The following is a 57,671-nucleotide window of genomic DNA, read 5'->3' on the forward strand; positions in this document are numbered from 1 at the left end:
ATCAGTAGTAAACATGAGCCTATGCATGTTATTGTGCCTGGTTACATTGACCGCACAATCACAGCGCAGAAAGACAACAAGAAGTAAATCCAAAGCAAGAACAACAAAGACGGCTAAGAGCACAAAGACCGTTGCACCCTCTTACACCACTGCACAGCAGGTACAGATGAGGAAATCATTCTACCTGTTATACCTGCTGGAAAGGAAGGGAGATGCACACGATGCGATTGTAAAAGACGCTGTATTTAACCAGATAGCAAAAGATAGACAGGCTCGTTTAACAGCTGCCTATAGCCAGTGTGGAGATGCCGCCTGTATTGGTAAAGCGCTTGAATGGACAGCAGACGAGATCCAGGAGGTAGGTGAGGAATTCAAAAGACTGGCAGTCAGTAATGCTGATGTAGCAGAAACAGTGCAGCGCCTCAAAGTCGTTGATCGCTATCCGTTATATACAGAGAGTTCTGATACCGCCTTTATCCGAAAGGCATGGCAGGATGTAGCCGCTGGCATTAATCATATCTGCAAAGTATATCTCGAGGGTGTTCCTCCCCGTTATCCGAGGATCGATTCCATCTCTTTCAGGCCTTCTGATCCTGCATTCGTAAAACAGGTGAAAACAGCCGTGCAGCAGATTATGGCAGTGGGAACAGGTAATGCCTTCTACAGACAGCCCTTACTGGGATCATTGAAAGCACTGGAAATCAATGGCAGGGACGAGGCTACCCGTTATGAGCCTTTATACAAAGGTGAGAATGCTGCCGCCTTCGCCAAGTCCAGAAGGATGAACTGGAATGCCTATCGCTTCAGCTCTATTATGGTGCCTGGAAGCGGTCCCGGAAAGGCAGGACAATCTATGGACAGCATGGGGATGTTCCGTTGCAAGCTGGCGGCAGAACAGTATCGCGATAATGTGGCTCCTTTTATCATCGTATCAGGAGGCCATGTGCATCCTTACAAGACGCCTTTCTGCGAAGCAATTGAGATGAAGAAATATATGGTGAGCAAGTTAGGCATCCCGGACAGCGCGGTGATCATTGAGCCACATGCAAGGCATACCACGACGAACATCCGTAATGCCGTGAGACTGGTATACCTGTTCAATATGCCAGCCTCCAAACCAATGCTGATCGTATCAGATTCATTCCAGTCGCTCGCTATTGAAAAGATGGCAGCCCGCTTCATCAATGAAATAGGCTATCTGCCTTACACAGGACTGGAAAGAAAGGCGACCACAGAAAATATTATACTACCGGATCTGAAAGCCTGGCAACAGGATCCTGAAGATCCTCTCGATCCTTAAGCCAACGGCGTCCTTTCATGACCCTGGTCACCATCATGGCCGCTACTGTATCGCCGGTAGCATTCAGGATGGTGGCCAGCGGATCTACCAGGGTACCGATCACCATCACTGCAGGAAGCGCTTCTATTGGGAAGCCGTATACGGACATCACCAACAATTCCCCGATATACCCACCGTTAGGAATTCCTCCCTCCACAATACTAACGATCACTGTTACTCCTAACGCAAGTAATACTGTGTCCACGCCTGTCAGCGGACGATGGAACATGGCAAAAACAACACCTATTTTTACTATCGAAGAGATGCTGGAACCGTCTTTATGGAGGGTACCCCCCAATGGCACGACCACATTCCCGATATGTTCCGGAATACCCATACGCTGTGCAGCTACCAGGTTGGCAGGTATAGTAGCGATACTGCTACAGGACCCCAGTGCCGTAAAAGTAGGCACAAGGTTATTCTTCCAGTAGATCTTCACCCCGGCCATTCCTCCGGCAAGGAAAGCATATACGCTGAATATTACGATGAAATAGAATAATCCGAAGCCATAATACAGTGCCATTGAACTGGCATAGGTACCAAAGAGCTCAGGGCCTAGCGTACCTACCTGGTATGCGAAATAAGCGCCCAGACCTATGGGTCCCAGCAGCATGATAATGTTCAGCAATTGTTTCATGACTTCGTTGCCCGAGTTGAGGAAATTACGGAAGGCTTTACCGTATTCTCCCGCCTTCAATGCAGCAAATCCCACCAGGGCGGAGAAGATGAGGAAGGGTAACATATTCTTCCGCGACAGCAGCTCATAAAATTCTCCTACAGTCAGCAAGCGGGTGATTTGCTCTCCCGGTCCTGCGGTCTTTACTTCCTCCAGAACAGTAGAACCAGTGGTCACTGCCTGTAAAGGAAAGAACCAGATAGCGACGATCGTAAGGAAGGCCGATATGAGAACGGTGCCGACGAATACCAGTCCCATAACAGACATCACCCTACCCAGTTTCTGACTGGGATCAACATTGGCAATAGCTGAAGCAATGGCAAAGAATACCAGCGGTATAACAGCCGTAAAAAGAAGGTTCAGAAATATATCGCCTATCGGTTTGATCACTTCTACCTGTTTTCCGAAGATCAGTCCCAGGATGCTGCCGGCGATAATTCCACCTAACAGCAGTAGCAGGCTGCTATAATTTTTAAGTATGGTCCGCATGGCTCAAATATATTGAAAAGTCCACTTTATAAGATGTTTTGTCCATTTGTTGCGGGTAGGTGCATAAATATCTTTGCGTTAGTATGAACAGGAAGGATTTTCTGGCTGCAATGGCCGTTTTGCCTGTAGGAGGATTATATATGCAATTACAAGAACTGGGGAAGATCACCCGTGATTATCAGCGTACTACGTTGATGCCGGCAATGTTTATCGGACATGGTAACCCGATGAATGCCCTTTACGACAATGCTTTCACCCGCCGGCTGAAAGAGATGGGGGAATCAGTAAAACAATTACCTAACGCTATATTGGTAGTATCTGCACATTGGTTGACGAGGGGCACACATGTGCTGACCGCCAGCAGGCCCGCTACAATACATGACTTCGGAGGCTTTCCGCAGGCTTTGCATGATGTGCAGTATCCCGCTCCGGGAGCACCGGAATTAGCCCGTGAAACGGCTAAGCTGATCACAAGCACCCAGGTGGTGGAGGATGATCAATGGGGATTGGACCATGGCACATGGACGGTACTGAAACACATGTACCCTGAAGCCAATATTCCCGTGTTTCAGCTTAGCATTGACTATTACAAGCCGCCGGCCTATCATTTTCAGCTGGCGCAGGAGCTGAGAGAACTCCGTAAGAGGGGAGTGCTTATTGTAGGTAGTGGCAATCTTGTCCATAACCTGAGAAGGATCAGCTTCGACGATAAGGCGGTTCCTTTTGACTGGGCACTGGAATTTGATGCCACCGTAAAAAGTAAGGTAGAGCAGCGTGCATTTGACGATCTGCTGCACTATGAAAGGCTGGGAGAGGCGGCAAAGCTATCCGTTCCTACGCCTGATCACTATTTCCCTTTCATTTACGGGCTCGGCCTGGCTGAGCAGGACGAGGAGATCAGGTTCACCTATGAGGAGATCCAGAATGGTAGCATCAGTATGCGCTGTTTCCAGGTAGGAGAGTAGATACAAAACATCAGCATATAAAGGTCCATAGGCAACAGCCATAAAACGGGTTGTTGTCTATGGGCTTTTTTTATGTTCCAAAGAAGTGAAAAATATAATTGTAAATTTGACATTTATCATTAAATTGCATGAGATAGCAATTACGTTTACCAAGAATTGCTCATCTGGATGTTCCACTGTTATGCTATTTATCCGGCAGGTGATGTGTCGTCTGACAGATCGCTTACAGCGCTGCTTTCGTAAAGCCGGATCTGTTTTCCTGTCTGCGTGGTGTTGATTGTGCGGGGTACACGGGTTTACCATAGAAAATGTTTCTGCGAACTGCATGCAAAATCCAGTAATTTTTGCCGCATGCGGTCGATTCAATAACGTGAACTAGATCGCGAGGGTCGAACTCATTCGACCTTCTTTTTTTTCCGGTTTCCGGAAAAAAAAGCCCGGGGTTTCACCCCGCGCTACAAACACTGTGGCTCCTGACGGAGCCAATTGTTGCGAATGATTGCATAGGATGGATTCCCGAGCTAATTGTAGCGAATAATCCAATAGAAGGGATTTCTCCGGACGCTATTGTTGCGAATAATCCAATAGAATGCATTTTCCCGAAATCTATTACCATGGGCGATCCCATTTGGGGATAAATCAGCATATCCGACAAACTAAACAAATAAGCATAAAATAGGGACTACTCCACAGCTATTTAATTTATTAGCTTTGAGCCGCTAAAATTGTAAAACAGGCATATGAAAAAGGCATTTATATTTGACATGAACGGCACTATGATCGACGATATGGCGTATCATCTGGAAGGCTGGTATAATACACTGACTGAGCTGGGCGCGGGTTTGAGCCGGGAGGCGGTAAAGAAGGAGATGTATGGTAAAAACCAGGAATTGCTGGTCCGTGTGTTTGGAAAGGACCGTTTTACAGCAGCAGAGATGGATACATTATCCCTCGAGAAGGAGAAACGCTACCAGGCGGCTTACCTTCCCCATCTGCAGCTGATACCGGGCCTGCAGGCATTCCTGGAGGCTGCTGAGAAGGAGGGGATCCCCATGGGGATAGGCACTGCGGCCATTCCTTTTAACGTTGACTTCGCGTTGGATAATCTGCATATACGCCACTTTTTCAAGAGTATTATTACCGCTAATGATGTAACCACCAGCAAACCACATCCCGAAGTATTTCTGAAGGCAGCAGAAGAACTGGGTGTAAATCCTGCTTCATGTATTGTGTTTGAAGATGCGCCTAAAGGTGTAGAAGCGGCTGCCAATGCAGGTATGAAGGCGGTAGTACTTACCACTATGCACACCCGTGAGGAGTTCAGCGACTACGATAATATCATCACTTTTATACCCGATTATAGTACCTTAACTCCCGCTCAATTATTCTGAGAAAAAAATAATTGTAAAGTTGACATTTAAAGTTCTATCTTGTGTAGAAATAAACAGTCTGTGAGTCAAAAAGCTGGCAATGTCAACAGGGAGTTTTATATTAGCGGAATTAAACTCCTGGATAGTATGACACGTTATTCCCGGCAAACCCGGATGCTTGTAGCAGTAGACTGTATTATTTTCGGTTTTGACGGACAGGATCTAAAGCTCTTGCTGATCAAGCGCGGTTTTGAGCCGGAAAAGGGAAAATGGAGCCTCATGGGGGGCTTCGTACAGGCAGATGAAGATCTGGAGCAGGCAGCGGCCCGCACCTTAACCAAGCTCACGGGGCTGGAAGGGGTCTATATGGAGCAGCTGGCGGCTTTCGGCAGCCCGGACAGGGATCCGATGGAACGTACGCTCTCTGTATCCTACTTTGCATTGATCGACATCAACCAGTACAAGCAACAGATCACGGATGAGTACAAAGCTGAGTGGTTCCCACTCAAAGATGCACCCAAACTGATCTTTGACCACGCCAAAATGGTAGAAGAGGCCCAGGCACGGTTACGTTACAAAGCAGCTATCCACCCGCTGCTGTTTGAACTGCTGCCGACCAGGTTCACCATCCCCCAATTGCAGATACTGTTTGAAGCAGTATATGACGCCGGCTTTGACAAGCGCAATTTCAGCAGGAAAGTATTATCTACCGGCTTACTTGTCAAACAGAAAGAAAAAGAGAGGGCTACTTCCAAAAGGGGAGCATTCTATTATAAGCTGGATAAAAGAAAATACAGCGCCAAATTCCACGCCTTCCTCAATTTTGTTTCCGATCCCGGAAATCTGAAATAAGGCAACACTGATATGGTAATCACTGTCATGGTGATAGTCATATCAGCATTTTTTTGCCTTATTTAATAATTGTCGGTTTGACAATAAAGTAGACTGGAACATTTACTCATTTTAAAATTAGCTGCTGTCTTCCGCTGCCGACAGGCCAGGAAGACCGTTCAAGTACGTACGTTATGGAAAATTCATTTGTAATAGGTGTCGACTTTGGCACCGATTCAGTACGGTCTCTCGTAGTGAATACCCGGACAGGAGAGGAAGTAGGTAGTGCCGTGCACTATTATCCCCGCTGGCAGAAAGGATTATACTGTGATCCTGCTGTGCAGCAATACCGTCAGCATCCCCTGGATTATCTGGAAGGACTGGAGCAAAGCATTCTAGGAGCATTGAAACAATGTCCGGCAGGCACCGCCGCGCTGGTGAAAGGTATCGCGGTTGATACAACGGGCTCTACTCCCGGTCCCGTAGACGAAACGGGCACGCCACTGGCCCTGTTACCTGGCTTTGAAAACAATCCCAACGCTATGTTCGTGCTCTGGAAAGATCACACAGCCAATAAGGAGGCTGCGTTGATCAACGACACCGCACATAGCAATGGCACCGATTATACGAAATACTGTGGCGGCATTTACAGCAGTGAATGGTATTGGGCCAAGATCCTGCACGTGATCACAGAAGACGCTGCCGTAAGGGAAAAAGCGGCTTCCTGGGTAGAGCATTGCGACTGGATTCCAGCCCTGCTGACAGGCAACCGTAGCCTCAGCACCTTACTCCGCAGTCGTTGTGCGGCAGGCCATAAAGCGATGTGGCACGCTTCATGGGGCGGTTTACCTCCGAAAGATTTCCTGGAGAAATTGAACCCATTACTGGGCAAATACGATCAGACATACACCGACACTGTAGAAGCGACCGTTCCGGCTGGCACTATCAGCGAAGAATGGGCTACCCGCCTGGGGCTTTCAAAAGATGTGGTAATAGGTACAGGCGCTTTCGATGCCCATATGGGCGCTGTAGGCGGTGGTATCCAGTCCTACTCCCTCTGTAAGGTGATCGGCACCAGCACCTGCGATATCCTCGTGGCGCCTATGGAAGAAGCCGGGCATCTGTTTGTAAAGGGTATCTGCGGACAAGTAGATGGTTCTGTAATACCTGGCATGCTTGGACTGGAAGCCGGACAATCCGCTTATGGTGATGTATTCGCCTGGTTGCGTCGTCTGATCATGGGGCCATTATATACCCTGTTACCGGAAGACAAGGAGAAACTCGCCGCTGTAGAAGATAAACTACTGGGCCACCTGGCGCAACAGGCGCAGCAGCTACCTTTAAGAGATAATGATCCACTGGCTTTAGACTGGTTCAACGGTCGCCGTACACCTGATGCGAATCACACTGTCAAGAGCACTATTACCGGCTTACACCTGGGCATAGATGCGGTACAAATGTTCAAAGCACTGGTGGAAGCTACTGCTTTCGGTGCACAGAGCATTGCGGAACGTTTTGCGAAAGAGGGCGTGCCGATTAAAGAAGTAATCGCATTGGGTGGTGTAGCCAAAAAATCATCTTACGCTATGCAGGTACTGGCAGACGTGATGAACAGACCTATCAGGATTGTGAATAGTGAGAATGCATGTGCACTGGGTGCTGCTATGTTTGCAGCCGTAGCTGCAGGTGTTTATACTGATATTGAGAGTGCACAGAAAGCGATGACCTCAGGATTTGAAACTGTCTGGCAGCCGCGCCAGGAGAATGTTCCATACTACGCGGCCCGTTACCGTCAATTCCAGGAACTGGGCGCATTCACCGAAAAATTGTACGTATGAGCAACCGTTATCAAAGCATAAAAGAACAGGCCTACGAAGCCAATATGCAATTGCCTGCATTAGGACTTGTATTGTTCACTTTTGGCAATGTGAGCGTGGTAGACCGCAGCGCCGGCGTGTTTGCCATCAAACCGAGCGGCGTGCCTTATAAGCTGCTGACGCCAGACAGTATGGTAATCGTGGATTTCGACGCAAAGACAGTGGAAGGAACAGGACGTCCGTCCTCAGATACCAAGACCCACGCCGTCTTGTATAAACACTGGGAAGAGATCGGAGGCATCGTACATACACACTCTACGTATGCTACTGCCTGGGCTCAGGCACAGCGGGACATCCCCATCTATGGTACTACACATGCCGATCACCTGACAACAGATGTTCCCTGCGCGGCACCGATGAGTGATGAGATGATCAAGGGTAACTATGAGCATGAAACGGGCTTCCAGATCATGCAGTGCCTGCAGGAAAGACAAATATCCTATAAGGATGTGGAGATGATACTCGTGGGTAATCACGCGCCTTTCACCTGGGGAAAGACGGCCGATAAAGCAGTGTACAATGCGGCGGTGCTGGAAGAGGTAGCGAGAATGGCTTACCTGACAGAAAGCATCCGTCCGGAGTGCCCTAAACTAAAAGAATCCCTGATCAAAAAACATTTTGAACGCAAACACGGGCCCGATTCCTATTATGGTCAAGAGTAATAGTGCAGGTCACATCTAAAATTCCAACAGCATGATACAGTTGAAGCAATTTGAAGCCTGGTTCATCACCGGCAGCCAACATCTTTACGGAGAAGAAACTTTAAAGCAGGTAGCGACACACGCAGAAAAGATTGCACAGTCGCTCAGTGCAGACGCCAACATACCGGTACGCATTGTATTTAAACCGGTGGTAAAAACGCCGGATGAAATATACCGCATTTGCCAGGAAGCCAATACAGCGCCTGATTGTATCGGGGTGATCGCCTGGATGCATACTTTCTCTCCGGCCAAAATGTGGATCGGGGGACTGAAGATCCTGCAACGCCCACTATTACACCTGCATACTCAGTTTAACAGAGACATCCCCTGGGGTGATATAGATATGGACTTTATGAACCTGAACCAGTCTGCCCACGGCGACCGTGAGTTTGGTTTCATGATGTCGAGAATGAGAATGGACCGCAAAGTAGTAGCTGGTCACTGGCAGGACCCGGAAGTAACCGCGGAAATAGGTACCTGGCTGCGGGCAGCTGCGGGCTGGTTTGACTGGCAGGGCGCCCGTTTTGCCCGTATCGGCGACAATATGCGCCAGGTAGCTGTAACTGAAGGTGATAAGGTGGAAGCAGAACTGCAGTTTGGCTATTCTGTGAATGGTTATGGTGTAGGTGACCTGGTTAAATATATCAAAGGCATCAGCGATGCAGCTATCAGCACGCTGGTACAGGAATATGAGCAGAGTTATGTGCTTGCAGCGTCCTTGCAGAAAGGTGGTGCACAACACGCTTCTTTGAAGGAAGCTGCACGTATCGAGTTAGGTCTGCGCGCATTCCTGGAAGAAGGTAAATTCAAAGGTTTCACGGATACATTCGAAGATCTGCATGGCATGGAGCAGTTGCCCGGTATTGCGGTGCAACGTCTGATGGCTGACGGATATGGTTTTGGTGGTGAGGGCGACTGGAAAACAGCGGCCCTGGTAAGAGCCATGAAAGTAATGGGTAGCGGACTGCCAGGTGGTAACTCCTTCATGGAAGATTATACCTATCATTTTGATCCGGCTAATCGCCTGGTGCTGGGTGCACACATGCTGGAGATCTGTTCGTCAATCGCGAGCGGCAAACCATCCTGTGAGATCCATCCATTGGGTATCGGCGGTAAGGCTGATCCGGTGAGACTGGTGTTCAATGTAGGTGGAGGCCCGGCTATCAATGCCTCTGTGATCGATATGGGCAACCGTTTCAGATTGCTGGTGAATGAAGTAGATGCGGTAGAACCTTTACATGACCTGCCTAAACTGCCGGTAGCGAGAGTATTATGGAAACCACTGCCCGACATGCGTACTGGTTGCGCTGCCTGGATCCAGGCGGGAGGTGCTCACCATACCTGCTATAGCCAGAACCTGAGTGCTGCGCACATGCAGGACTTTGCAGACATGGCGGGTATTGAATATGTGAAGATTGGCAAGAACACAGACCTGTATCAGTTCCGGAATGAATTACGCTGGAACGATGCTTTCTACCTGATGAAAGGATTCAAATAACTAGATCAATACGGCTGAATAAGCCATGACGTGGAATATCAAATCGCCGTCCGCCTTCTGGTGGATGGCCTTTTTTTTATTACAACGTCTCCCAGTTCCTCACCAGTTCACCCAACAGTACCTGTCCCGTAGGCCAGTCGCCCAGGTTCGAATCCGCATTGATATGTCCTTTAGGCCCGGCGTTCACAAAACGGCTTCCCCAGGCATCAGCAAAAGATCTCGCCCTTTCCAGGCTGGCATATTCGTCGTTTGTACTGGATACCACAATACTTTTAAAAGGTAGTGGCGCCAGTGGAATAGGCGCAAATCCCCGGGCGTCCGAAGGAAAGCCGGGACGCTCCGTATCGGCAGGCGCTACCAGCAGGGCGGCCTTAATAGTGAGCTTCGTTTGCTGCGCCCAGTAGGCCAGCGCGATACAGCCCAGACTGTGTGCGGCGATCACGACGTCGGGACCAGCTTCCGCCACAGCGTCTTCGATTGTTTTTACCCATTCGGTCATGACCGGGGTGTCCCAGTTCTGCTGATCGATACGTTTATATCCGGATGTTTTTTCCCAGATGCTTTGCCAGTGTAATGGACCTGATCCATGTAAACCTGGTGCGGTTAATACCTTAACTTCCATAAAACAGAAACTTTATAGCACTCCCTTTTGCAGATAGGTGATGGAATAGTAGTTGGCAATACGAGTCTAACAATGTACGTAAAAAGAATAAAAAGCCAATAACCTCATCCGTTAATAAAACGCAAATTTCTACGGATACCAGCATATTTTGACCGTTTCATGGGAGAACGGCGGAAAATCTTCTTAAATTCTTCCTCTGTCAGCTCTTCCCAGTCCTTCGTACTGAAGTTGAGGATCTCAGGAATGGGGGTAAATTCAACCGTCTGATTGGGTTTGGAGAAACGGTTCCATGGGCAGACGTCCTGGCATACATCACAGCCAAACATCCAGTTGTCAAACTGACCCTGCATGTTTTCAGGGATGAGCAGTTCTTTCAGTTCAATGGTAAAGTAGGAAATACAGCGGCTACCGTCGACCATACCGGGCGCTACCAGTGCTCCTGTCGGACAGGCATCCAGGCAGCGGGTGCAGGAACCGCAGTAATCGCCTACCGGACTGTCATATTCCAAAGCCAGATCGGTAATGAGCGTGGCAATAAAAAAGAAGGAACCTGCCTGCTTATGAATAAGGTTACCGTTCTTTCCCAGCCAACCCAGACCGCTACGCTGTGCCCAGCTTCTTTCCAGTACCGGGGCAGAGTCTACGAATCCACGTCCGCTTACTTCTCCGAATGCTTCCTGCATGCGGGCCAGCAGGGTATTGAGTTTGCCCTTGATAACCTCATGATAGTCTTGTCCGTAGGCATATTTGGAGATCTTCGGCGCTTCAGCCTGCTGCTGTTGGGATGGATAGTAGTTCAATAACAACGTGATGACCGACTGGGCATTATCCACCAGTTTCCGGGGATCGATCCGTTTATCGAAATGATTCTCCATATAATGCATGGAGCCATGCATGCCCTTATGCAGCCATTGTTCAAGCCGGCGGGCGTCGTCATCCAGCTGTACCGCCTTAGCGATGCCACAATGGTCAAAGCCCAGATCAGCTGCGTGCTGCTTGATAAATGCCGTATATTTTGCTGCAAGGTTCATGATTGAGTGCAAGTTACACAAAAATAAAAGTTTGCTATAGCAAGGGTTGGAATACGGTTTTTCCCTTACCTTCATTCCCAAATAATCCTTATATCCTTATATGCGTAGCAGATCTATTGTATTCCCCCTGCAGCTGGCAGCAGCTTGCTTGTTTGCACTTACAACATTTTCTCAGACCAGGGACAAGGTCAGATTCGGGAAAGTCGATCCGGAGGATTTCGCCGCCACATCATTTGAAAAAGATACCTCTGCACATGCGGTAGTCATCGCTGACATAGGTTCTTCGGAATTCCAGGTGGAAAGAGACCACTTCGAACTGACTTACAAGCGATTCAAGAGAATCAAGGTGGTGGATAAAAACGGTTACGACGCCGCCTCCGAGGAAATTCCGCTGTATATCTCAGGTCAGTTGGAAGAGAAGCTGATTAACCTCAAGGCTGTGGCTTACAACCTGGAAAACGGAAAGGTGGTAGAAACCAAAATGGAGAGCAAAAGTGTCTTTACCGACAAGTATGACAAAAACCACATTTTAAAGAAGTTTACCGTTCCGGGGGTAAAAGAGGGAACCATCATCGAGTATACCTATTCAGTTACTTCTCCATTCTACTTCAACCTGCAGCCCTGGAATTTCCAGAATGAATATCCCACGCTGCAAAGCGAGTACAGTGTTACTATTCCGGAGATCTATGATTTCGTTTTCCTGAAGCAGGATATCAATAGCATGTTGACTGTAAAAACAACGGTCGACAGGCAGACCTATAACGTGACATATGAGTCAAACGGTCCGACGGGCGCTTCCCAGCATGGTAGTTTTTCTGCCAATACGGTAAAGAACGTATGGACAGCCAAAGATATCCCGGCTCTGCGAGAAGAAAGTTATACTACCTCCCTGAGGAACCACATTACCAGGATAGAATTCCAGTTGTCTGCCATCAAATATCCGGAGTCTCCTATAAAACCAATACTGGGTAACTGGCAGAAATTCTCCGAAGATCTGAACAAAGACGAGAATTTCGGTGCAGACCTGAGCAAGAATAACGGTTACCTGGGCGATGTAGTAGACCAGCTGACGAATGGCCTGAAAGATGATACCGCCAAAGCGCGCCGTATATACAATTATGTGAGGAACAACTTTACCTGTACAGATCATTCCAGCTTATATCTCACCAAACCATTAAAAACGGTTTTCTCTTCTCATAATGGTAGTGAGGCAGACATCAATCTGCTGCTGATAGCCATGTTACGCCGTGCAAAGCTGCATGCGGATCCTGTGGTACTCAGTACCCGTAACCATGGTTTTACCCATGAGCTGTACCCGCTTAAATCCCGTTTTAACTATACAATGGCCGCAGTTACCGTAGATACGCTGACGTACTTCCTGGATGCATCCCGCCCTTATCTTGGTTTCGGAAGAGTGGATATGTCCTGCTATAACGGTCATGCAAGAATGTTGACAGCAGAATCAGTACCCGTATATTTCAATCCGGATGACCTGCTGGAACAGAAGAGCACTTTTGTGATGCTCATGGGTGGAGAAGGCGGTATTCTCAAAGGAAGTCTGCAACAGTATCCTACCTATTTTGAATCGTGTGCCATGCGTTCTTCAATAAAGGATAAAGGCAAAGACGCTTATTTTAAAGGGAAGGAAAAAGACTTCGTAGCAGAAACTGTTATCAGCGGTGTAGAGCTGGAGAACCTGGATGATAATGAAGAAGTATTGAAATTGAAGTATGATTTCGACATGAAAGCAGATGATGCCGGCATGATCTATATCAATCCTTTATTTACAGAGGCAATGCGTAAGAATCCTTTCCGTTCACAGGAACGCAGATACCCTGTTGAAATGCCTTGTGTAATGGATGAGACTTATACACTTAATCTGACTGTCCCTGACGGATATGTAGTAGAAGAAATACCTAAGTCGGCCATGGTGAAATTCAATGAGAACGAAGGGGTATTCCAGTACCTCATTCAACAGAGTGAGAATAGCATACAGTTCCGTTCAAGAATAAAGCTGAACAGGGCTGTATTTGCAGCGGATGAATACAATTCGTTGCGTGATTTCTTTGATATGATCGTAAAGAAACAATCCGAACAAATCGTCCTCAAAAGAAAAAGCTAAATATGCTAACCTATATCACAAAGAAGCATGCATACACTATCTGTTATTGTGTATGCTTCCTGTTCTTTCTTACGCCTGTATTTGCGGGCGACCCGGTTTATCCGGCAGCTATGATCCCGGATTCACTGAAGAAGAATGCACATGTGGTGAAACGGATGGAAGAGGTGGTCGTTAAGATCAATGATCCCCGGGATGTCAGGGTGACTACCCATTTTGTAATCACAGTGCTGGATGCAGAGGGAGAGAAGTATGCGAGAGTAATAGAATCATATGATAAGCTGAAAGATCTCCGCTCTATTAAGGGCACCTTATATGATGCCCTGGGTCTTCCTATTAAAAAGCTGAAACAGAGCGATATACAGGACATGAGTGGCGTAGGCAGTGAATCGCTGATGACAGACGACAGGTATAAACAGCATGCGTTCTATTACAACGTATACCCGCATACAGTGGAGTACGAAGTGGAAGTAAGATACAATCACTCCTTTTATCTCCCATACTGGGTACCGCAGGAAGATGAATCTTTTGCGGTACAGCAAAGTAAACTGGTGGTAACCGCTCCGAAAGATTATGTGGTACGTTACCGCAATTTCAATTATAAGGGTGAACCGGCGGTGACAGATGATGGTGGCGACAAGACTTATACCTGGGAGGTGAAGAATATGGCTGCCCAATCGGACGAGCCTTTTGCTCCAAGATGGTATAAACGCACAACTACCGTATTGCTGGCGCCTGCTGCTTTTGAAATGCAGCAGTATAAAGGATCTATGAACACCTGGGAGGAGTTTGGACGTTTTGCTTACATATTGAACCAGGGAAGGGATCAGTTGCCCGATGGTGTTAAACAAACTGTCCATCAGCTAACAGATGGTCTGAGCCGCGAAGAGAAGATCGCAAAGCTTTATAAGTATCTGCAGGAACATACAAGGTATATCAGCATCCAGCTGGGTATTGGCGGATGGCAGACCTTTGATGCCAATTATGTGGCCTCGAAGGGATATGGGGATTGTAAAGCACTCTCTAATTATATGTGCGCGCTCCTGAAGGAAGCGGGCGTAAAAGCATCCTGTGTGCTTGTTTATGCAGGTGATAATGCTAAAGATGTGACAGAGGCAGGCTTTCCTTCTACCCGCTTTAACCATGTCATTGTCTGCGCGCCAGGCACTAAAGACAGCACCTGGCTGGAATGTACAAGTTCCTTTTATCCGGTAGGATACCTCGGAGGTTTTACTGCCGACAGGCCGGTACTGTTTGTGGATGAAACAGGGAGTAAACTGGTCCACACCCCGGTGTACACTATGGAGCAGAATCAACAGATACGTCATATCAGCGCCACCATTGCGGAAACGGGTGATATGACACTGAAAGCGGATACCCGCTATACTGGTTTGCAGCAGGACGACCTGCATGCACGGATAAATATGCTGACGAAAGAAAAGATCCTCGAGCGACTGAGACAGGCGGGTTATTTCTCCAGTTATGACGTGAACGGCTACGAGTGCAAACAATTAAAGGAGTCCCTGCCAGCTATTGACGAACACCTGGAGATCGCTGCCCACAACTATGCCACTGTTACGGGCAAACGTATGTTCCTCGAGCCTAATTTACTGACTAAAACGGGTAGACGCGTCACCGCGGATACTGCCCGCAAATCAGATATTTACCTTGCCGATGCCTTCCGGGATATCGATACTGTAAAGATCACTATTCCCGAGGGGTATACACCTGAAGCACTGCCTCAGCCAGTGGCCTTACAAAGCATTTTCGGTAACTACGCTTCCAAAGTGTCAGTAGAAGGCAACGTAATTACCTATATGCGTTCCATAGAGCATAAAGGAGGATCTTACCCGGCCTCCGCATTCCCGGAACTGGAGAAGTTCTATAATGGTATGTATAAAGCTGATCGAGCCAGGATAGTACTGGTCAAAAAGTGAAATAATTGCAGTCCGGTACCGAAAATGCTGTAAAAAGAGCAGTCCGGTACCGGTATTTCTGCCAAATTGCCCCCTCTGTTAACCTTGGATCATGTTTTGTTGTTCTCTTAAGGACGTTTTTTAGATAGCGTTAAAAGGAGAAAACTTACTGATTATGAATCTGAATAATTTCACTATTAAATCACAGGAGATACTGCAACGGGCGCAGCAATTAGCCTTCAATGGACAGCAACAGGCCATTGAAACAGGACATTTGCTGAAAGCCTTGCTGGATGACCAGGAGAGTGCGATAGACTATCTATTGAAGAAAAATAATGTAAACACCAACTTCCTGTCGACAAGACTGGATGAACAAATAAAGAAATATCCCCGCATTGCCAGTGGGGAAGGCGGACAGGTATTAAGCCGGGACGCCAACAATGCCATGCTGAGAGCAGGCGCCAGTATCAAAGAGTTCAAGGACGAATTTGTCAGTGTAGAACACCTGCTGCTGGGTTTACTCGGCGGTAGCGACGACACTGCCAAACTGCTGAAAGATGCAGGTGTGACAGAAAAAGGACTAAAGGCCGCTATCCTCGAATTACGCAAGGGTAGTACTGTCAACTCCCAAACAGCTGATACCCAGTATAATTCTCTGCAGAAGTATGCAAAGAACTTAAACGAGCTGGCGAGGGCCGGTAAACTGGACCCTGTGATCGGTCGTGATGAGGAGATCCGCAGAACACTGCATATCCTTTCCCGCCGTTCCAAAAACAACCCTATCCTCGTGGGTGAACCCGGTGTAGGTAAGACGGCTATCGTGGAAGGACTGGCGCACCGTATCATCAACGGAGATGTACCTGAGAACCTGAAGTCAAAGACCATTTACGCTCTCGACATGGGTGCATTAATGGCAGGTGCAAAGTACAGGGGTGAATTTGAAGAAAGACTGAAAGCGGTGATCAAGGAAGTGACTGAAAGCGACGGACAACTGATCCTCTTCATAGACGAGATCCATACCCTTGTAGGTGCGGGCGCAATGGAAGGAGCGATGGACGCTGCCAACATCCTGAAGCCTGCACTGGCGCGTGGTGAGCTTCGTGCTATCGGTGCTACCACCCTGAATGAATACCAGAAATATTTCGAGAAAGATAAAGCACTGGAACGCCGTTTCCAGAAGGTAATGGTAGACGAGCCTACCGTGGAAGATGCTATATCCATCCTCCGTGGTCTGAAGGAACGTTATGAAAGCCATCACCATGTGCTGATAAAAGACGAAGCGATCATTGCGGCGGTAGAACTGTCTAACCGCTACATTACCGATCGTTTCCTGCCCGATAAGGCAATTGACCTGATAGATGAAAGCGCGGCTAAACTCCGCCTGGAAATGAACTCTATGCCGGAAGAACTGGATGAACTGGAACGCCGTATCAGGCAGCTGGAAATTGAAAGAGAGGCCATCAAACGTGAAAACGACGAAGATAAACTGCGCGAGCTGAATGAAGAGATAGCCAGACTGGGCGAACAACGCAGCACCTTCAAAGCGAAATGGCAGGCAGAAAAGGAGATTGTAGATAAACTGCAGAATGCCAAAGGCGCCATCGAAAACCTGAAACTGGAAGCTGAACAGGCTGAACGTAATGGGGAGTATGGCAGGGTAGCTGAGATCCGTTACGGAAAGGTAAAAGAACAGGAAGAACTGATCACCCGGTATACGGCAGAACTGAACGATATATCCTCCGACCATAAGCGGCTGTTGAAAGAAGAGGTAGACGCGGAAGATATTGCGGAGAACGTGGCTAAGGCAACCGGTATTCCGGTATCGAGGATGCTGCAGAGCGAAAGGGATAAACTGCTTCGCCTGGAAGATGAGCTGCATAAGAGGGTAGTAGGACAGGAAGAAGCGATCATCGCAGTGTCTGATGCTATCCGCAGAAGCAGAGCCGGTTTACAGGACCCTAAACGTCCGATCGGTTCCTTTATATTCCTGGGTACTACCGGTGTTGGTAAGACTGAATTGGCGAAAGCATTGGCAGAGTATCTGTTTGATGACGACTCGATGATGACGCGTATCGACATGAGTGAATACCAGGAGAAACATGCAGTGAGTCGCCTGATAGGTGCACCTCCGGGATATGTGGGTTATGATGAAGGCGGCCAGCTGACAGAAGCGGTAAGGCGTAAACCTTATTCCGTGGTGCTGCTGGATGAGATAGAAAAAGCGCATCCGGATACTTTTAACATTTTGTTGCAGGTACTGGACGATGGACGGCTGACAGATAATAAAGGCCGTGTGGTGAACTTTAAGAACACCATTATCATCATGACCAGCAACATGGGTAGCCAGATCATCCAGGAGAATTTCGAAAGGATAGATGAAAAGAACCGTGAGGATGTGGTGGATGCTACCAAGGCTGAAGTAATGAATCTGCTCAAACAGACCATCCGGCCGGAGTTCCTGAACCGCGTGGACGAGGTGATTATGTTCCAGCCATTACTGCGTAATGAAATTAAGGGAATAATTAACATCCAGTTACAGCAGTTAAAGGACCTGGTCGCGCAAAATGGCATGATATTGGAATTCTCTGATTATGCGCTTGAGTATCTTGCCACCCAGGGTTACGATCCGCAGTTCGGGGCAAGACCGCTGAAACGCCTGATACAGAAAGAGATCATTAACCTGCTGAGTAAAAAGATCCTGGCAGGGGACATCGATAAAGGCAAACCGGTATTGATAGATGTTTTCGATGGAGTGGTAGTGGTAAGAAACAATAGCAGTCATCATACCGTGAATGCATAAGCATAGAAAGACTTTATATTCAAATACGACGATATACAGTTACGAATACCCGGATAATTCTTTATCCGGGTTTTTTTATGCTGTAAGGGAGGCGCGTCAAATTTGCGTATTTTTGAGAACAACACAAGCAATTGCCGCCGGGTACCATTGCCCCAAGCGGACTGTTTAAAATAACAATGAAAAGTATCTTATGATTGGAGAACGAGAAAAGCGGTTTATGCAGATAGCGGTTGATCTTTCCCGGCAGGGAATGGAGAACGGAGAGGGTGGTCCTTTTGGGGCCATCGTAGTGAGAGGAGAAGAGATTGTTGGCCGGGGCTGGAACCAGGTGTTATCCCACAATGACCCTACTGCGCATGCCGAGGTCATGGCCATCCGGGATGCCTGCACCCGCTTAGGCACTTTCCAGTTGCATGACTGTGAGATCTATACATCCTGTGAACCTTGCCCTATGTGCCTGGGCGCCATTTACTGGGCGCGCCCGCAACGCGTTTATTTTGCCAATACAAAAGAGGATGCTGCAGCGATTGATTTCGATGATTCATTCATCTATCAGGAGATTGGAGTGCCTCATGACAGCAAGAGGATCCCGTTTATTGCCTTTCCATCTGAAGCGGCTTTGGAGGTGTTTAAAGATTGGCAGATAAAAGGGGATAAGACCTTGTATTGATTTCAAATGAAGCCCGTAATCGAGTTGCATTTTATCAATTGACAATTGGATAACACGTGTTCCAGTTCATAACATGCATCCAACAAAACATCAATCGGCTCCGTTAGGAGCCGTAGTGTTTGTAGCCCGGGGTGACAACCCCGTGGAATGGCCCCCCCGGACGTCCCGCCCCCAAATATGTATTAACCCCAAAAAGCGAAGGCTGACCTTCCGGCCAGCCTCCATATCAAATCTCTTCGTTTGGACACTAAGACTACTGAGCTTTAGGAGCAGCGTGTTTGTGCATTTTGTGCGCAGGTTTAGCTGTGTCAGCAGCAGGCTTTTCAGTCTTTGCTTTTTCTTTCTTTGCTGGTTTCTGTGCTGGTGTCTGTGCGAAAACTGCAGCGCTGGCGCTCATAAATACTGCTGCTACAATAAGACTTTTCTTGATGTTCATGACTAATAATTTTTTGTGATTGAGAGATGAATTATTTCTAATTGCTGATGTAAAATTAAGGCTGAAAGAGCCGCTGACCGGGCGGTTTCGATGAACAGGGATTAACTGTCGGTGAAAAAGGGAAAAGGAAAGGTAGGCTTATAACAGCAATCTCAGCGTTTCTTCTAAAGCCTTTATACACAGAGTCTTAAGTGTATTATACTGCTCTGCCACAAAGGCTGCATCGTATGCATTATCCAGGTTTTCAAGCGCTTCCAGCAGGGGGTATAAGCTGGTTTCCAATCCGATAAAGGAAATAGTCGTTTTTATATTATGCGCGGAACTACGTATAGCGGTTACCGATCCTTCATCGATGGCTTTTTTCAGCTGGGAAAGATCGTCGGGGAGCTGTGTAACGAACTGCTGCAGCATGTTCTGTTCGAATGCTTTATCGCCCATCGACAGCTGTTGCAGATATTCCAGTTGTACGAGGGGAGCGGTTTCATGTTCCGTAGCCTGTCCGTTGCTGCTGCCATTGTGAAAGGCAGTATACCCGTTTTGACGGGCATAGAGTTCCGGCGTGCTGCTCTTGCCGGTAAAGACCTGTATCATACGGTACAATTCTCCTTCCCGTATGGGTTTCGCCAGGTATTCATTCATCCCTGCCTGCAGGCATTTTTCCTTTTCGCCCGACATGGCATGTGCGGTCATGGCGATAATAGGAATATTGGATTGCAATTCCTCCCTGATCTTTTTTGTGGCCGTATAACCATCCATTTCCGGCATCTGAAGATCCATCAGTACCAGGTCAAAATGCTGTCTGGATAGAGCGGATAATGCTTCCTGTCCGTTGTTCACCAACTGGTAATGCAGCTGCCGGTTACCCAACAGATGCCGCAGGAGGTTTTGATTCATTTTGTTGTCTTCCGCTACCAGCAGCCGTATATCCGGTTGTTGTGGCAAGGCGAAATTATCCTGGGAATAGTTGTGGCTTTCTCCACTGTCGGGCAATAGTTCTCCCAATGTATAAGGTAGTTCCACCTTGAATGTACTGCCTTTCCCCGGTTCACTTTCAACGCTGATACTGCCATGTTGTAACTCTACAAGTTGCCGTACGATGGTCAGTCCCAGGCCTGTTCCACCGAATTTGCGGGTGATGTCTGCTTCCGCCTGGTTAAACCGGTCGAAGATGGTAGCTACCTTGTCGGGGGCGATGCCAATACCGGTATCGCTGACGGTGAATAATAACCGTACGCCGTTTTCGGAGTTGAGCCGGCTGACCCTTACCTGTACCTTTCCCTGGGGCGTAAATTTGATAGCGTTGTTGACCAGGTTGACGAGCACCTGTGTCAGTCGCATGACGTCTCCATAAAGGATGTCGGGTACATGGGTATCTATGCTGAAGGATAATTCCAGTTTCTTTTCCAGTGCTTTGGGCTGGAACATCAGTTCCAGGGAATGCAGCATGCCGCGTAAGCTGAAGGATACGGGCTCCAGCCGCATCATGCCGGATTCTATTTTGGAGATATCCAGTATATCGTTGATGATGTCCAGCAGGTTTTCGCCGGCGTGCTGAATGGCGGTCACGTATTCTTTTGACTTGTCATTCATGGGTTGTTGCTGCAGCAGGTGCGTGAAGCCCAATACGGCGTTCATGGGCGTTCTTATTTCGTGGCTCATATTGGCCAGGAACTGATCTTTGATGATGGTCAGTTTCTTTTCCTGCTGTCGCGATTGATTGAGTGCCTCGATCAGTTGTTCCTGCTTGTAGATCCTGCTGGTGATGTACAGGAATGACAACAGACTGGAAATGCAGGCGAAAAACAGCATGATGGTACCCCAGTTCAGGGCTTTTTGTCCGCTGGTGTCAATCATATGCGTAGTATGATTCACTTCCGTCTGCCGGGTGCTGTCGAGGGAATGAAGAATGACCGTAATAGCGTCGCCGAGGCGTTTGCCTTTCTGGGCGTTGATGATCCGCTCTGCGGGCCATTTACCTTTCGTATAAAAGGTGTCGAGTATAGCGATGTTCAGTTTGTTCTTTTCTTCTACGAGGTAATTCAGCTGGGTGAGCAATTTCTCTGTGCTGTCATTGCTGACGAGCTTATTAATTTCCTGGAGGTCGGCTTTGATGAGGGCCACTTCGGCTTCTATGCCGGTGATATTCAGTGAGTCCTGTGATATCACTGCACCGCGTACTTTACTATCGGTTTTGGCTATACTGGTTTGTAATTTCTGCAGTTCGTTTTTGACGTTTAATTCGTCGAGGAGTTTTTCGTTGCCGGAGATGAGTTTACGTATATTCTGAGCTGAGTTAAATTGCAGCACGATGAATAGTACAAGTCCCAGGATGAACAGGCCCAGTAAGTAATATTTAATCAGCTTCGGCTGCATTTTCGCGGAGAATATTTTATTTAAAATTACGAATGTATTTTGTTTTGCCTGCTTTTTTGCTTGTTGGTTGCCGGGGTGCTGGCAAAACGAATGACGAATCACGAATACTGTTTATTCGTCACCCGTCATTCTTGTTGATAAACCCAAATCTTATTTTAGACAAGCTTTCGCGCGCCCGTTGCTCTCATGATTCTTCAGGTTGTGCTTGTCCAATAGGTTCTTACTGGTCGTTCTGTCCGTTTCTTTTGCTTGTATAAATCGATATTTACGTTTCTTCAGAACCTCCTGAACCGCATCACCCGTTGATCTGCTGCTTATTTAGCAGCTTTCTTCATGTGATGTTTCTCATGTGCTTTCTTTGCGTGTTCGGTTTGTGCTTACTGTCCGTTCTGTCCGTTTACCTTTGCTTGTTTAAAATCGAATGTTCCGTTTTCTTCAGCACCACCTGGTCCGCAAAGCTGTTGATCTGCTGCTTATTTAGCAGCTTTCTTCGCGTGATGTTTCTTATGAGCTTTCTTTGCGTGTGGGGCGGTAGCTGTTTTAGGTTTCTCCTGTTGTTTAGCGCTAACAGTTGTAGTTTTAGCAGTTGCAGCTTTAGCTGTATGTACAGGTTTAGCAGCAAATGTGGCGGTACCTGCGAAGATCATTGCAGCGGCCATCAGAATTCCTAACTTTTTCATGATTCGTATTTTTTATTTGATGATTAATAGTTGGACAATTGGTCGTTCAGCTGTTGATCAATTGATTTGCTCATTTGTTTCATTAACTGTCCTGCTCAATTGCTTTGTTGAACCAAAGATACATGGCATATGAAGGGGGCATGCGGGTAAATTGTTTAACAGGCATCAGCCGTCGGCGGAAGAGGAACAACTGTCGTTGGGATATATTATATTTGTTCGCCACCTACGTAAACCGACATAACGTCAACCAATATAAACCCTCTTTTTGCATGAATTCTAAGAAGATCACGTCAGGTATCGCCCTCATTTTATTATTGCAAAGCACTTATGCCCAGCAGAAACTGAGTGGTTTTAGTAGTGAACACAGCCAACAGCACCAGCAACTGGAAGCCAGTTTCGACAAGGAACTGAGCGCCGCCGCTATTGGGAATAACATCAAAACCTTGTCGGCCCAGCAACACTATCTCGGTATGCCAAGGGATAAGTGGGTGGCAGAGAACATCCTGCAACAGTTTAAAAGCTACGGCTGGGATGCCAGGATAGAGACCTACCAGGTGCTTTTCCCGACTCCGAAAACCCGGGTGTTGGAAGCCAGCTATCCGGAGAATTATAAGGCGGTGCTCAAAGAGCCTGCGCTTAGGGAAGATCCCAGTACTGGTCAGCCGGATGAACTGGCCACCTACAATGCCTGGAGCGCCGATGGTGATGTGACCGGGGAACTGGTATTTGTGAATTATGGTTTACCGGAGGACTATGAATACCTGGAAAGGCTGGGCATCAGTGTGCAGGGTAAGATCGTGATCGCCAAATATGGCCGTTCCTGGAGGGGCATCAAGCCGAAAGTGGCACAGGAACATGGGGCTATCGGTACCCTGATCTATTCCGATCCTAAAGATGATGGGTACTACCAGGGAGATGTATATCCGCAGGGGCCTTTTAAAAGCGAATACGGGGTCCAAAGGGGCTCTATTATGGATATGGTGATCTATCCGGGGGATCCGCTCACTCCTGGCGTAGGAGCCACGGAAAATGCGAAAAGACTGGAAAGGTCGGCCGCAACCAATCTTTTAAAGATACCGGTACTGCCGATCAGTTACCATGATGCGGCGCCATTGTTGGAAGCACTGGATGGTCCGGTTGCGCCTGAAAGCTGGAGAGGCGCCCTGCCATTCACTTATCATATTGGTCCGGGTAAGGCGAAAGTGCACCTGAAGCTGGAATTTGACTGGAAGATGGTACCTGCTTATAACGTGATCGCTTTTATGAAGGGAAGTCAGCAGCCTGACCAGTGGGTGATCAGGGGTAACCACCACGATGCCTGGGTGTATGGCGCTGCGGATCCTGTCAGCGGACTGGCAGCCTTGCTGGAAGAGGCGAAGGCTATTGGTGTGCTGGCGAAGAAGGGATATAAACCTAAGAGGACATTGGTATACGCGGCCTGGGACGGTGAGGAACCCGGATTGCTGGGCTCTACGGAATGGGTGGAAGCGCATGCAACTGAATTACAGCAGAAGGCGGTTGCTTATATCAACTCTGATGGAAATAGCCGTGGTTTTCTCGGCATAGGTGGTTCACATGCACTCGAACCTTTTGCAGGGGAGATTGCTAAAGGGATTATCGATCCGCAAACTAAGGTAACTGTCCTCGAAAGGAAGCAGGCGTCTGATATCGTATCAGCAGCTACGGTGAAAGCCAAAAAGGACTTGCTGGCGAAGAAGGATATGACGATCAGCGCACTGGGATCGGGGTCTGATTATTCGTCTTTCCTGCAGCACCTCGGAATTCCGTCTTTGAATGTTGGTTTCGGCGGAGAAGGTGCAGGTGGAGAATACCACTCGATCTACGATACCTATGAGAACTATTCCCGCTTTAAAGATCCCGGTTTTGAGTATGGGGTAGCATTGTCCAAATTCGGTGGTCATGCGGCCCTGAGACTGGCAGATGCGGATGTATTACCATTTGACTTCCGCAGTCTTTCCAAAACCATCAACGGGTATACAACAGAACTGATTGCACTGATGGAACAGATGAGAGAATCTACTGCAGTGGAGAATCAGGTCATCAATAACAAGGCTTACGAACTGACAGTTGATATCAGTAAACCAATTAAAGCGCCATCTGTAAAATCGGAGGTACCTTATATTGACTTCTCAAAATTGCAGAATGCATTGGTGGCATTGGATAAAGCTACCCAGCAATTGCAGGAGGCGAGGACCAAAGCGCCTGTTCCTGGAGAGAAAACAGATGCGCTCAATAAGGCGCTTTATCAGGCGGAACAACAGCTGTTGTATGATAAGGGATTGCCAAACAGGGCCTGGTATAAACACACGGTGTATGCGCCTGGATTTTATACAGGTTATGGTGTGAAGACCCTTCCCGGTATCCGGGAGGCCATCGAACAGAGAAGATGGCAGGAAGTAGAGGAGCAGATCGCTATCGCAGCGGAGGCGGTGAACCGGTTGACGAATTATCTGCAACAGGTGACGGCGGGATTGAAATAAGGCGATTTAGCTTTTTTACAGTTACAGCGGTTGTACAGCTAAGTATTTATATTTACGTTAAGTAGTCCGGTTTCAGTATGGGATACCGTTTTGATACCGCTTAGATACCGCTTTAATACCGCTAATCCTGCGTTGATCCTGCGTTCATGAACGTAAGATCAACGCAGGATTAGCGGTATCAAAGCGGCATCTAAGCGGCATAAAATCAGTATTTCCCGCACGCCTTTTCTTCCTTTTTCCAGGTAACTTTGTGATATATTCATAACCACCCCTGCTAATCTCCCTGAGTTAGAGTAGCATTATCTCGAATAATCCGCGTTATCAACGCGTCCATATAAACACGCATTTCCTTATTGGGGTAAGGCGCCTGGCAGCTTCCGTAAAGCTACGGCGCAATGACCAGCGGGAGATCATAATAAGTTCAACCGGCTGTTAAGTGCAGCACGATAAGCATCTGCAACCGGGACAGCGTTCTTTGAGATAACAATAGCGCCATCCTGAATGGAGTCGATCTTATCCAGCGCCACAATGTAAGAGCGATGTACGCGCATAAACTTTGCGTCGGGCAATCTCTCTTCGATGGCTTTTAAGGTGGAATGCACCGCATGGAATTTCTGGGGAGTATGCAGTTTTACATAGTCGCCCATGGCTTCCAGGTAGAGAATTTCATCCAGCTTGATACGTTTCAGTGTACCGCTATCCCTGATGAAGACAAACTCGTTGTCGGTATCATGCACTTCGCGGGCGGTAGCCTGATGTAGCTCTTTCGCTCGTTCTATAGCCTGCAGGAAGCGGGAGGGGGTAACAGGCTTGATAAGATAATCTGCTACATGCAGTTCAAAGGCCTCCAATGCGTAGTCTTTCTTGGCAGTGGTAAAGATGATGACAGGGCCTTTCTTCCCGATGTTACGTGTCAGCTCGATGCCGTTCATACCGGGCATTTCAATGTCAAGCAGTAAGAGATCGATCTTTTCCTTCTGCAGGATATTATAGGCTTCTATTGCACTGGCACATTCGCCAGCTACACGTAGCTGATCTACATGACTGGCCAACTGCTTCATTGCAGTGCGCGCCAGTTTGTTGTCGTCGATTATCAGGCAGTTCATAGTGCAAATATACACAAGCTCCATACCGGGATGCCGGAACAGACATTATAATTCGCTTAAAACCGTGGGGAGGGCTATGTATTATAAATTTGTTTAAATATCTTGCATGCATATAAATGGGTCTCGACTTGAAACAGCTCAAAAGGCTTTTACTTTTCCTTTCATGCGTCTTTCTCCTGCCACTGCTGCAGGAAGAGTCCCCATTTATTGCTTCCGGATCACAGACAATAATACATGCCTATACTGCTAATGTTATATCTCATGCTGATAATAACCAGGCAGATGTAACAGCTATTAGCGGAGAGCAATGTTTTAAAAGTAGTATCCGTAAGTATAATCATCGTACCAGGGCATTAAATGACTATCATGAGCTATGCCTGTTTGTGCCCAGTATCCGTATCAAAACATGCTTTGTTTATATTCCTGCTGTTTATAGCGGATATAAAAATTCCTATATCAGTGTCGCCGTTACACTCAGTGACTGGCGTGGGCCTCCTGTAGTCTGATTTTTCCTCTCTCTTTTATTATCCTTATTTAATACCGTAGACAGGCGTCTATGGTGACTCAACATCTGTCAGTTATGAATAAAAAAATTGCTGCAGGGTTGTGGGTGTTCATACTATGTCTGGCGACTGGCATGCCGAATCATACCTATGCGCAGTCGGGCGGAGAAAATCTGTCCCTCCAGCAGGCTATTACCCTGACCCTTCAACATTATCCATCATTAAAAGCAAAGCAAACATTATCGCGGGCAGGCATTGCCCATACAACGGATATCAGTCATAACTGGTGGCCTTCCGTTAAGCTTGTTGAAGAAGCCACTGTTGGAACGGACAATGGTATTTACGGCTCTTATTTTCCGTTAAGCACCATTCCATCTACATCAGGCGGGATCCGTGGAGCTAACCGCAGTGATGTAATGAGTGGCAATATTGCGCTGGCACAGGTACAGTGGGAAGTATACAACTTTGGCGCATATCGCACACAAAAAGAAGAAGCAGTGCAGCAGCAGAAAGTATTGGGACTTGATGCAGACATTACTGCTAATGACCTGATGGTGGCTGTGATACGGGATTACCTCGGGTTATTGCAATACCGTTCACAGATGAAGATCCAGGAAGACAATATAGAGCGTACACGGTCAGTACAAAAGGCGGTGACGGCTATTGTACTGCATGGGCTGAAACCTGGTGTAGACAGCTCTATAGCAGCTGCAGAATTATCCAAAGCAAGACTGAACTATCTCGATATTCAGAACAACTATAATAGTGTGCGGCTACATCTGGGCATTTTAACAGGATTGGATACCAGTGCTATTCAGCCGGATACACTGTACGACAACGGCTTGCTGTCAATGCTGACAGGATTGACTGATACTGCATCAGTGGCGAAAGGACATCCCGTGTTACTGTATTATAACGGTTTGTTACTGCAACAGCAGAAACATGAACAGGTGATCCGCAGAGCAGCGCTACCTAAAATATCGTTGTTGGCTTCAGGATGGATGCGCGGTTCCAGTGGACAGTTCAATGATATCTATAATAAAAATCTGTGGAGCGGATTGGGATACAGCCGTTATAACTATCTCGCAGGACTGGCACTGACTTATAATCTTGCCGATATAGGACACACAAAAGATAAAGTGAGAGAACAGCACCTGCGTACCCAGGCCGCTGCAGAACAGCTGGAGACAACGCAGGCTGTGCTGGATAATCAGTTGCAGCAGTCACGCCTGGGTATCCGTACTTCTCTTGACAAGCTACGTGAAATGCCAGCACAGCTAAATGCGGCGCGAGCTGCTGCTGTGCAGAAGATGGCCTTGTATAAAGGAGGATTGACCAATATCATTGAGGTGACCAATGCCTTATACCTGCTAAACAGGGCGGAAACAGACCTTGTACAGACGCGTAATGCGGCATGGCAGGCTCTTTTCACACAGGCATTCGCCGTTAACAATATTCAGGAACTGGTGCAACAGCTGGAGCTTGCCCGCAAACAGTAATAGCAAAAAAGTCAATTATGTCATTAGTTACTAGCGCACTGAAAAAGCCATTGTCCGTGGTTGTACTGACCCTCGGCATGTTCCTGTTTTCAGTACTGGCTGTTATGAATATTCCTATAGACATCTTTCCCAAGCTGAATCTGCCGACGATCTATGTCATAGAGCCTTATGGCGGCATGTCGCCCCAGCAAATGGAAGGATTCTTTGCTACCCGCTTGCAGGACCAGTTCCTGTATGTGAACGGGATCAAAAATATCAGCAGTAAGAATATACAGGGGCTTACAATGATCAAGCTCTCTTTTTATGAGAATACCGATATGGCGGAGGCTTCGGCACAGGTGGCCTTACAGGTGAACAGGGCGATGAAGTTCTTTCCACCAGGTGCGTTGCCACCACAGGTGGTGCGTTTTGACGCTTCTTCATTACCGGTGGGACAATTGGTATTCAGTTGTCCCAACCGTTCATTGAAAGATATTTACGATCTGGCCAATACGCGCGTCAGGCCGATGTTTGGTTCCGTACCAGGCCTGTCTGCACCACCGCCGTTTGGCGCCAACTCCCGCTCTGTGATCGTCAGTGTAGACCCTGATCGTTTACGTAGTTACAATATGAGTGCGGATGAAGTAGTGGAGGCGATTGCGAAGAACAACGTGATGACGCCTTCAGGGAATATCCGCATCAATAATACGATGTATGTGACCACTATCAATTCGCTGGAGAAACAAGTAGAAGATTTCGGGGATATTCCCATTACGACCAATGGCAATTCTACCGTGTTCGTGAGAGATGTGGCGAGGGTAAGCGATGCGGCGGATATTACGGTAGATTATGCATTGGTGAATGGGCGGCGATCTGTTTACATTCCTGTCGTGAAAACTGCGGATGCTTCTACCTGGGACGTGGTGAAAGAACTGAAAGCAAGATTGCCTGAGATGCAGAGTCTTTTACCTGAAGATGTGAAGGTGACCTACGAGTTTGACCAATCTGTGTTTGTGATCAATGCGGTAAAGAGCTTGATGACGGAGGGTTTGCTGGGCGCATTGCTGACAGGATTGATGGTGTTGTTGTTCCTGAGGGACCTGCGGAGTTGCCTGGTAGTGGTGGTGACGATTCCCATTGCTATCCTGGCGGCGGTGCTGGGATTAAAGCTGGCAGGACAGACCATCAACCTGATGACATTGAGCGGACTGGCGTTAGCCATTGGCGTACTGGTGGATCAGGCGACGGTGACGATAGAAAATATTCACCAGCACCTGGAGATGGGAAAATCCAAGCGGCAGGCTATTTATGAGGCGAGTGAGGAGATCGCGTTTCCCTTGTTGCTCATACTCCTGTGTATACTGGCGGTGTTTGCACCTTCATTTATCATGACAGGTGTGCCGAAGGCAATGTTCCTGCCATTGTCGCTGTCTATTGGCTTCGCGATGATAGCATCTTACTTCGCGGCGCAGTCGCTCGTACCGGTATTGTCCAACTGGTGGCTGAAAGAAGGCAAGTTCAATCATGGATTGGCACTGGATGATGAAGAGATCAGGCAGGTAAGGCACGACCATACGCATCATGGGCATAAAGGTGGTTTTGAGCGATTTAAGGACCGTTTTGTGTCATTGCTGGAATGGTTGGGCAGGCGTTCGCGACTGGTGATAGGCTTGTATGTGATAGTGGCATTCGGTGTTGCAGGAGCTGCCTTTATGATAATCGGGAAGGACCTGATGCCACATGTGAATACAGGGCAGTTCCAGTTGAGATTGAAAGAGCCGGATGGTACAAGGCTGGAGAGAACGGAGGAGAAGGTGCATGAGGTACTGGCGTTGATCGATAGTACGGTGAACGGGAATGTGGCGATCAGTTCGGGGTATGTGGGGTTGGTACCGAGTAGCTATGGTACCAGTAATCTGTATGTGTTTAACGCAGGTACGCATGAAGCGGTATTACAGGTCAATTTAAACGAGGATTACAAAGTTGACATAGAAGACCTCAAAGATGAATTACGCGCCCGTATTAAGGCTAAAATGCCCGAAATGCGTGTAAGCTTCGAACCGGTAGACATGACAGAGAAGATCATGGCGCAGGGGGCGGCTACGCCTATTGAAGTGAGGGTAGCCGGAAAGGACATGAAACAGATAGCTGCTTATGCGGGGGAGCTGGTAGATAAACTGAAGGAAGTGGATTTCCTGCGGGATGTGCAGATCGCGCAGCCACTGCATTATCCAGTCATCAATATCAATATAGACCGGTTCAAGGTAGCGCAGATGGGGCTGAATATGTACCAGGTTGCCCGTTCGGTGACTGCATCCACCTCTTCCAGTCGTTTTACGGAAAAGAACCAATGGCTGGATGAGAAGGTGGCGTATACTTACCAGGTGCAGGTACAGGTGCCGGAGTATATCATGCAGACGATTGATGATCTGAAAGAGATACCATTGGTAAAAGGGCAGCCAAGACCTGTGTTGGGAGATGTGGCGACCTTCTCTCATGGTGAGATGCCGGGCGAATTTGACAGGGCAGGGACAAGGCGTTTTGTGACTGTCAGTGCTAATATCACTGGCAAGGACTTAGGTGCGGCTACGAAGGTGGTGCAGAACGCCATTAAAGAAATGGGAGAACCGCCGAGAGGATTGAAGGTAGAGCTGAAAGGGAGTTCCAGTCTGTTAGTCGAGACACTATCCAGTTTGCAGAATGGTCTGATGCTGGCTATTGTGGTGATCTTCTTACTGCTGGCGGCTAACTACCAGTCGTTTAAATTAAGCTTCGTAGTGTTGGTGACGGTGCCTGCGGTAATAGCCGGAGCGCTGATCATGCTGTTGCTGACAGGCGCTACGCTGAACCTGCAATCGTATATGGGCATGATCATGTCGACAGGGGTATCTGTGGCGAATGCGATCCTGATCGTAACCAATGCGGAGAAGCTCCGGCTGGAATACCGGGATGCGTATAAAGCGGCTATTACCAGTGCCGGTATCCGTTTGCGTCCTATCCTGATGACCAGTCTGGCGATGATAGCGGGTATGGTGCCAATGGCAACGGGACTGGGAGAATCGGGAGATCAGACGGCGCCGTTAGGCCGGGCGGTGATAGGAGGATTGATTGCTTCCACACTGGCGGCCCTGCTCATCTTACCGTTGGTATATGCTGCCATTCAGCGAAAAGCATCTTATGACGATCCGTCATTGCTACCTGTAAAAAAAATAAAGGAACCTAAAATAGCGACCAATCATGTACACGTATAAGTATCTGTTCACTATAGGCCTGCTGGCTGCCTTGTTCACTGCCTGCCATGAAAAGGCGTCTCAAAGGAAAGAAGCTGTCAAAAGCAATAAGAATCAAAAATTTGAACTGGCCACTGTTATTCATGAACCGCTGTCGTCCAGTATACAATTGCCTGCGGTGCTGGAAGCTTATCAGCGGGTGAGTATTTATCCGCGGGTGAGTGGTTTTGTAAAAACAGTTGCGGTGGACAGGGGGAGTGTGGTCCATAAGGGAGAGGTGTTGATCACACTGGATGCACCGGAGATCATTCAACAGTACTTTGCTGCCCAGTCGAAGTATTTGCAGTCGAAGGCGGTATTTGCGGCCTCCAAAGACAACTATGAGCGCACACTGGCAGTCAGTGAGACACCGGGAACTGTTTCCGCCCACGATGTCGAAGTAGCCGAGGCCCGTATGGTGGCAGATAGCGCCATTATGAACAGCGAACTGGCGAATTTCAGAGCGCTGGAAGCTACGAGGAGTTATCTGACGGTGACAGCACCTTTTGATGGAGTGATCACAGAACGTAACGTACATCCGGGTGCATTAGTGGGACCGGGAACAAAGCTCGACGGCGGGGCCATGCTGATGCTGGAACAGGAGGACCGTCTGCGCCTGGTGGTGCAGGTGCCGGAAGTATATAGCGCACAACTGTCGGCCGCAAGACAGGTATCGTTTCATGTGAATGCATTGCCCGGGAAGATCTTTGCAGGGGCGATCAGTCGTCAGGCAGGTTCTTTGAGTGACCGTTATCGCTCTGAAGCGGTGGAAGTGGATGTACAGAATGTACAGCATCTCCTGAAACCGGGAATGTATGCGGAGATCACCATTCCGGTTACCGGATCCGTACAGGCGATGGTAGTACCGGGTAGTGCGATAGTGACCTCTACAGAGAAGAAGTATGTAGTGGCGGTGAGAGAGGGATATACACGATGGATTGATGTGCAGGAGGGGAATCACCATAGTGATTCATCTGAAGTGTTTGGTAGTTTGATGCCGGGGGATAGGGTGATTGTTCATGCGAATGATGAGATAAAGGAGGGGCTTAGGATTGATTAGAAAGGAGCTGTGTTGCATTATTGAGGGATAATGGATAGCATAGGACTGATCGGATGGAGGCAAGCGTGTCCCCGGCAGCATTTTTGTATTTCATTGATTAAACGTATTGATATGACAATCAAGAAAACCACCAATGAAAAGCGGGCGATCAAACAGGTAAAACGTAAGACCGCCGGCGCTACAGATGTTGCCAAAGCCGCTCCGAAAAAGGAGTTCAATGACGATAAGAACAATACCCTGGAAGGGTATGATGAGAATGAGTATGATACTAAGGACCAGGCTGACGAAAAGCGCCGTAAGGCTTAGACCGTCCATCCATAGGGAATGTATTCATTCTCAAAGCTGCCATCATCATAGAGGTTGACCATGGCATAACCGTTTTCAGTGCGGTACCTGACGCCTTTCCACCAGTTGCCGCTCACAGCTCCGTTACTGATGTAAGTGACGCCGTTGTACATTACCTGCTCATAGAGGTGAATGTGTCCGCTCATGCACAGTTTGATGTTCAGATGCTGGTCAAACAGTGCCACAAGGCGGGCGGCATCTGTATGCATGGAACCAACGCCCAGCTCATAACCCGTATCTTCCTTGAATTTATTATCGACCACTACTGTTGCTGCTGATACGATCGGTACGTGAGAAAAGATAATGACAGGCAGCTGGGTATTGGCTGCGAGATCTTTTTCCAGCCAGTCGAACTGCTCATCGTCCAGCTTGCAGGTATACCAGATACCGTCCTTTTTAGGCTGGATGCTGTCGAGGATGATGAAGTGCCAGCCAGCCTTGTCAAAGCTGCGGTACGGCTTTTCCAGGCGCATCATTTCCAGGGAGTATTTCTTGCCATATAATGGATCGGTTGTTTGTCCGGCGCCCCAGATATCATGGTTGCCGATACAATATTCGATGGGCAGGCTGTTGTCGCTTTTCATCAGTCCATGCCAGAGATTCCACTGCACCTCTACACGGTCTTTGGGTTGTTTAAGCGCGTCCATGATACAGTCGCCGGTATTCATGATAAAAGCAGGCGCATCTTTTTGGGACTGTATATGGTGGAGACATTTGGCGAGTCCCTCGGGCGCTTTCATTTCAGGTTCCAGGTGCACGTCTGTCAGGTGAGCAAAGCGCAGTACTCTTTTTTTAGGTTTGATGATCCCTTCTGTAACGGCTGCAAAAGCCCGGGTGCCGGGTAATGCACCGATCAGTGCACCAAGGCCGAGGTTTTTCAATAATGAGCGACGATCCATATGATTGTGAATTTTGAGTTGTTACAAACTTATAGGCTTGCGTCCGGAGATGCCAGCGAAAAAGGGAGTATTAATATAAAAATAATATATAGTCTGGCCTTGTTTCGGCTTTGTACATAAAATGTTGAAAATAAGTGAGTATGGCTACCTGAATACAGCTAAGATTTCATTAATTTAAAGATAAAACGAAAGGTTATGGCAAGGCAACAAGGTGTTCTTCCATTTACAGGGCCGCTTGGTAATATGGTCGGGTATCGCAGGAATGGGAAATATCTCCTGCGGAAGCGGCCCCTGTTTGTGAGACAGTCGGCAGCGACTAAATTAGCTGCGAAAGATTTCGGTACCGCCAGCAAGGGAGCTGCCTTGCTGCGTCGTGCATTATATGCTGAGTTGCATAGGCATTATGACAGTGATCTTATTACGCGATTGAATAAGGCACTGGCGGATGTGATGCGTAAGGACAAATATTATGCGGTAGGAGAGCGGCGTTTGAATGTGAGTAATATGCAGGCGTTCCGTGGGTTCAGATTTAATGAAGTCAGTGGGCATGAGCGCTTGTTGTCATCTACGCCGGTGATCAGAGAAGATGTGAATGGTATTCATGTTGATCTTTCTGCGTTTGGGGTTTATCCACCTAAAAGTGTGACGCATGTTGCTGTCAAAGCGATTGTAGTATCTGTTAACTTTGAAAGAAATGCGGTACAGGTGTCTGCATCTGAGACGGTGACTATTAAGAAAGGGAAGCCGTTGGCAACAGCCACACTTAGTATTCCTCCGATACACGAGCCGTGTGTTGCGCGTAAAGGAATGAGGATCGTTTTGCTGGAAGTACAGCCGTATATCCAAGCGAATGGAGCCCTGGTATCATCAGGTAACAGGCTGGGGTATGCGTTGGATGTTGTGGCAGTGCTTCCACCGGCGGAACAGATGGTGAAAGTAAAGAGAGCATATAAGAATAAGGCCCCAATGCTAAAAGTTATTCCTGTATATACTGGACGGGCTGTTGAGCGTACAGCCGGGGTATGGTTTGTTAACAGAAATGTTGTGCCCAGTTTGAAAGTTCCTTTCTTAGCGAATGATCTTCCGCAGCTACTGCTGCTAAGTGAAGATCAGTAAGGCGCTTGTTCGTTAGCGTTGTAGTCCTTTTCAATGCGATGTTTAGCCCCTAAATAACGGAGATCAGGTCTCCGGATGGATAGCCATGTCTTATTCGTATTTTCCCTTCAAATTTCGCATCCTTTTGGCCATTTTTGTTATTGTTGATGTCCTTCTTTGGAGAATGTTTGCTGCATTTCTATATGGAAATAGATTAGGACATTAGTCTTAATATGCCTGAAAAGACGGGAAAGGGATATAGTAACCATGGCTTTGTGCTGGAGGTGAGCTGGACCTGTAGGATTGATACAGTAGCATTTGCTTACCGGAAGGCTCTCGATAAGGCCGTTAATCCCTCTTCCAACTCTGTTTCAGAAAGAGCACCATAACCTAAGCGTATGCCGTTGATTTTAGGTTCGCTCAGTATGCACTGAATCCTTCATCGAGGTAATTACATACCGCATCGGCTGTTCTGATGGCATCTTCGTAGTTATTCACAGGTTTGGTCAGTTCATCCAGCAGGTAAGCGGGCAGGAGCCTTCTTTTCTTTAATTCGGCGTGCGCTTCCGCTGCATCTCCTCCCGTTATCGCAATAGGAATGACTGGTACATTGGCTTCCTGGGCTTTCCTGAAAGATTCAAAAGTACCTCTCATTCCCCCAATCAGGATCACTGCATACGCCCTCGCGAAGATTCTTTCATATGATTGCTCTTCATTGGCTACCCGTTCTATCACTCCTCCCTGGTACTCCAATTTCTGCTTTTCTACTACGACCTGAATGAGATAGCCTTCATCAATGATCTCATCCTTTGCCAGCTGGGCTGCGTATGCGTCTGAGACTACAGCGTCTACACCACGCCATCCAGCGGTGATAATGCCGTAACCGGATTTAGCGAGTTCTATGGCAATAGCGTTAGTGACCATCCATTCCGTTTGGGAAAGGCGGCTTTTGCTGCTGCCGACGACGAGGACCCATTTTTGTTTGAAGTTGTGGGTGTTGGGGCGTTGAAAAGAAGAGGCTAAATTGGCAATTACAAAGTCTTCACCTTCAGTAATCCGGAAACTTAATAGGGGATATTGTTCTTTTTCCTTTTTTGCTTTTTCATAGATATAAGCACGGAAGGAATCCATTGTTATATGAGTGTTGTTTACTACCGCTTCGCCATATAGTCCATCCAATACTATGCTGTTCCTTTCAGAAGAATCGTTGTCATGGCGCATCAATGGAACCTTAAAGAAACAGTAAGGAGCCGGGGTAGCCCTCAAAATTTGTGGTACGAGAGAACCTGAGCTTTCGATTTTCTCTATGTGGATATCAGCCAAAGGAGGATATTCAGCCAAAACTATGACCTTAACAAAGTCGGCATTGATTAATACCTCAATATGCTTACTGATGTTTACCAGGTCAGCAGCATTTTTATCAGACCAGGAAGGTAGAAGCAGGAAAATGTCCCCCATGTGGCTCAACATATAGCCACATAAATAGATATACAGCACTCTTTTTTTGTCTGGATGCTCATTTCTTTGGGCAATCTGCCTGATCAGATCACGAATATCTTTTCCATGATTGACTAATTTCATCCCGGCTTTGGGTGTAAATAGGGAAATATTATCCTGTTTGGGCTTGTTTTCTAATGCATTTGAGAGCCAGTTGCCAAATTCCCGCGCATTCCGTTCCGCGAAAGGAATGCCGGGCAGATTTTCATATTCTCCCACACCGATAGATAGTCCCCACACTTCATATTCTTCTTTGATTCGTTTTAATTGGTTGACCAATGGTGCAGTAATAGTTTTCATTTCATCGATCAGTTTAGGAATATCTATCCCTGATAATACCGGTCTTTTATCAGCAGGTAACAAGGGATAGAATCTATAAGCTGATGGATCTGGCTCCCGTTTATCTTCCAAAATGAAATAGACCGGAATTTGCATAGCGTCGGCAATCGCCAGTAGCTTTTCGATGTTGTATTTTGCTTCCTGAACGTACATAGCCTCTTTCAAAGCAATAAAAATCATATCCGGAAACCGGTTATGAACGGAGAATGATTTATCAATGGCGGCCCAGGTGTCTAAGTGTTCAAAATCGACCCTGTTTTCATGTAAGGCAAATTTTACCTGGTTGTAAAAAGTAAAAGCGCCTGGTTCTGTTTTAGAATAGAATAAGCATTGTACTATGTCTCTTGTTTGGAGATATTCATAAGTCTTTGGAGCTCTGGGTGAGGTATCTGGGACCTCCGCAGTTTTAGATAAAAATATATCATTCCAGTGATCCTTATGTACGATGAATAACGGCGTTTGCCATGCATTACCATCATGAGCGAACGCCAGAAACTGGTTAAGTACCGATTGGTAAAGGTCGATGTAATTTATAGCCCGTTGCTTACTGAGGCATTGTGTGATAGCTTCGGTAAGCATTCCTCCTATACCGGGTAGCTCATAACACATTTCCTCAAGATGTGTGGCCATGATGGATCTGTGCTTAGGATTGTTTTCATCCAGCCAGTTCCGGCTGCCGCCGTGGGTATCGAGTATTAATATAATTGTTGGATTATTGGGTGCAGTTTTGATCAGTGCATTGAATTCGGCGTCGGTGAGGATGCCATTTTGTTCATTGCTGGTATATTCAGATGTCTGGTCAAGATCGTGAAAAAAAAGGGCGGAGTTATTCTGCTGATTGCTGGAGTGACCACTGAAGTAAAATAGAATGGCGTCTTCGCCTTTGGCGGTTGAAAGCCTCTCTGCTAGGTGGTTGACTACGTTGGCTCTTGTAGCTTCTTTGTCGATGATCAATCTGGCATTCTCTGCTTCGAGTAATTGTGCGTTCTCAAGGGCAACCCGCATTTTCCTGGCGTCGTTTACTGATTCATGCAGATTGAATTGCTTGTCTGCATAGTTATTGATGCCAACGAATATGCCGTATGTTTTGCCTTGCTTGTCTTGTTTCTTTTGTTCCTCTTGATTTATTAAATTCTCGACATCCTTATAGGCTGCCTTCAGGAAGGATCTGACGCCTTCTTTTTCTATATAGTCTAACATCGTGGCACCATTCAACAACAACGCAATTTCGTGTATGTTGAATTGTTGCCAGTCACATTCCTCTTCGATAACAAAGTATACCAGTATTTTCCTTGCCTGGCAGATGTTCATTATCGTCTTAAACCGGAACAGGTTTATTCCGGATAATAATTTGGGCACAAGTCCTATAAAAAGGATTTGTGTTTCAAACAGCTCTTTGACCAATCTTAAGACGTCCGGTTCCTCTTGACTATCCTCCCGGCCAAAAAATTCGCTCCATAATGAGGCATGAGAAAAGGTACCCTTTGGCGCGTCTATCTTGAAGCTATATATGCGGTGCAATAGCCATAGACTCTTCACCTCTTTCTGTGGTAACATATTTGCAATGAGTACCTGTAAGTAGGGGACAACCCTTTCTCGTCCCACTTTTAGAGTCGCTCCTTCAAGCATTTCATTTAATTCGGCCAGCCTATTTTCTGCCTCAGCATCGTGCCCCTGTTCATTGAGCACTTTTTTTACTTCATCCAGGGGGGCAGCCTTTGATCGCGAGAATAGTTGTTGATCCAAATCGAGTATTCCTGGTATGAGATGTGGTAAGGTAAAGATACTGGCATTAGCGCTTGATTGCACAAATTGCTGTAACAAGCTATTATAGAATTCGGCATAGGTAACGCTCCGGTCTGATCCGACCAGTATCTTTTCAAAAGAACTCTCCGGTTTTTTTTCGGTTACCGCACGTCCCGTGACAATCAGAGTGAATACCCGATAATCCGGTGCGTACCAGTCCGGAGTGATGCTATCGGCTTCAAGAACTACGACCACATCAGGAATGCTGTTGAAATTTTTCAGTATAAGCTCTCTTATTTGGTGCGGAGTGATTATTGCATTCAGTGTCTCAAGTGGATTATCTCCGCAATTTATATAAATGATAATTCTGTCGCTTTCTTTTAAAGTGGAGAGCAGTGTGTCAATCTTATAATGAAACCCCGCCAGTCCTGTATTCATTAGTAATTTTACGTTTTCCCTCCGCATATATCTTTTTTGAACGAGGACATCTGATATCTTATATAACAGGGACATAGACTGCTTCTGTACAAGTGATACAAAGAATCCATATACTTTTTCTTCCTGATCAATAGACCTTTCGTCTGCGGAGGACGGATCTGTTTTCACTATCTTCTTCAACCTGTTACTTAACGATGGTGGCAAATTTATCCTCACCGGCGTTCTGCCATCTATCACCTCATCAGTAAGCACAATACGTTTGGATGTTACTGTGCCAGGTTCAACTTCTACAGTGTCTGGCTTGTTTAAAGCATTTTGCAATAAGCTGGAGAATTGCTTGTTATCTTTTTCCAAAGCCGCTATCAGATTAACAATACCCAATCCACGACTAGTATTCTTCTTTTGCAGTTCCTGCGCAAGCGAACTAAGTATCTGCTCAGCAGCGGCTTTTTCATCTACCTCCATGATTGCTGTCCATTGCTGCGCATCATAATAGTTTCTCCATGCACTTCCCTGCGTATTCTGTCGCGAGTATTGATACAGGAATGCCGCCAGTTCTTCCTTTACAAACTGTCTTCCCCTATTTGCACGCAGATCTTCTAACAGGCATTGTCTGACTTCGGCATCCATCTCAAAGAGGTCTGGGCCGGTCTGGCGGAACAGGTTACACTGGATGCAATCATTCACTGCCAGTGCATCAATCTTACAAGCTACACTGTTCTTTATAAACGTGCCGAAGTTGGCCCATATCTGGTACAGGAGATGTACAGTAACAGCAACCGGGAAGGCAGCCAACTGTATCAGCTCCACATGATCGCCATTAGGGTAAAGAGGAGCAAAGCGGCTTGTGAACGACTGAATCGTTTCCCTGGCTTCCTGATGATGACCATTATTGCTCATTGACCAATATTTGAGATGCCTTTTGTTTTGAAGAACTGGATGATGTTTCCCATGTGATCGCTGTTATCATTGCCTGGCTCGAACATCTTTACAAAGGTGCTGATCTTCTCTGCAGATGTGCCTTTCCATCGTTGTTCAGGTAGTGGATTCAGCCAGGCGATACGATGCGACCGTAATTGGTATAATAATCTGAATACTTTTCTGACGCGGTCTTCGCTGTAATAACCTCTCGCAGCTCCGGCATCACTAACGATGAGAATGTTCCTGGACGGGCTGGTGATGAGCTTCCGGAGTTTTACACTCCGCGTATGTTCGGGATTGGTGAATAAATATTCTGAGGGGTAGTTACGAAAATAGAAGACGTCGCCTTCATTCTTCACGTTGCCAGTGGTAGCACTTTCCACGATAGCATCAGTCAGGTCTTTGAATGCGATCATGGATCCTTCATGATCTATCATTAATGTCCAGCGGGTGACAAAACCATCTTCTTCCCTCAGCTTCCAGTCATCGAAATATCCTTTCCGCGCAACTTCCTCTACTGTGGCGGGGATGTCTACTGTCGGACGACCTGCACCAGGCACTTTGTAACGCAGGGACCGGATCGTCTGTTCTATGAAACGCCGGCTGACCGGTAGGTAACGGTTATCAAAAGTGTAATTCTTCTTTCGGAAGAGATGATTGTAGTTGCGGTCTGTCGCCGTGGCCCCTGTATCGTCCTTTACTTCACTGATATAGAAATTCAACTCACCGACTTCCTCTTCCATGATTGTTTCGGTTGTCTTTTGTGATTCCTGGTTATTGTTAGCGTCGTCCTTTCCGGTTTCCGTTACAGGTGTTTTTGTTTCTTTATCGTTAGTTGTAGTATTGGTTTCTTTACGTTCTACAGTCTTCTTATCAGCAGGAGGAAAAATATCCTGCTGTGTGTATATACCCAGGTGCCTGTCGAGTATTTCTTCCAGCACCTGTTCGTTCATAATACTGTTTTTAAGGTGGAAGGGTTTCAGCCAGAGCTTTTTACACAGGAATAATAACTCGTTCCTCGAGGTAAGGCCGTAGCCTTTCTGTAGCGTATCTATCAGCAACAGATAGGAGGAGAGGTCTACGCCTTTATGCGGCATGCCTTTTTCCACCCTCATTATTTCGAGGAAAGCATTTTGCAATGGGAACCTTATGTCCGGCTGATTGCTCATAGTGGTATTTGTGCCTCGGTAGATAAAGGTTGTTCCATGGTTTTGAAATTGAACAGGGCGGTAGTCGTTTTAAACAACACATTCCCGAAGGGCACAGGTACCTGGTTGTTGTCATTTACTTTGTCATTCAGCCAATCCTGTAATGCGGCGTCGTCAGCTAATGTAGCGGGCCCTGTTCCCGGATCGCTGCATTCTTTCAGGACAGAGAACCAGTCAATGAATTCACTGGTGTTGATAGCTTTCCGGTACAAGCTGGCTTCTGTATTCATGCCTTTGCGGAGTGTTATAAAGGTCATCACCGCCTTTTCGATCAGTGAATCGGTTTCCTCCTGTGTTTGATAGAACCGTGCTTTCAGGATCCTTTCCAGCCATTCCTTTGTTTCAGGCGTCTCCAGTTTCTGTGCAGAGAACATGTCGATGTAATGAAACACACATCGGCGGAGGAATGCGTCGCTGAGATCCTTCTCGCCGTTACTGGTGATGACAATAAAAGGTTTATGTTCAAAAGAAGGTGACTCGCCTGTTTCAGGAATGTAGAAGCTATTCCTTTCCAGTTCGTTCAGCAGGTCGTTACTGAAATCAATATCGGCTTTATCTATTTCGTCGATCAGCAATACAGCTTTCCTGTCGTCTTCGCTATGCCGCATCGCCTCCGCCATAGGTCCCCAGGACCGATAGCGGTCTTTATTCCGCATATTGGTATTCTTGTTTTTGAAGTTGGCATCTCTGAGTCGCAAAAGATGGTCATATTCATATAAACCCTCCCTGGCTTTGGAAGTAGATTTTACGTTCCATTCAAAATATTTCTGCTGATTATACAACTCTCCTTCATACCATTCATACGCTATGGCTTTGGCCAGCAGGGATTTGCCGCAACCCGGTTCACCCATGAGAAGAAGGGGCCGTTCCAGTAGTAATGCCAGATTCACTGCTTTGCACAGTTCTTCATCTGCGAAGTAAGGGAAAATAGTTTCCTTTCCATCTCCCTTTTGTACTGCTGTTGTTCTGTTAAGATGTTTGCTTAAATATGAGGGGTGAGCCATATCAATCGCATTTTGTATTTAGTGAATCGGAAAATTTATATTAATTGATCTGGAAACGTGTGATAAAGGGTACTTCAAATTTGACCTTGCTCTTTAGTATCTTCAGTACCTGTCTGATGGTGCCATTGCTTTGCTGGTAGATCTCTTTAGCCAGTGTGGCATTCAGGCCTATTCTGGCTAACTGGGGCTGTGATTCCAGCCATCTTTCAAGGTCTGCTTCCGTCATTCTGTCTACGGGCGTCAACACCTGCAGACAATCATTAAATCGGCCTTTCTGTTTAAGTTGAGACACCGCCTGTGTAAAAGTCTTCATCCTGTCTTCATTCAGCATCTCCATTTCGTCGATCAGGAAGAACAGCACCTTGTGTGTCCATTGCTGCATCTGCGTGATTAGCTTTAACTCTGCGATGCAGCTGTCCCAGTAGCGCCAGAATTCATCGAGCGTTACTTCCAGGCGACTCAGGTCTTTATTGCTGCATATTATCTTGAAAACGATGTCCTGGTGAGCAATGCCTACACCTCCGCAGAATTTATCCCTGATCAGGTATTTTATGATCTCTTTTTTATCCTGTTCCCGGATGTTATCGGCATTGATCGTCTTTAGATCCAACCACTTTATCAGTGCTATCCAGAACTCGTCGTAGAAAGAGGAAGCTGGATCAAAGGGGAAGGTAAGCTGGCTATTTTCGTAGACTTTGTTTTCAAATAACAGGTGATAATACAACAGATCCAGTACGCTGTCGCGATCGCCTGTCATCACCAGTCCACCAATAGGTTTGCCCTCCATCTTAAACACATTGCGCTGGTTTCTGTAATTGAGTGCCTTTAACGCCGATTCAAACACTGACTGATCTTCTTTCTGGATCTCATCAGCTGTTTTTGCCATGCTGGTTTGTATAATAGTTGTCTTTAAAGACCGGGCTTCATCCAGCTTCTTTTTTAAGTCTTCTGTCTTTTTCCTGCTTTCTTCGAATAACTCCGGATCTTCTTTCACCAGCACCATCGTCCGTTCTGCCTTTTCTAATTCTTTTTCAAGTTTTTGAATCAGGGCCTCATTTTCTGTCCACAGAACCTGTGACCTCATCCTTATATTGGTGATACTCGCGTTCAATATCTCGGCATTCTTTGTAAATAATCCCCAGGCAAACTTTCCTGGTTCATCCAGGGCCTTCAGCTCTTCGTCCATTTCGGCGACCCGCTTTTTTGACGCGCCTTTTTTCTCTACACAACTTGTCTCATAGTCTGCATACAGGTAATTATATGCTTCCTGCAAGGATCTTCTCTGAACAACGAAGTGTTCGTAAAAGGACAGGGATATCTTAGCCGCTGTTTCGTCGTAAACGTCCGTCCGTGTGGCGATGATCGCTTCAACACCGGTCTGTTCAAGTATATCTTTGACAAGGGTGGCGGTGCTGCATGCGTTAAGAAAAAGCACCTTAATGGCACTATTGTTAGTGAGTATGGCAGACAACGCTAATGCACTCTGTGTTTTGCCATCTTCCAGGTAAAGTCCTATGTGACTGGCATGACCACTGAAATGGAAAAAGCAGGGCTCCTGCGGGCGATACTTTTCAAAGTTCCTGATGATATCAGGACCGGTGGCTTTAAGTATCCTGTGGAAGCCCAATACATTGTTGGAGCGTTCATATGCCAGCAGAGAGTCGATCTTTTCTTCCTCATCGGCAATGAATTTCAGATTCCCGACAGGATCAGCGAAAGCGAAAATGAAATATGGAGAGATATCAGGCATTTGAAGCGATAGCTTGTAAAGGCTTAAAATAGTTTACTGGTCCTGGGAAGCTAAATGGTCATTCTTCTGGCATACCATTCCTGGTCAAAGTGTTCATCTTCCATTTCTATTACGGCACCACTCAAGGGATTAATACTGGTGTCCGGATGGTATTGATTGATACCAATCAGCAAGGCATAAATACTTGACATGCTTTGGGGTGTTATACCTTTAAATTAGGCTATTCCAGACAAAATAACAAGTAATAGCCCATATTGGGGGAAGCGGCAGGAGAGGGGATCTGGCTATAAAAAGAAAAAGGGCAAGGTTCCCTGAAGTCCCTTGCCCTGAAAAGTATGATTAACCACAAATTATTTCGTCAACATCAGTGACAGTCCTGCTGACTTCCACTGTGTATTATAGTTTGGCATCAGTAATATCTTTGTAGAGGAATGTTCCGGATCATGGACAAAGAGGCGCTGCATCTTAGGATAGAGCCAGTATGCTGCTTTTGTACTCAGGATACCCAGACCTGCGCCTGTTACCACGTCGCTTAACCAGTGGCGGTTGTTATAGATGCGAAGTGCTCCGGTAGTAGCAGCTACTGCGTAACCGGCTACACCATACCAGGGACTTACCTCATGATATTCCTCCCACATGAACTGTGCACTCATAAATGCGATAGCTGTATGTCCGGAGGGGAAGGAGTTGTAAGTAGAGCCGTCGGGACGGAGTCTGTTGGTAGCACTCTTAATGGCAAAAGTACTTCCGGTGGCGATGAGCGTAGACATACCGAATAACATGGTACGATCTGCGAAGTTATGTTTGCCATGAATGCCGGCCATATTCAGTGCATATACCGCAGCTGCAGGCACCCATTTCAGGTAGTCATCGACATTGGTGCGGAAAGTACCATGATCTTCCATGATCTCTTTCCTTGTAGACATATCCAGGGAGCGTAATTTACCGCCACCGAGTGATACGGCGCCATAGGTCATCATGGCTGTAGGAACGACGATACTTACCAGCCTTGCGCTGTAGTTCGGGATCTTGCGTTTATAATCCAGATTAGTATTGAATACAGGAACAGGTGTCTGATCCTTCTCTGAAGTGGTGGTCGTTGGCACAACATTTGCGGCTTTTGTAGTATCCGCGTCAATTCCAACAACCGCTGTATCCGCCGGAGCAGCATGACAAATGTATGTCGACAGTTGCAGGCTAAGCAGTAAGAACAATCTCATATTTGGTTTGGCAAAAATTGTAGTATGTTAACTGGTAATAGTATGAATTTAATACAAAATTGCTAAAAGAAACTGTAGACATTCTAAAAATCCCACGTCTTTAACTATATTTTCACTTTTTTACACTTACAAATGGTATATTTGTGTTATACCAGGAAATGGTGTCTTCCTGCACAAGAACCGTCTTCGCCCAATCTGACCGGGGCAAGTCTGATGGCGCCTGCAAATAACAACCTCCTATAGAGCAGGGAGATGAAAAGAAGTTCGTATTTATTTGTAGGCTAATGAAATATCTGAGGCATTCTGTTGAACAATTTAAGATCGCATACCAGCTGATCCGTTGGACCTTGATTATCATTCCTGTATCCCTTGTTGTGGGATCTCTGGTGGCTTTATTCCTTTGGTTACTGGAACAGGTGACCCATATCCGCCAGGAACATGGATGGCTGCTGTATCTTTTGCCCTTGGCCGGGGTGTTGATATACTTTCTGTATAAGAAGCTGGGTAGCAATGCGGAGGCCGGTAATAACCTCATTATGGAGGAGATCCACCAACCCGGTGGCGGCGTACCCGCGAGAATGGCTCCCCTGGTGTTAGCAACAACGATCATTACGCATCTGTTTGGAGGTTCTGCCGGAAGGGAGGGTACTGCTGTACAGATAGGAGGCAGTATGGCGCATATGCTGGCCCGCTGGATGCGTTTATCGACAGCCGATGTGCGCATGATCCTTATGACGGGGATAGCGGCAGGATTCGGCGCCGTTTTCGGTACTCCACTTACTGGAGCCGTATTCGCACTGGAAGTGCTTGCCATTGGCCTGATCCGTTATGATGCCCTGGTACCCTGCCTGATTGCTGCAGTATTTGCGGATATTGTCTGTGCTGCATGGGGCATTCAACACACCCATTACCAGATCCTCTTTGACGAAAGAAATATTATCTTCCATTTTGTACATTTTGATTTTCTGTTGTTGGCGAAAGTCATTGTATGTGGTATTGCTTTCGGCCTTGCCAGCTATCTCTTCTCCCTTTGTATGCATAGCATCAAAGCGAATGCAAAGAAATGGATCCGGCCGGCCTGGCTGATACCGGTTGCAGGAGGACTGATTGTTATTGGCGCCTGTCACCTGCTGGGTACGAGAGACTATATCGGCCTGGGTGTGACCAGTCCTGATCCTGGTGGCGTTAGTATTGTCTCCGCTTTCAGTAACACACCTATCTCATCCTGGGGCTGGTTATGGAAACTCCTGCTGACAGCTATTACCCTGGGTATGGGATTCAAAGGAGGAGAGGTAACGCCCTTATTCTTTATCGGCGCCACCTTAGGACATACACTGGCTGTACTTTTAGGGGCGCCGGTGGATTTGTTTGCAGGTCTCGGATTTATTGCCGTATTTGCAGGTGCCACAAATACTCCTATTGCCTGTACTTTAATGGGCGTAGAGCTTTTTGGCACGTCACATGTATTATACTTCGCCGTAGCCTGTTTTACAGCTTATTATTTCAGTGGACATGCCGGTATCTACAGTGCGCAACGTATAGCAGTGCCAAAGAGCCATAATATTGATTAACCAGACAATTTGAATTGAAAACTATGAAGGCTGTAGCCGTTCCCCAGTTTAAGGCCATTCCGCAGGTAATGGAGTTACCTAAACCACAGGTAAAACCAGGGACGATCCTGGTACGTGTAGCCGCTGCTGGTATTAATCCGTTTGATTGGAAATTAATTGATGGCATCCTCGATGGAAAGATGCCGCACAATTTCCCAATGGTGCTTGGTGTTGATGGTGCAGGGACTGTTGAAGCAGTAGGGGAAGGTGTCACCCATTTCAAACAGGGTGATAAGATCTACGGACAATTTATACATTCACCCATTGGGGAAGGTTCCTATGCAGAGTATGTGGTCGTGCCTGAAAAGGCGGCTATCTCTCATGCACCTACTTCTATTTCTTTAGTGGAGGCGGCGGCCATGCCGACTGCGGGGATGACAGCGCTGCAGCTGCTGGAACGCCTCGGGCTTAAGCATGAGCAGACACTATTGCTGGTAGGTGCTACCGGTGGTGTGGGTTCTTTCATTGTGCAACTTGCGAATATGCAGGGGATCTATGTGATTGCGACTGTCAGCGATGAGGAAGGTGCGGAACGGATGAAAAAATCAGGAGCGAAAGAGACGATCAACTATAAGAAAGTATCTGTAGAGAAAGAGGTGAAAGCGAAGTACCCTTCTGGTGTAGAAGGGTTGATAGATCTTGTGAGTCCGGCGCCGGTGTTTAAGACAATGACTTCACTCGTGAAGGTTGGTGGGGCTGCCCTGACGACGGCGTTTGTGGCGGATAAGGAGGCGTTGAAGGCGAGGAATATTACAGGAGGGAATTTTGAGACGCAGGGAACGCCGGCGTCGTTGGATACGTTGGCGGATGCGGTGGATAGTGGGGCGTTGAAGGTGCCGGTCGGTGTGGTGATCAGTATGGAGGAGGTGCCGGAGGCGATTGAGGTGAGTCGGAAGTTGAAGGGGAAGGGGAAAACGGTGATTAAGATTGGGTGAGGTGCTTTGCGGAGTTGGCGCGGTTTGTTATATATGATCTTTAAGGGCGTTTGTTGCTGAGCGATTCCGGACTGACAGCGATTATGCGCCGACCTTCTGGCGTTGGTTTTCAGATAGGATCGCGGGCTGTACCCCTCTCGAGTCCTTACTATGTGGCTTTATCAAACGTGTTTGGCGATAGAATATTTATTAAACTCCCGTCAAGCGTATGGACGCTCTCAAGGGCTAAGGCCCGCAATCTCTATCTGAACCAACGCTGCGGCGGTCTCCTAATAAATGGCAGCGCCTTGAAATTTTAGTGAGACAACCGCTATCCCATGCTGAAACCGAAGCTACCTGGCGTAATAGCGTAAAACGAAACCAGCACCAAACTACCTCACAAAATAACGCTCATTTTTATCCAGAGAAACGCCGACCGATATCCTCGATATCCTATGTAAATAAGAGAGGTTATATGAAATAATCTCAATAATCACTCGCTATACTCAGTTTCTCAACGGCTCCTGCATCCAATCCTAATTGAGTGGCTTTTATAAGATCTTCCAGTTGTTTGGTACTGGTCGCACTCACGATGGGGGCAGTGATATCAGGGCGCTGCACCAGCCATGCGATGGCGACACTGGTGGGAGTCGTTTTGAAGTCTGCAGCTACTTCATCGAGGGTTTCGAGAATAGTTTGTCCGCGTTCATCGAGGTAGCTGGTGGCTTTTTCTCCTCTGGGACTTTTGGCTGCGTCTTCCTTGCTTCTGTATTTGCCGCTGAGGAAACCGCTCGCTAAAGAGTAGTAGCTGATTACGCCCAGTTGATATTGTTGGGTGATAGGTAAGTATTCTCTTTCAAATTTCTGACGGTCGTATAGATTGTATAGTGGTTGTAAAGATTCATACCTGGGGAAGCTGTTTTCTTCACTGGATTCCAATGATTGTAATAGCCTTTCAGGACTGAAATTGGATGCACCGATGACTCTTACTTTGCCAGCTTTTACCAGTTTGTCGTAGGTAGCCAATGTATCATCTACCGGCGTGTTTGGATCATCGTAATGAGATTGGTACAGATCTATATAATCTGTTTGCAGTCTGCGGAGAGATTCTTCTACTGTCTTTTCAATATAGGCTGGTGAGAGATCTCTTACTTTGCCGCCACCTACTTTTGTTGAGATGATCACCTGGTCACGTTTACCGCTTTTCTTCAACCATTTGCCGATGATTGTTTCAGATTCTCCGCCACTGTTGCCGGGCGCCCAATGAGAATAAGAGTCTGCGGTGTCTATCGTGTTGAATCCTGCACTTACGAAGGCATCCAGTAACGAAAAAGAGGTTGCTTCATCTGCTGTCCAGCCAAATACATTTCCGCCGAAAACTAAAGGTACTAGCTGTAGTGCTGATCTGCCTAATTGTCTTTTTTCCATTTATGTTGATTTTTTTCGTTTATCGCGTTATGTTTTTGAACCCTGTAAGCCTCGGGCTGATTCATTCATGTTCCCGGGATTTGCGTCCCCCGCTGCGAAGACAGACGTTCCTATATGAGCATTATCGGATCTTGTTGCAAAATCGTTTTCCATAAACTGATATTTGCGCTTATATATGCACAAACACCGTGCTCCCTATATGAAGCATTATCGATGTGTTGTTATAAAATGTCTCCTGACGGAACCGATAGTATGAATGTACGAGTTTGTTGCAAAACAGATAACATAAATTTCCGTATCTTGGGCAGCTATTGCCACCTGCGCAACAATCCATTGTATCCTATATTAGCAGGCTGCGCTTGTTTCCGTATCTATTTTCAGGTGCGTTTTTTGTTGAAGGCTCCCGTACCAACAGGGAGCGGCATTGATATTAGCATAGATTTTTTGACTTAATAACTGTATTATGAGTAAAACCATTATTGTATCTAACAGGCTACCGGTAAAGATCACTGAAAAGGATGGAGAATATGTGCTGAATCCGAGTGAAGGCGGTCTGGCTACAGGCTTGGGATCCATTTACAGGCAAGGCTATAATATCTGGATAGGATGGCCGGGCATTGATGTGAGTGAGGAGGCACAACCACAAATCAGGGAACAATTGGGAGAATTGAATCTTCTACCTGTGTACCTGACACAGGAGGAAATTAATAACTACTATGAGGGATTTTCTAATGAGGTACTGTGGCCTGTTTTCCACTATATGTCCGTTTATGCCCGTTATGAACAGGTGTACTGGGATTTTTATTATCAGGTGAATAATAAATTCAGGGATGTTATTTTGCAGGTGGCAGAACCAGGAGATATTATCTGGATACATGACTATCAACTGTTGCTGTTACCAGGCATGATCCGTTCAGAAGCACCTGATGTTGCTATTGGTTATTTCCAGCATATTCCTTTCCCTTCTTTCGAACTTTTCCGTCTTATACCATGGCGCTGCGAATTGCTCGAGGGTATGCTGGGCGCTGACTTACTGGGTTTTCATACTTTCGACGATAGTCATCATTTCCTTAACGCTGTTACCCGTTTGTTACCAGTGAATGCATCTGCCAACGTTGTGATGGTGAATGATCGCGCAGTGATTGCGGAAACTTTTCCGATGGGTATCGACAATGAGAAGTTCGAGCAACTCTCCGGGGATCCGGAAGTATTAAGACAGATGGAAAGTCTGAAAGAAAGTTTTCAGAATACACATATGGTGCTGTCTATCGACAGGCTGGATTATAGTAAAGGCATCATCCAACGATTACAGGCATTTGAATTATTCCTGCAATTATATCCGGAATATGTTGAGAAGGTAATATTGTACATGATCGTCGTTCCTTCAAGAGATACGGTTCCACAGTATAAAGAACTGAGAGATGCGATTGATATGCTGGCAGGTGGTATCAATGCAAGGTTCCGGACAATCAACTGGCATCCCATCAATTATTTCTACCGCTCATTCCCTGTAGAAGTGCTGGCCGCACTGTATAATTTTGCTGACGTGGGATTGGTTACACCGATGAGAGATGGTATGAACCTCGTGAGTAAGGAGTATGTGGCCAGTCGTAAGAACAATGATGGTGTACTGATATTGAGTGAAATGGCTGGTGCATCGAAAGAACTGATAGATGCCCTGATCGTGAATCCGAATAATATTGGTGCTATTGCGAGGGCTTTACATGAGGCGCTGAATATGCCCGAGAAAGAGCAACAGCGGCGGATGAAGCAGATGCGGCAGGTGGTGACGAAATTCAATATTTCTCACTGGGTGAAATTGTTTATGGATCGCCTGAAGGAAGTGAAACAACTGCAACAGTCCATGCTGGCCCGCCGTATGAGCCTTGATATGCAGTCGACCGTCAGGAATGCATATAAGCAATCCGGCAAACGGGCTATCTTCCTTGATTACGACGGAACATTAGTAGGGTTTCAGGCCAACATTGATCTGGCATCGCCTGACCAGGACTTATATCATCTGCTTAAAACATTATCAGATGATCCGAAGAATCATGTTGTGATGATCAGCGGTCGTAAGCATGACACACTGGAAGAATGGCTGGGACATCTTCCGCTGGACCTCATTGCAGAACATGGCGCGTGGACTAAAAAGTACGGCGAGGACTGGGTGATGCTTCCCGGGTTGACTGCTCAATGGAAGCAGGATATCCTGCCAATTCTGGATACTTATATGGACCGTACACCGGGATCATTTATAGAAGAGAAGAGTTATTCGCTGGTGTGGCATTACCGCAAAGTGGAGACAGGTTTAGGTGAATTGCGTGCCAATGAGCTGATGAACACCCTGTGTTATTTCACCAGTGATATCGGGTTACAGATCCTGCCGGGCGATAAGGTTATTGAGATCAAAAACATAGAGATCAACAAGGGAAAGGCGACATTGTCGTGGCTACAGGACCGTGAGTTTGATTTTATGCTGGCTATAGGAGACGACTATACCGATGAAGACATCTTTAAGTCTTTACCAAATAACGCTGTAACAGTGAAGGTGGGGAGTCAGGTATCTGCTGCGAGGTATTATCTCAGGAATCACCAGGAAGTGAGAGCGTTTTTAAGAGCGCTTGTGCTGTAGTGGAAAATATTGCTATTCAGCAAGGAGAGGTTGTATCTTTTGATATGGCCTCTCTTTATTTAGGGTAAGTTGCTTCTTATTTAAGCTAAGTAGCTTCGGTTTCAGTATGGGATGTCGGTCGGGGCGCATGCTGCTTGCGCGTTCCTGTTAATGGCTATGCGGCCGGCGTATCAGACGAAGAGAGGTTATATCAAAAGTGATTTGATGCAACCTCTCTTCGTTTTATGTATAAACGTTTAGTTAATGATGAATGAGATGCCGGTATCAAATGAATATCGGTACATCCAGTTTCATAGATATTCTGTAAGCTGCGTTCATCAGTCCCACGTGGCTGTATGCCTGTGGGAAGTTGCCCCACTGGCTACCATTCTCTGCGTCCACATCCTCACTGAACAACATCAGGTGATTTGCATATTGCAGCAGGTTCTGGAATTCGCGGATAGCATCGTCGAGTCGTCCTACACAGGCTAGTGCTTCTACATACCAGAAGGCGCAGACAAGGAAGGTCGTTTTAGGCTTACCGAAATCGTCGGAATGCAGATAACGGTAGAAGAGCCCATCTGATGTTTTCAATTCCTTTTCCAACGCTACCAGATGATCTCTGGCTTTTTCAGATGCAGGATCAAGGTAGTTCATCATGATGAGCTGCAGTGTACTGGCATCCAGGTGTTGACTGCCGGCTGCATTGGTATACACTTTCCTTCCGGGATCATAACAGCTTTCTATATGAGCCGCCGCACGATTCTTCAGGGCCACTGCTTTTTCCGCGAGCTGTTTGTTACCGATGGTATGGGCCATTTTCTCAGCGGCTGAGCAGCCTGCCCACTGGAAGAGGTTACTGTAACAGTGAATGTTGGCGAAGTTGCGGAATTCCCATATGCCTGCATCCTTTTCATCGATGGTATGTTCGATCTTGCTCAACAGGTATTCTATCCACCAGGTAGAGTCTTTACGTTCAGAGAATATAAAGCGGTGGTCAGTATATAGCGGCAACATCGAGATGAGTACCTGACCATAGATATCGTTCTGAATATGCTCATACGCCTGATTACCGATACGTACGGGCTGATTGCCGAGGTATCCGTCCAGGTGTGGCAGGATCTGTTCTACCAGGTTCTTCTTGCCTGTAATGCCGTATAAAGGCTGATAGCGGTAATCGCCCGAAAATGAGATATCTGCCACATAGTTGAAATACTTTTCCATTTCCTCGAAATGGCCGATATGGTTCAGCGCGGTGATGACGTAGTAAGTATCCCGCAACCAGCAATAGCGGTAATCCCAGTTACGGCCACTACCGGGATATTCAGGCAGGCTGGTGGTACTGGCCGCGATGATGGCGCCGGTATCTTCATACTGGTGGATCTTCAGCGTGAGGGCAGAGCGGATCACTGCTGGTTGGTAGAAGTTGGCGATATTGGAATGTTTGATCCAGGTTCGCCAGTAGATGGTTGTTTCCCGGAGGAAACGTTCTGCTGTTGCGTTAAGTGGCGCCTCAAGAGGGCCGCCATAGCTCAGCAAGAGGTATTTATCTTCGTTGAGAACGAAGTATTCTTCTTCGAAGAGGTAACTGAGGGGAATATTGGTAGTAAGCCGGAGGCTGTCCTCACATCCCAGGAATTCTATGTGATTGCTGGCACGCTGGGCTTTCAGATAGCCGCTGCCATAGTCACACACCGGCTTGCATTTCACTTTAATACGCGGATTACCTTCCAGCGGCTCTATCCTGCGGATCAGCATCAATGGCTTAAAGTACCGTTCATACTGGTAAAAGCGGGGCGCAAAATCGGTGATACGATATTTGCCACTTTCGCCGGTGATTTCGGTGCATAAAATATTGGTATTCTCCAGATAGTACTGCTTTGATGTATATCCTCCTGAAGGAAGGATGGAAAATTCGCCTCCCTTACCTGCATCCAGCATACTGCCAAATATAAAGGAGCTGTCCATCCGTGGCCAGCAAAGCCAGTCTATATTAGTATTCAAATTGACATGTGCCAGATATGCACAATTGCCAATGATGCCTGTCTGATACGTATGTCTTTCCATAAGTGTTCATTAAAACACAAAAGCCATTCCAACAAGATCAACTGCGGCACATTTTGTGTTAATTAAAATACAAACCTCATCATTTTATATTAATGCCCCTTATGCAGAAATGGCTTCGTATAACCCTGATTGTTTCTGGTAGCCTCCTCGGTATACTTATATTGTTATGGCTGGGGCTAGCTTTGTACATCCGTCAGAACAAGGCCGACATTCTGCAACAGATCAGCGATGCGCTGAACGACAGACTGCATGGGGGAACATTGGTGATAAAAGACATGGATCCTTCGCTGGTACGCAGTTTCCCAAATGTTTCCATAGCCCTGGGAGGGGTGAGTATAAAGGATAGTCTCTGGAATACGCATCAGCATCAATTGCTGGATGTAGCACGTATTTTCGTAAAAGTAAATACTTTCTCACTACTCAGAAAACAACTGGATGTGCGGCAGATCTCCCTCGAGAAAGGCAGCATTTACCTGTTTACTGACAACACCGGTTATAGTAACACCGGCATCCTGAAGCGGAATACCCATGGCAAGGCCGAAGGAAAAGAGCCAGGAAGGGCGGCAGACATTACCCGTCTGCAATTGTCTGACATCCATTTAATAATAGAGAACCAGCTGAAGCATAAATTGTTCAGTTTCGACATCGCCGATCTGAAAGGTAATCTGCGGAATAATGATTCCGGTTGGGTCTGTAATCTGAATACTTCCTTGAGAGTGCTTAGTATGGCGTTCAATACGGAAAAGGGAAGTTATCTGAAGGAAAAGCCCCTGCAGACGGACCTGGAGATCCACTATAACCGGATAAAGAAAACACTGGATATTCCGCAGCAGGCTTTGCGTGTAGGCGGACAAACTATTTCTGTAGGCGCCTCTTTTTCTTTCGGGGCGGAGCCACGGCCATTTACATTACATATCGTGGCAGATAAGATCCCCCTGCGGCTAGCGTCGTCTTTACTGACGCCCAAAATATCTTCCAAACTGGATAGCATTAATATAGACAAGCCCATAGATGCCGAGGCACGGATAAGCGGACAAATGCAGCCGGGGGACAAGCCGTCGGTGTATGTTACCTGGAAAACGGCCGGCAATGTAGTTACCACCAAAGGCATGGAATTGCAGGAATGCAGTTTTGCGGGCAGTTTTTCGAATGAATGGGTACAGGGCGAGCCAAGAGTGGATGAGAACTCAATCGTCAGTATTTTCGGCCTGAAAGCGAAATTATATGGCATCCCGGTGTCTGCTGATACTGTCCGGATCACGAATCTGAAACATCCTACTTTAATGGGTTATTTCCGGTCTGATTTCAACCTTACAGACCTGAATGATGCGCAGGGGGATGATGGTGTGTTCCGGTTTACCGGAGGAACGGCGGTAGCTGCTTTATATTACAAGGGAGGAATTAAAGCGGGGGATACGATTGTGCCTTATCTGAAAGGCACGGTAGCACTAAGGGACGGTGCGATGGAATACATTCCCCGCAATCTGGAGTTCAGCGGCTGTAATGCTTTACTGGCTTTCAATGGACAGGATCTTTCACTACAGGATATAAGGATCCGCACGCGGAAAAGTAATCTGCAGATGGATGGGAGTGTAAAGAATCTTACGCGGCTATATTTTTCTGCACCTGAGAAATTGCAGCTGGATTGGACGGTGCGGAGTACTGGTATAGATCTTGATGAGTTCCGGTCGTTCCTTGGAAAGCGGCAACGGGGAAAACGTGCCAACGCTGTTGCCAATCGCCGGAAGATAAACAGGATTGCCAGTCAGCTGGATGTTATGCTAAACAGCTGTAATATCAATCTTTCCCTGTTACTTGATAAGCTGACCTATGGCAATTTTGTGGCGCAGCAGGTGAGGGCTGACCTAACATTGAAGGAATCGGATATTTATCTGCAACGGATGTCATTAGCCCATGCAGGCGGCAATATCAATATGAAAGGGACTGTTACGCAGGACGGGGTGAATAACCGTTTTAAGATCAATGCAGATATAAAGAATGTGCAGATCGATCAGCTTTTTCATGCTTTTGACAATTTCGGTATGCAGTCGCTGGGGGCAAAGAATCTGAAGGGAATCTTCTCCGCCACGGCAGCAGTAAGTGGTAATATAAAAGACAACGGAAAGATGGCGCCGCAGTCCATATACGGTACACTGGCTTTTGACCTGCGGAATGGGGCCCTGATCCATTTTGCTCCGTTGGAAGATATCGGTAGCCTGCTGTTCCGCGGACGTAACCTGGACAACATCACTTTTGAGAATCTGAAGAATACCCTGACCCTGCAGGGAAATAAGATCATCGTGCCGCCGATGCAGATCAATTCCAGCGCGCTGTATATGGACGTATCAGGGGTATATGCCATGACAAAGGGGACAGATATGTACATTACTGTGCCGCTGCGCAATCCGAAGAAGGATGAGGATATTGTTGACAAAGAAGAAAAGAAAAGCAGACGTAAGAGAGGAATTGTGCTGCATCTGCATGCCATGGATGGGGAAGATGGCAAGGTGAAGATCAAATTAGGGGGTAAAAAAGATAAACCGGAAGATCCGGATATGTAACTTTTAAAGAGAAAGGCCGTTTTATTGTAATTTAGCGCCTGATAATCAATCATTCCATGAAAAAAATACTGGTTCCAGCACTGCTGACACTGGCTGCCTGTAGTAAGAAAGAAGACACAACAGTCCGCCAACCTGATTATGATGGCAAGTGGTATATCCACCAGATTGTTGAGAAAGTGTATACGCTGGAGGACGGGGATACAGCCTACACCCGCTACAATGTGACCGACTACCCGGGAACTGCCAACTATATGGATTTCCAGATTAACAAGGGTAAGGGGGATGCTATAGTTTACCTGGACAACCAGCTGGATTCCATGTCATACGAGGCGGTATCACATGTATATTTTCGCCTGGATACCACGCTGTGTGAGGTAACGCGGGTCACTGACAGTGCATTTCAATTCAATACGCTGATATTTGATGGAGCACCGATCCCTGACAGGGTACAGGTAACGCAACACTTTTTCACACTTAGCCGCTGATCCGGGAGGGAAGCCTGTTAAAAGGGCATGGTTTTTATAGTTTAAAGGGCGGACCATATTTTCGCAATAATGTCCAGAGAGCATATCAAGAGCCTTATTTACACATTACGCGCAGCTTTCCAGGTATTACAAAAGAACGATCCCTTACGCCTGGCCGGGGCGACTGCATTTTTTGCCAGTTTTGCGCTTCCACCGATCTTGTTGATCCTTGTACAGGTACTGGGATTACTGTTCAACCGCCGGTCTATCGGCAGACAGCTGATCATGCGGCTGGGGGAACTGGTGGGTGATGAAAGTGCAAAACAGGTAGTTGTTACGCTGAGAGGATTCCGTGGGCTGGCGCACACCGGGCCTGTGGCCATCATACTGTTTATTTTCCTGCTGTTTGTAACAACGACCCTGTTGAAGGTGATCAAAAGTTCACTGAACCAGTTATGGATGATCCGGATCACCGAGAAACAAAGTTTCCTGCAATCGTTAATAGACCGCTTACGTTCCCTGGTGGTAATAGGGGCCGCGGGCATCCTTTTCCTTGCCAGTCTGATGGCGGAAAGTGTGCAGGCTTTCCTGGGAAGTTATGTCAACGATGTATTTCCCCGCGCTGCATTTGTGTTCAGCGGAGTATTTACACAAGTTGTGTCATTGCTTATCGTCACCTGCTGGTTTGCGGTGTTGTTCCGATATCTGCCTGATGCGCGTCCTACGTGGAAAGTAGCATTCTCGGGAGCATTGCTCACCGGGATCTTATTCAGTATAGGGAAACTGGTCTTACGCCGGTTGCTGTATGGGGGCAATATTGGGATCCTGTATGGGGCATCTGCCTCTGCAGTGCTGTTGATGCTGTTTATCTTCTATAGTGCCATCATCTTCTATTACGGAGCTGCATTTACTAAAGTATGGAGCGAATTCAAACATCGTCCGATGCAGCCTCTCCGTCATGCCACCTTCTATAAACTAGCGGATGTAGAAGTGCGCTGACCTACTCTCCGCGTAAAACCATTTCTATCTGGTCCTTTACAGGATTGCTAAAGCCTTCCAGCTCAATTTTCGGATGCTGATCCAGATTGATACGGATCTTGCCGGTTTCGTTCACCAAAGAATCGGATAAAGGTTCTAATAATGCATGCATCTGGCGAACACCCAGTTGTGCCAGCTGATTCATAAAATTGTCTTCCAGTTGGAGGAATTCCCGGTTCTTGTAGGTATATGTTACCTGAATC

42 protein-coding genes and 1 riboswitch (2 of these 43 cut by a window edge) are annotated in these 57,671 nt (G+C 47.0%); of the genes, 25 read left to right on the top strand and 17 right to left on the bottom strand.

Translation table 11 applies throughout. The annotated features are described in order from the left end of the window. Positions 1-1,300 carry the 3' portion of a YdcF family protein gene (locus BLR32_RS32280; RefSeq protein ID WP_089838559.1) on the top strand. The gene continues 5 nt to the left of window position 1, outside the view, so the window shows 1,300 of its 1,305 coding nt (coding positions 6-1,305); its start codon lies beyond the left edge, outside the window; the stop codon is at positions 1,298-1,300. On the opposite strand, the gene BLR32_RS32285 is transcribed toward BLR32_RS32280, so the two are convergent. Beyond that, positions 1,242-2,504 carry a dicarboxylate/amino acid:cation symporter gene (locus BLR32_RS32285; protein WP_089838561.1) on the bottom strand — a complete coding sequence of 421 codons (1,263 nt, stop codon included), beginning with the start codon at positions 2,502-2,504 and terminating at the stop codon, positions 1,242-1,244. The genes BLR32_RS32280 and BLR32_RS32285 overlap by 59 nt on opposite strands. 83 nt (positions 2,505-2,587) lie before the next feature. On the opposite strand from BLR32_RS32285, the gene ygiD reads away from it, so the two are divergent. The 6 genes from ygiD (at position 2,588) to araA (ending at position 9,746) form a co-directional block, all read left to right on the top strand. Next, positions 2,588-3,469, top strand: a complete 882-nt coding sequence (gene ygiD, locus BLR32_RS32290; protein ID WP_089838563.1) for a 4,5-DOPA-extradiol-dioxygenase — start codon at positions 2,588-2,590, stop codon at positions 3,467-3,469. A gap of 740 nt (positions 3,470-4,209) precedes the next feature. Continuing rightward, positions 4,210-4,860 (top strand): HAD family hydrolase, encoded by a 651-nt coding sequence (locus BLR32_RS32295; protein WP_089838566.1) that lies wholly within the window; start codon positions 4,210-4,212, stop codon positions 4,858-4,860. Between the two features lie 126 nt (positions 4,861-4,986). Further along, complete coding sequence (locus BLR32_RS32300) at positions 4,987-5,691, top strand: NUDIX hydrolase (RefSeq protein ID WP_089838569.1); 705 nt, start codon at positions 4,987-4,989, stop codon at positions 5,689-5,691. A 173-nt stretch (positions 5,692-5,864) separates the two neighbouring features. Continuing rightward, positions 5,865-7,508, top strand: a complete 1,644-nt coding sequence (locus BLR32_RS32305; protein WP_089838571.1) for a ribulokinase — start codon at positions 5,865-5,867, stop codon at positions 7,506-7,508. Beyond that, positions 7,505-8,209, top strand: a complete 705-nt coding sequence (locus BLR32_RS32310; RefSeq protein ID WP_089838572.1) for an L-ribulose-5-phosphate 4-epimerase — start codon at positions 7,505-7,507, stop codon at positions 8,207-8,209. Before BLR32_RS32305 ends, BLR32_RS32310 begins: the two co-directional genes overlap by 4 nt. Positions 8,210-8,240: 31 nt before the next feature. Beyond that, positions 8,241-9,746: an L-arabinose isomerase gene (araA, locus tag BLR32_RS32315; RefSeq protein ID WP_089838574.1), complete on the top strand. Its 1,506-nt coding sequence runs from the start codon at positions 8,241-8,243 to the stop codon at positions 9,744-9,746. Positions 9,747-9,825: 79 nt separating this feature from the next. Here the strand turns inward: araA and BLR32_RS32320 are convergent, their stop codons facing one another. Beyond that, on the bottom strand, positions 9,826-10,368 hold the full coding sequence (locus tag BLR32_RS32320; protein ID WP_089838575.1) for an RBBP9/YdeN family alpha/beta hydrolase: 543 nt from the start codon (positions 10,366-10,368) through the stop codon (positions 9,826-9,828). Between the two features lie 104 nt (positions 10,369-10,472). Next, complete coding sequence (queG, locus tag BLR32_RS32325) at positions 10,473-11,399, bottom strand: tRNA epoxyqueuosine(34) reductase QueG (RefSeq protein WP_089838577.1); 927 nt, start codon at positions 11,397-11,399, stop codon at positions 10,473-10,475. 100 nt (positions 11,400-11,499) lie between these two features. Here queG and BLR32_RS32330 point away from each other — a divergent pair, with 100 nt between their 5' ends. The 4 genes from BLR32_RS32330 to BLR32_RS32345 all read left to right on the top strand — a co-directional run bounded on the left by BLR32_RS32330 (position 11,500) and on the right by BLR32_RS32345 (position 18,904). Next, a complete protein-coding gene (locus tag BLR32_RS32330; protein WP_089838579.1) occupies positions 11,500-13,521 on the top strand; it encodes a transglutaminase domain-containing protein in 2,022 nt (673 codons plus the stop codon). 2 nt (positions 13,522-13,523) lie between these two features. Further along, positions 13,524-15,455, top strand: a complete 1,932-nt coding sequence (locus tag BLR32_RS32335; RefSeq protein ID WP_089838581.1) for a DUF3857 domain-containing transglutaminase family protein — start codon at positions 13,524-13,526, stop codon at positions 15,453-15,455. A 154-nt stretch (positions 15,456-15,609) separates the two neighbouring features. Next, a complete protein-coding gene (clpB, locus tag BLR32_RS32340) occupies positions 15,610-18,234 on the top strand; it encodes an ATP-dependent chaperone ClpB (protein ID WP_089838583.1) in 2,625 nt (874 codons plus the stop codon). 190 nt (positions 18,235-18,424) lie between these two features. Continuing rightward, positions 18,425-18,904, top strand: a complete 480-nt coding sequence (locus BLR32_RS32345) for a nucleoside deaminase (RefSeq protein WP_089838585.1) — start codon at positions 18,425-18,427, stop codon at positions 18,902-18,904. Between the two features lie 253 nt (positions 18,905-19,157). Here BLR32_RS32345 and BLR32_RS32350 read toward each other — a convergent pair whose 3' ends face one another. From BLR32_RS32350 to BLR32_RS32360, 3 genes are all read right to left on the bottom strand, one after another. Continuing rightward, positions 19,158-19,340 carry a hypothetical protein gene (locus BLR32_RS32350; protein ID WP_089838587.1) on the bottom strand — a complete coding sequence of 61 codons (183 nt, stop codon included), beginning with the start codon at positions 19,338-19,340 and terminating at the stop codon, positions 19,158-19,160. 138 nt (positions 19,341-19,478) lie between these two features. After that, complete coding sequence (locus tag BLR32_RS32355; RefSeq protein WP_089838589.1) at positions 19,479-21,713, bottom strand: hybrid sensor histidine kinase/response regulator; 2,235 nt, start codon at positions 21,711-21,713, stop codon at positions 19,479-19,481. A gap of 473 nt (positions 21,714-22,186) precedes the next feature. Beyond that, positions 22,187-22,393 carry a hypothetical protein gene (locus tag BLR32_RS32360; RefSeq protein WP_089838590.1) on the bottom strand — a complete coding sequence of 69 codons (207 nt, stop codon included), beginning with the start codon at positions 22,391-22,393 and terminating at the stop codon, positions 22,187-22,189. Positions 22,394-22,662: 269 nt separating this feature from the next. Here BLR32_RS32360 and BLR32_RS32365 point away from each other — a divergent pair, with 269 nt between their 5' ends. Further along, positions 22,663-24,894 (top strand): transferrin receptor-like dimerization domain-containing protein, encoded by a 2,232-nt coding sequence (locus BLR32_RS32365; RefSeq protein WP_089838593.1) that lies wholly within the window; start codon positions 22,663-22,665, stop codon positions 24,892-24,894. Positions 24,895-25,304: 410 nt separating this feature from the next. Here BLR32_RS32365 and BLR32_RS32370 read toward each other — a convergent pair whose 3' ends face one another. Beyond that, positions 25,305-26,000 (bottom strand): LytR/AlgR family response regulator transcription factor, encoded by a 696-nt coding sequence (locus tag BLR32_RS32370; protein ID WP_089838595.1) that lies wholly within the window; start codon positions 25,998-26,000, stop codon positions 25,305-25,307. 128 nt (positions 26,001-26,128) lie between these two features. Here BLR32_RS32370 and BLR32_RS32375 point away from each other — a divergent pair, with 128 nt between their 5' ends. The 5 genes from BLR32_RS32375 to BLR32_RS32395 all read left to right on the top strand — a co-directional run bounded on the left by BLR32_RS32375 (position 26,129) and on the right by BLR32_RS32395 (position 32,616). After that, positions 26,129-26,506, top strand: coding sequence for a hypothetical protein (locus tag BLR32_RS32375; RefSeq protein ID WP_143011669.1), 378 nt, complete (start codon positions 26,129-26,131; stop codon positions 26,504-26,506). A 74-nt stretch (positions 26,507-26,580) separates the two neighbouring features. Continuing rightward, entirely contained in the window at positions 26,581-28,002 is a 1,422-nt protein-coding gene (locus BLR32_RS32380; RefSeq protein WP_176842508.1) for a TolC family protein, read from the top strand. Between the two features lie 17 nt (positions 28,003-28,019). Beyond that, a complete protein-coding gene (locus tag BLR32_RS32385; protein ID WP_089838601.1) occupies positions 28,020-31,232 on the top strand; it encodes an efflux RND transporter permease subunit in 3,213 nt (1,070 codons plus the stop codon). Then, positions 31,219-32,310, top strand: a complete 1,092-nt coding sequence (locus BLR32_RS32390) for an efflux RND transporter periplasmic adaptor subunit (protein ID WP_089838603.1) — start codon at positions 31,219-31,221, stop codon at positions 32,308-32,310. The genes BLR32_RS32385 and BLR32_RS32390 overlap by 14 nt, the downstream gene beginning before the upstream one ends. A 111-nt stretch (positions 32,311-32,421) precedes the next feature. Continuing rightward, a complete protein-coding gene (locus BLR32_RS32395) occupies positions 32,422-32,616 on the top strand; it encodes a hypothetical protein (protein WP_089838605.1) in 195 nt (64 codons plus the stop codon). On the opposite strand, the gene BLR32_RS32400 is transcribed toward BLR32_RS32395, so the two are convergent. Beyond that, on the bottom strand, positions 32,613-33,554 hold the full coding sequence (locus BLR32_RS32400; protein ID WP_089838607.1) for a metallophosphoesterase family protein: 942 nt from the start codon (positions 33,552-33,554) through the stop codon (positions 32,613-32,615). The genes BLR32_RS32395 and BLR32_RS32400 overlap by 4 nt on opposite strands. A 195-nt stretch (positions 33,555-33,749) precedes the next feature. On the opposite strand from BLR32_RS32400, the gene BLR32_RS32405 reads away from it, so the two are divergent. Together BLR32_RS32405 and BLR32_RS34205 are read left to right on the top strand one after the other, a co-directional pair. After that, positions 33,750-34,670, top strand: a complete 921-nt coding sequence (locus BLR32_RS32405) for a hypothetical protein (protein WP_143011670.1) — start codon at positions 33,750-33,752, stop codon at positions 34,668-34,670. 212 nt (positions 34,671-34,882) lie between these two features. Further along, a complete protein-coding gene (locus tag BLR32_RS34205) occupies positions 34,883-35,038 on the top strand; it encodes a hypothetical protein (protein WP_176842509.1) in 156 nt (51 codons plus the stop codon). Between the two features lie 31 nt (positions 35,039-35,069). On the opposite strand, the gene BLR32_RS32410 is transcribed toward BLR32_RS34205, so the two are convergent. From BLR32_RS32410 to BLR32_RS32430, 6 genes are all read right to left on the bottom strand, one after another. Next, positions 35,070-39,569, bottom strand: a complete 4,500-nt coding sequence (locus BLR32_RS32410; RefSeq protein WP_089838611.1) for a caspase family protein — start codon at positions 39,567-39,569, stop codon at positions 35,070-35,072. Further along, on the bottom strand, positions 39,566-40,759 hold the full coding sequence (locus BLR32_RS32415; RefSeq protein WP_089838614.1) for a hypothetical protein: 1,194 nt from the start codon (positions 40,757-40,759) through the stop codon (positions 39,566-39,568). Before BLR32_RS32415 ends, BLR32_RS32410 begins: the two co-directional genes overlap by 4 nt. Continuing rightward, positions 40,756-41,802, bottom strand: a complete 1,047-nt coding sequence (locus BLR32_RS32420) for an AAA family ATPase (protein ID WP_089838616.1) — start codon at positions 41,800-41,802, stop codon at positions 40,756-40,758. The genes BLR32_RS32415 and BLR32_RS32420 overlap by 4 nt, the downstream gene beginning before the upstream one ends. Positions 41,803-41,842: 40 nt before the next feature. After that, entirely contained in the window at positions 41,843-43,552 is a 1,710-nt protein-coding gene (locus tag BLR32_RS32425) for a CHAT domain-containing protein (RefSeq protein ID WP_089838618.1), read from the bottom strand. A gap of 50 nt (positions 43,553-43,602) precedes the next feature. Next, complete coding sequence (locus BLR32_RS34210) at positions 43,603-43,743, bottom strand: hypothetical protein (protein WP_176842510.1); 141 nt, start codon at positions 43,741-43,743, stop codon at positions 43,603-43,605. Between the two features lie 159 nt (positions 43,744-43,902). Continuing rightward, a complete protein-coding gene (locus tag BLR32_RS32430) occupies positions 43,903-44,772 on the bottom strand; it encodes a phosphatase PAP2 family protein (RefSeq protein WP_089838620.1) in 870 nt (289 codons plus the stop codon). Between the two features lie 145 nt (positions 44,773-44,917). Continuing rightward, positions 44,918-45,002, top strand: a riboswitch (Fluoride riboswitch). Between the two features lie 54 nt (positions 45,003-45,056). Between BLR32_RS32430 and BLR32_RS32435 the strand changes: the two genes are divergently transcribed. Beyond that, on the top strand, positions 45,057-46,343 hold the full coding sequence (locus BLR32_RS32435) for a voltage-gated chloride channel family protein (RefSeq protein ID WP_089838622.1): 1,287 nt from the start codon (positions 45,057-45,059) through the stop codon (positions 46,341-46,343). Between the two features lie 23 nt (positions 46,344-46,366). Further along, positions 46,367-47,317 carry an NADP-dependent oxidoreductase gene (locus BLR32_RS32440; protein ID WP_089838624.1) on the top strand — a complete coding sequence of 317 codons (951 nt, stop codon included), beginning with the start codon at positions 46,367-46,369 and terminating at the stop codon, positions 47,315-47,317. Positions 47,318-47,782: 465 nt separating this feature from the next. On the opposite strand, the gene BLR32_RS32445 is transcribed toward BLR32_RS32440, so the two are convergent. Beyond that, positions 47,783-48,724 (bottom strand): aldo/keto reductase, encoded by a 942-nt coding sequence (locus tag BLR32_RS32445; protein ID WP_089838626.1) that lies wholly within the window; start codon positions 48,722-48,724, stop codon positions 47,783-47,785. A 463-nt stretch (positions 48,725-49,187) separates the two neighbouring features. Between BLR32_RS32445 and BLR32_RS32450 the strand changes: the two genes are divergently transcribed. Then, positions 49,188-51,359: a bifunctional alpha,alpha-trehalose-phosphate synthase (UDP-forming)/trehalose-phosphatase gene (locus tag BLR32_RS32450; RefSeq protein WP_089838628.1), complete on the top strand. Its 2,172-nt coding sequence runs from the start codon at positions 49,188-49,190 to the stop codon at positions 51,357-51,359. 264 nt (positions 51,360-51,623) lie between these two features. Here the strand turns inward: BLR32_RS32450 and BLR32_RS32455 are convergent, their stop codons facing one another. After that, positions 51,624-53,405, bottom strand: a complete 1,782-nt coding sequence (locus BLR32_RS32455) for a glycoside hydrolase family 15 protein (RefSeq protein WP_089838630.1) — start codon at positions 53,403-53,405, stop codon at positions 51,624-51,626. Between the two features lie 101 nt (positions 53,406-53,506). On the opposite strand from BLR32_RS32455, the gene BLR32_RS32460 reads away from it, so the two are divergent. The 3 genes from BLR32_RS32460 (at position 53,507) to BLR32_RS32470 (ending at position 57,429) form a co-directional block, all read left to right on the top strand. Beyond that, positions 53,507-55,966 carry an AsmA family protein gene (locus tag BLR32_RS32460; RefSeq protein WP_176842511.1) on the top strand — a complete coding sequence of 820 codons (2,460 nt, stop codon included), beginning with the start codon at positions 53,507-53,509 and terminating at the stop codon, positions 55,964-55,966. Between the two features lie 56 nt (positions 55,967-56,022). Further along, a complete protein-coding gene (locus BLR32_RS32465; RefSeq protein ID WP_089838634.1) occupies positions 56,023-56,451 on the top strand; it encodes a hypothetical protein in 429 nt (142 codons plus the stop codon). Between the two features lie 69 nt (positions 56,452-56,520). After that, positions 56,521-57,429 carry a YihY/virulence factor BrkB family protein gene (locus BLR32_RS32470; RefSeq protein WP_089838635.1) on the top strand — a complete coding sequence of 303 codons (909 nt, stop codon included), beginning with the start codon at positions 56,521-56,523 and terminating at the stop codon, positions 57,427-57,429. Between the two features lies 1 nt (position 57,430). Here the strand turns inward: BLR32_RS32470 and BLR32_RS32475 are convergent, their stop codons facing one another. Further along, on the bottom strand, positions 57,431-57,671 hold the 3' portion of the coding sequence (locus tag BLR32_RS32475; protein WP_089838637.1) for a hypothetical protein. The gene runs 2 nt beyond the window's last position; only the last 241 of its 243 coding nucleotides appear in the window; the start codon is cut by the window's right edge — 1 of its three bases falls inside, at position 57,671; it ends in the stop codon at positions 57,431-57,433.

Origin of the sequence: Chitinophaga filiformis (assembly GCF_900102545.1) — a bacterium.
Taxonomy (GTDB): Bacteria; Bacteroidota; Bacteroidia; order Chitinophagales; family Chitinophagaceae; genus Chitinophaga; species Chitinophaga filiformis.

Coding starts and splice junctions, on each gene's coding strand:
- araA (WP_089838574.1), top strand. CDS start 8,241: ATGATACAGTTGAAGCAATTTGAAGCCTGGTTCATCACCGGCAGCCAA.
- BLR32_RS34210 (WP_176842510.1), bottom strand. CDS start 43,743: ATGTCAAGTATTTATGCCTTGCTGATTGGTATCAATCAATACCATCCG.
- BLR32_RS32425 (WP_089838618.1), bottom strand. CDS start 43,552: ATGCCTGATATCTCTCCATATTTCATTTTCGCTTTCGCTGATCCTGTC.
- BLR32_RS32355 (WP_089838589.1), bottom strand. CDS start 21,713: ATGCAGCCGAAGCTGATTAAATATTACTTACTGGGCCTGTTCATCCTG.
- BLR32_RS32410 (WP_089838611.1), bottom strand. CDS start 39,569: ATGAGCAATAATGGTCATCATCAGGAAGCCAGGGAAACGATTCAGTCG.
- BLR32_RS32415 (WP_089838614.1), bottom strand. CDS start 40,759: ATGAGCAATCAGCCGGACATAAGGTTCCCATTGCAAAATGCTTTCCTC.
- BLR32_RS32285 (WP_089838561.1), bottom strand. CDS start 2,504: ATGCGGACCATACTTAAAAATTATAGCAGCCTGCTACTGCTGTTAGGT.
- BLR32_RS32295 (WP_089838566.1), top strand. CDS start 4,210: ATGAAAAAGGCATTTATATTTGACATGAACGGCACTATGATCGACGAT.
- BLR32_RS32420 (WP_089838616.1), bottom strand. CDS start 41,802: ATGGCTCACCCCTCATATTTAAGCAAACATCTTAACAGAACAACAGCA.
- queG (WP_089838577.1), bottom strand. CDS start 11,399: ATGAACCTTGCAGCAAAATATACGGCATTTATCAAGCAGCACGCAGCT.
- ygiD (WP_089838563.1), top strand. CDS start 2,588: ATGAACAGGAAGGATTTTCTGGCTGCAATGGCCGTTTTGCCTGTAGGA.
- BLR32_RS32300 (WP_089838569.1), top strand. CDS start 4,987: ATGACACGTTATTCCCGGCAAACCCGGATGCTTGTAGCAGTAGACTGT.
- BLR32_RS32390 (WP_089838603.1), top strand. CDS start 31,219: ATGTACACGTATAAGTATCTGTTCACTATAGGCCTGCTGGCTGCCTTG.
- BLR32_RS32435 (WP_089838622.1), top strand. CDS start 45,057: ATGAAATATCTGAGGCATTCTGTTGAACAATTTAAGATCGCATACCAG.
- BLR32_RS32330 (WP_089838579.1), top strand. CDS start 11,500: ATGCGTAGCAGATCTATTGTATTCCCCCTGCAGCTGGCAGCAGCTTGC.
- BLR32_RS32320 (WP_089838575.1), bottom strand. CDS start 10,368: ATGGAAGTTAAGGTATTAACCGCACCAGGTTTACATGGATCAGGTCCA.
- BLR32_RS32360 (WP_089838590.1), bottom strand. CDS start 22,393: ATGAAAAAGTTAGGAATTCTGATGGCCGCTGCAATGATCTTCGCAGGT.
- BLR32_RS32405 (WP_143011670.1), top strand. CDS start 33,750: ATGGCAAGGCAACAAGGTGTTCTTCCATTTACAGGGCCGCTTGGTAAT.
- BLR32_RS32350 (WP_089838587.1), bottom strand. CDS start 19,340: ATGAACATCAAGAAAAGTCTTATTGTAGCAGCAGTATTTATGAGCGCC.
- BLR32_RS32335 (WP_089838581.1), top strand. CDS start 13,524: ATGCTAACCTATATCACAAAGAAGCATGCATACACTATCTGTTATTGT.
- BLR32_RS32440 (WP_089838624.1), top strand. CDS start 46,367: ATGAAGGCTGTAGCCGTTCCCCAGTTTAAGGCCATTCCGCAGGTAATG.
- BLR32_RS32470 (WP_089838635.1), top strand. CDS start 56,521: ATGTCCAGAGAGCATATCAAGAGCCTTATTTACACATTACGCGCAGCT.
- BLR32_RS32310 (WP_089838572.1), top strand. CDS start 7,505: ATGAGCAACCGTTATCAAAGCATAAAAGAACAGGCCTACGAAGCCAAT.
- BLR32_RS32305 (WP_089838571.1), top strand. CDS start 5,865: ATGGAAAATTCATTTGTAATAGGTGTCGACTTTGGCACCGATTCAGTA.
- BLR32_RS32365 (WP_089838593.1), top strand. CDS start 22,663: ATGAATTCTAAGAAGATCACGTCAGGTATCGCCCTCATTTTATTATTG.
- BLR32_RS32460 (WP_176842511.1), top strand. CDS start 53,507: ATGCAGAAATGGCTTCGTATAACCCTGATTGTTTCTGGTAGCCTCCTC.
- BLR32_RS32380 (WP_176842508.1), top strand. CDS start 26,581: ATGAATAAAAAAATTGCTGCAGGGTTGTGGGTGTTCATACTATGTCTG.
- BLR32_RS32395 (WP_089838605.1), top strand. CDS start 32,422: ATGACAATCAAGAAAACCACCAATGAAAAGCGGGCGATCAAACAGGTA.
- clpB (WP_089838583.1), top strand. CDS start 15,610: ATGAATCTGAATAATTTCACTATTAAATCACAGGAGATACTGCAACGG.
- BLR32_RS32400 (WP_089838607.1), bottom strand. CDS start 33,554: ATGGATCGTCGCTCATTATTGAAAAACCTCGGCCTTGGTGCACTGATC.
- BLR32_RS32465 (WP_089838634.1), top strand. CDS start 56,023: ATGAAAAAAATACTGGTTCCAGCACTGCTGACACTGGCTGCCTGTAGT.
- BLR32_RS32450 (WP_089838628.1), top strand. CDS start 49,188: ATGAGTAAAACCATTATTGTATCTAACAGGCTACCGGTAAAGATCACT.
- BLR32_RS34205 (WP_176842509.1), top strand. CDS start 34,883: ATGCCTGAAAAGACGGGAAAGGGATATAGTAACCATGGCTTTGTGCTG.
- BLR32_RS32385 (WP_089838601.1), top strand. CDS start 28,020: ATGTCATTAGTTACTAGCGCACTGAAAAAGCCATTGTCCGTGGTTGTA.
- BLR32_RS32430 (WP_089838620.1), bottom strand. CDS start 44,772: ATGAGATTGTTCTTACTGCTTAGCCTGCAACTGTCGACATACATTTGT.
- BLR32_RS32455 (WP_089838630.1), bottom strand. CDS start 53,405: ATGGAAAGACATACGTATCAGACAGGCATCATTGGCAATTGTGCATAT.
- BLR32_RS32370 (WP_089838595.1), bottom strand. CDS start 26,000: ATGAACTGCCTGATAATCGACGACAACAAACTGGCGCGCACTGCAATG.
- BLR32_RS32445 (WP_089838626.1), bottom strand. CDS start 48,724: ATGGAAAAAAGACAATTAGGCAGATCAGCACTACAGCTAGTACCTTTA.
- BLR32_RS32345 (WP_089838585.1), top strand. CDS start 18,425: ATGATTGGAGAACGAGAAAAGCGGTTTATGCAGATAGCGGTTGATCTT.